Source organism: Atlantibacter sp. MEI4A-1023 (assembly GCF_056155425.1).
In genome coordinates this window covers 230687-286888 of record NZ_CM149568.1, presented here as the reverse complement: position 1 = coordinate 286888, position 56202 = coordinate 230687, and the positions used below count along the sequence as shown (strand labels likewise).

Sequence of the window (56202 nt, the reverse complement as noted above, 5' to 3'; positions counted from 1 at the left end):
GGCGCAAAATGCCTTCCGACAGCGCTTCATCCAGGTTACCGGTCGGTTCATCCGCCAGCAGGACCGCGGGTTTGTTCACCACCGCACGGGCGATACCCACGCGCTGTTGTTCACCACCGGAAAGCTGGATCGGAAAGCTTTTGGCTTTATCCAGCAGGCCGACTTTATCCAGCGCAGCGCTGACGCGGCGGCGGATATCCTCGCTGCTGGCCCCGGCGATGATCAGCGGGATCGCCACGTTATCGAATACCGTTCTGTCCATCAGCAGGTGGTGATCCTGGAAGATCATGCCTATCTGACGGCGCAAGAACGGGACTTCCCGATTTTTCAGGCGGCTGATCTCATGCCCGGCAAAATAAATTTGCCCCGCGCTGGGGCGTTCAATGCCGCAGATAAGCTTAAGCAGCGTACTCTTACCGGCGCCGGAGTGGCCGGTAAGGAATGCCATCTCGCCAGGTTGCAGGTGAAACGTCACCCCCTGCAGAGCCTGTCTCCCACCAAGATAGGCTTTGCTGACCTGTTCAAAGCGAATCATTGTTAATCCTCTCGGGCAAAAAGTGCCTCTATAAAGTCACCCGCATTAAACGGGCGCAAATCAGAAATTTGTTCGCCAACGCCAATGTAGCGAATTGGAATACCGAACTGGTCCGCAACAGAGAAAATCACCCCGCCTTTGGCCGTACCATCCAGCTTCGTCAGCGTAATGCCCGTCAGGCCCACCGCCTCATGGAACAGTTTGGCCTGGCTAATGGCATTCTGCCCGGTGCTGGCGTCGATGGTCAGCATAATCTCATGCGGAGCGTCTTCGTCGAGCTTTTTCATCACCCGGACGATTTTCTTCAATTCTTCCATCAGGTGCGATTTGTTCTGCAAACGCCCGGCGGTATCGGCAATCAATACATCGACATGACGCGCTTTCGCCGCCTGGATGGCGTCGAAAATCACCGATGCGGAGTCCGCGCCGGTATGCTGCGCCACCACCGGAATGTTGTTGCGCTGGCCCCAGACCTGGAGCTGCTCTACCGCCGCCGCGCGGAAAGTATCTCCCGCCGCCAGCATCACTGATTTCCCCTGCTGCTCGAACTGACGCGCCAGTTTGCCGATAGTGGTGGTTTTACCCACGCCGTTGACGCCAACCATCAGAATAACAAATGGCGTTTTGCCTTCAACGTTCAGCGGCTCATCCACTTTCGCCAGGATCTCACCCATCTCTTCCTTCAGCAAACCGTACAGCGCTTCTGCGTCACGCAGTTGCTTGCGGCTGGCCCCTTCGGTGAGATGAGTGATGATTTTGCGGGTGGTTTCCACCCCCACGTCGGCAATCAGCAGTTGTTCTTCCAGTTCCTCAAACAGATCATCATCGATTTTCTTGCCGCGGAATAGACTGATAAATCCGGAACCAAGATTTTCTTTGGTTTTAATCAGGCTGCGCTTAAGACGCGCAAAGAACCCTTCTTTGGTCGGTTTTTCCTGAACCGGAACCACCACGTCGGCCTGCTGGAACTCATCAACCCGTTCCTCTGCCTGCTGGCTCGCCGCTAACGCCTGGGTTTCCAGTTCTTCGTCGCTGATTTCCGGCTCGGCTAACGGCTCTTGTTCCGCCTGCCACTCTTCCGGCTCGATCGCCTGCGCCTGCACCTCTTCCGGCAGCGGCAGGGTTTCATGTTCGATAACGGTGATGTCCTGCGGCTCGGGCTCGACGGCTTCAGGCGCTTGTTGCTCAATCACCTCAATGATTTCATCAGCAACCGGCTGCGGCTCTTCCGCTTGCGCCGCATGCTGCTCGGTGATTTCAACGACGTCTTCCGCAAAGGCCTGCGATTCTTCCAGCGTATGCGGGGCGGGCGTTTCAACCTCTGCAACAGGCTGCTCAACCTCTTGTTCCGTTACCTGCTGTTGTTCAACTTCTGGTTCCTGCTCTTTTTGGCCGAAACCCAGCCAGGAAAAAAAGCCCCGTTTTTTATCTTTTGCCATTGGCGACTACACCCCTCGCGGTTGAATCCTGGCAGCATCTCCGCGCAATCACATCGCGGGCGCTAAATTTTTTACGAATGAATACGTTATTCTATCACTTTCCCGTCAGCGCATCACGCCGACGGATTCAGGTTTCGCCTGGCGGCCTGCGCCGCTAGAATAGCAGGCCAAATTATTAAGCCCAGTGAACAGCATGAAGAAACCCACCTCCTCTGGCAGCGGCCAGATTCGTATTATCGGCGGCCAATGGCGAGGCCGAAAACTGCCGGTCACCGACAGCCCCGGGCTGCGCCCAACGACTGACCGGGTGCGCGAAACGCTGTTCAACTGGCTGGCGCCTTACATAGTGGATGCACGCTGTCTTGACTGTTTCGCCGGTAGCGGCGCGTTAGGGCTGGAGTCGCTGTCCCGCTACGCCGCCAGCGCCACCTTGTTGGAGATGGAACGCGCCGTCGCGCAACAGTTGCAGAAAAACCTCGCGACGCTGAAAGCCGCCAACGGCAAGGTGGTTAACACCAACACCCTGAACTACCTTAATCAAACCGGTACGCCGCACGACATCGTGTTTATCGATCCGCCGTTTCGCAAAGGCCTGCTTGATGAGACGTTGAACCTGCTGGAGAAAAACGGCTGGCTGGCAAACGGCGCGTTAATCTACGTCGAAAGCGAAGTGGAGAACGGTATGCCGCCAGTGCCGGCAAACTGGCAATTACACCGGGAAAAAGTGGCGGGCCAGGTGGCCTATCGCCTTTATTTACGCGAAACGCAAGGAGCGGAAGATGCTGATTAATCTGGGACGGCTATTGATGCTGTGCGTGTGGGGTTTTTTGATCCTCAACCTGATCCAACCCTTTCCGCGCCCGCTGAACATCTTCGTCAACGTGGCGCTGATATTTATGGTGCTGATGCACGGTTTGCAGCTGGCGATGCTGAAAGCCACCCAGCCAAAAAACGCGCCGCCGATGGGCAAACCGGAACAGATCCGCATCTTTTTGTTCGGCGTGTTCGAACTGCTGGCGTGGCAGAAAAAGCAAAAATTAAAGTGACGCAGGCGTGGGCGTGGTTACGGCTGCGCCTCGAAACGCACAAATCGCGTCCCCTGATACACCAGTACGCCCTTCTCCCCCACCGTTAGCCGATGGTAATCCACCGCTTCCAGCCGGAAGGTCATTTCCAGCCCGCCCTGTAATGGCTTAAAGCTGGCCTCATAACGCATCGTCTCGCCCGCAGGGATGACTTCACGCTGGCGCGAGCGGCGGTCGTTGGCCGGTTTCTCCCGCTTGTTGGTAATCTCTACCTGTTTTTGCAGCTGCGGCGTGGCATCGTTACTGGCATTCTCCCGGCGCTGCTGCACAAAGCGAAAGGAGGCGGCAATGACGATTATCGCGATGATAACTATCAGGAAAAACGGCATTTTACTCATAAAAGCATTCACATTGTTGCGGTGCTTTTTAGAATACTCCGGGCGGATAAGCATTGTCATCTGCCACGCCAGGACACTAGACTGAAAGACAGAGCCGCGCACAATGGGTGCGCGTTACAATAACTGAATCAGGGACTTATCATGCTTTGGTCGTTTATTGCTGTCTGTTTTTCCGCCTGGCTGTACGTGGACGCCTCTTATCGCGGCCCGGCCTGGCAACGCTGGGTATTTAAACCTGTCACGCTGCTGCTGTTGCTGCTGCTGGCCTGGCAGGCCCCAATGTTTGAAGCGCTGGGCTATCTGGTGGTCGCCGGTCTGCTGGCGACGCTGGTCGGCGATGCGCTGACGCTACTGTCCCGCGAACGCCTGCTCTACGCTATTGGCGCGTTTTTCCTGTCTCATTTGCTGTACACGATCTATTTCGCCAGCCAGATGACGCTGTCGTTCTTCTGGCCGCTGCCGCTGGTACTGGCGATTATTGGCGTGGCGCTGATTACCGTGATCTGGACGCGCCTTGAAGAGCTGCGCTGGCCCATCTGCACCTTTATCGGCATGACGCTGGTGATGGTCTGGCTTGCCGGCGAACTGTGGTTCTTCCGCCCAACCGATACCAGTCTGTCGGCATTTGTCGGCGCGGCGCTGCTGTTGTTTAGCAACATAGTCTGGTTGGGCAGCCACTACCGCAAACGCTTTACGGCGGATAACGCCATTGCCTCAGCCTGCTATTTTGCCGGGCACTTCCTGATTGTGCGTTCGCTGTATCTGTAAATTTTGCAGGAAAGTTGATCAATGGCTTGACTCTGGAGTGCACTCCAGAGTGTACCCTTCCGGTAATGAGAAAATTATCGTTACCGGAGGCAGCCATGACGACCCCTACGCCAGATGGCAAACCCACCCCTCAATTTGGTTCGGTTAAATTCAAACCGCTTGATGCGCAGACGCCGTGCTGCGCCGACGGGCAGTGCAGCCAGCCCGCGCCACAACCCTTAACGCCACCTGATGACGCGACTCAGCGCTATAGTTGGCACGTACAGGGCATGGACTGCGCCGCCTGCGCCCGCAAAGTAGAAAACGCGGCGCGCCAGATCCCCGGCGTCAGCCAGGCCCAGGTGGTCTTCGCCACCGAAAAATTGCTGGTGAATGCCGCCAATGATGTACGCGAGCAGGTTGAACAGGCGATCCGTCAGGCGGGCTACACCCTCACCGATAGTGCCGCCCCTGCGCCCGCAGCGGGCAGCCCCTTCGCCTGGCGCGACAACCTGCCGCTTATTGCCCTGATCGTACTGATGGCGCTGAGCTGGGGCGTAGCGCAGTTTTATCCGCCGCTGGGTAACATTGCGTTTATCGCCACTACGCTGGTGGGCCTGTGGCCCATCGCCCGCCAGGCACTACGGCTGATGCGCAGCGGTAACCCGTTCGCCATCGAAACCTTAATGAGCGTGGCCGCCATCGGCGCGCTGTTTATCGGCGCGACCGCCGAAGCCGCGATGGTGTTACTGTTGTTTTTAATCGGTGAGCGGTTAGAAGGCTGGGCGGCAAACCGCGCACGACAAGGTGTCAGCGCGCTGATGGCGCTGAAGCCGGAAACCGCCACGCGCCTCAACGGCGACCAGCGCGAAGCGGTGGCGCTGGGGGATTTGCGCCCTGGCGATGTGATTGAAGTATCGGCAGGCGGCAGGTTGCCTGCGGATGGCAAGCTGCTTTCGCCGTTCGCCAGTTTTGATGAAAGCGCGCTTACCGGCGAATCATTGCCCGTGGAGCGCAGCCAGGGCGACAGCGTGGCCGCCGGAGCTACCAGCGTCGACCGGTTGGTAACGCTGGAAGTGATCTCCGAACCCGGCGACAGCGCCATTGACCGGATTTTACGGCTTATCGAAGAAGCCGAAGAGCGCCGCGCCCCCATTGAACGCTTTATCGACCGCTTCAGCCGGATCTACACGCCCGCCATCATGCTGTTTGCGCTGCTGGTGGCCGTGCTTCCCCCGCTGTTAACCGGCGCGCAGTGGCTGCCGTGGATCTACAAGGGGCTGACCCTATTGCTGATTGGCTGCCCGTGCGCGCTGGTGATCTCCACGCCTGCGGCCATTACCTCCGGCCTGGCTGCTGCCGCGCGGCGCGGGGCGCTGATTAAAGGTGGCGCAGCGCTGGAACAGCTCGGCCAGATCCGTCAGGTGGCGTTTGATAAAACTGGCACCCTGACGCTGGGTAAACCCCAGGTCACCGCGATTTCTCCGGCATCGGGCCTGGATGAAAACACGCTGTTACGCCTGGCGGCGGCGATTGAGCAAGGCTCGACGCATCCGCTGGCGTTAGCGATTATCGAACGGGCTAAAAATCAGGGCATTGCCCTGCCCGTAACAACAAATCAACGCACGTTGGCGGGTATCGGCATTGAGGCAACGGTTGAAGGTGAAGCTTACCTGCTCAGCGCGCCGGATAAACTCCCCGCCACCGTTCTGAACGAGGCGGCGCAGGTCGCCATTGAGCAACAGGAAGCGCAGGGCCAGACGGTGGTGGCGCTGGTACGCAACAATCAGTTGCTGGGTACGCTGGCGCTGCGCGACACGCTGCGGCCTGATGCCCGGGAAGCCGTGCAACGATTGCATGATTTGGGCGTACAGGGCGTGATCCTCACCGGCGATAACCCATGCGCCGCTGCTGCCATTGCCGGCGAGCTGGGGCTGGAATTCCGCGCGGGCCTGCTGCCTGCCGATAAAGTGGCGGAAGTGAACCGGATGAATCACCACGCACCGCTGGCGATGGTCGGCGACGGGATTAATGATGCTCCGGCGATGAAAGCGGCGACTATTGGCATCGCCATGGGCAGCGGCACCGACGTGGCGCTGGAAACCGCCGACGCGGCTCTCACCCATAACCGCCTCAAGGAACTGGCGGGCATGATTGATCTCGCCCGCGCCACCCACGCCAACATCCGGCAAAATATCGCTATCGCGCTGGGGTTAAAGGGGCTGTTCCTGGTCACAACGCTGCTTGGCATCACCGGCCTGTGGCTGGCGGTGCTGGCCGATACTGGCGCAACGGTGCTGGTAACCGCCAATGCGTTAAGGCTGCTGGGCAGGAAATAAGCAGATAATAACCCATGGTTTCTACAGGCGTCTTTCCGTAGGATATTTTCAGCCAGTTTTACTGGTGAGGTGCAGCGTTGCGGGGGCTTCTTCCCCGGCGGCGTGAGTTGCAGGAAAGAAAAAACCCTCGCACGTTGTTTGGTAATTAAACCTGGCAACATAACGAGGGCTATCTCTTGATCAGCAAACCAAGAATAGCCGCGAACGGTTGTCATTGCAACGTAGGCGGTTATATGACGTTTAAACAAGCCTTTTGGCTTGCGGTCTTAACATCGATCATCGGGCCGATTGTGGTCGCGCTGATTCGTTATTTCCTCAGCTTCTAAGCTAATTTGGGCGTCACCGCTGCTGTGATGGCAACATGCGCCCGAACGGGCCGCAGGTGTAACAACCTGCGGCTTTTTTGCCTGGAGACAAAAAAGCCCGGCAACAGCGACCGGGCTCCGATTAACGAATTACATCATCCCTAATATTCCGGGCAACCACAGCGATATCGCCGGAACGTAAGTCACCAGCGCAAGCACCACCAACAGCGTGGCGTAGAACGGCAGCATTGCGCGCACCACGTCCTCAATTTTGCGCTTACTGACGGCGCTGGCCACGAACAGCACCGAGCCTACCGGCGGAGTGATCAAGCCAATTCCCAGGTTCACCATCATGATCATCCCGAAATGCACCGGGTCGATCCCCAGCATATTGGTCACCGGCAGCAGCACCGGCGTCAGGATCAGGATCAGCGGCGCCATGTCCATCAGGGTGCCCACCAGCAGCAGCATGATGTTCAGGTACATCAGGATGACGTACTTGTTATCTGACAGCGAGGTGAAGAACTCGGTGATGCGCATCGGCAGTTGCATATAGGTCATCACCGCGCCAAATGCCGCGGCGAAACCGATAAGGATCATCACGATAGTCACCGTTTTCACGGTGCGGAACATCAGCTTCGGCAGCTCGTTCCACTTGTAATCGCGGTAGATAAACATGGTCACGAAGAACGACCATAAGCAGGCTACCGCCGCGGATTCCGTTGCCGTGAATACCCCAGTGAGAATACCGCCCATGATGATCACCACGGTCATCAGGCCCCAGAGCGCGTCGAAGAAAATCTTCAGCGCCTGTTTGAACGGAATGCGCTCGCCTTTCGGGTAGCCGCGTCGGTGGGCGAAGCCCATGCACAGCACCATCAGGCTGACACCCAACAACAGGCCTGGCAGAACCCCCGCGATAAACAACGACGCGATCGACACCGTACCGCCCGCCGCCAGCGAGTAAATCACCGAGTTATGGCTGGGCGGGATCAGAATCGCCTGTACCGAGCCGCTGGCGGTCACCGCTGCCGCGTATTCGCGCGGATAACCCTTTTTCTCCATTTCCGGGATCATCACGCTACCGATGGAAGCGGTATCCGCCACCGACGAGCCGGAAATCGCGCCGAAAAAGGTCGAGGCGACGATATTCACCAGCGACAACCCGCCGCGAATAAAACCCACGAAGATATAGGCAAAGTTCACCAGGCGGCGTGCGATACCGCCTTCCGCCATGATTGCCCCAGCCAGAATAAAAAACGGGATCGCCAGCAGGCTGAATTTATTCACGCCGCTGGTGATTTGAATCATGATTGCTTCCAGCGGCAGATCGATATACAGCGCCCCAACCACGGCGCTCAGACCTACCGCAAAGGCCACCGGCATGCCGACCGCCAACAATACGCCCAACGTAAAAAGTAAAACGAACGCGTCCATGAAGCCCCCGTTAACCGTGATTGCCGATAAGCACTACCGGACGATTCTCCTGGGAACCGAACAACAGCCGCTCAATAACAAAAAGAATAATGATCGCCGAGCCTATCGGCAGTGGCAGGTAGCTTTCCCCGGAGGTCAAAATGGGGAATTCCGCCACCGGCTGTTCCCAGAGTTCAATGCACAGCAACGCGCTGTACCAGAACATAATCCCGGAGATAGTTAGCATTAACAGGTCCACCAGTTTGGCGCACAGGCGCTGCATCGCCGGTGGAATACGGTCAGTCAACATGTTGACCGCAATATGCGAGTTAGCGCGATAGCTCACCGCAGCCCCCACAAAGCTGAACGTCACCATGCAAATAATTGCGATGGGCTCCGGCCAGGATTCACCACGGTTCAACACGTAGCGGGAAAAGATGCCAATCGGGATGACAACCGTCATCAGCAGCAGCGAAAACCCGGCCACAAACATGGCGAGCAGATACAGGCGATCCATCCACTTTATATATAAAGAGGTCATAAATACTCCGGGAATATGCGCCGGGCTAGCCGGCGCCTGAGATCACTGTACGTCTGCTATCGCTTTCATCAGATCCTGATGCTTGTCGCCAAACTGGGCGCGCACCGGCTCTGTGGCTTTAACGAAAACAGCTTTGTCGATGTCGTGGAATTGCACGCCGCCCGCTTTCATTTTCTCCAGCGCCTGGGCGTTATAGGCGTCCCAGAGTTTGCGCTGTTCCATCTGGGCTTCGCGGGCCAGGGTCAGGATTTTTTGCTGCTGATCGGCGTTGAGCTTGTCCCATTTCACTTTGGAATAGAGCAGCATTTCCGGGGTGATGAAGTGGCCGCTCAGGGTATAGTTCTTGGCGACCGGCATGTAGTTGTGGGCGATAAAGGTCGGCGGATTGTTTTCCGCGCCGTCAATAACGCCGGTTTGCATGCCGCTATACACTTCACTCACGCCCATCGCGACGGAGTTAGCACCCATATCTTTCAACGTGGCCAGCGCCACCGGGCTACCCTGAACGCGGATTTTCATCCCTTTCAGGTCTTCCGGCTTCACCACCGGTTTCACGGTGATCAGGTTACGCGTGCCGGAATCCATCCAGCCCAGGAAGACCAGTTTCGATTTCGGGTTATTGGTCAGTTTCTCACCGATTTGTTTGCCGATATCGCCGTCGATCACTTTGTGCATATGGTCTTCATCGCGGAAGACATACGGCAGGGTAAACACTTCGATATCCGGCAGGATGGCGGCAACCGGGGCCATTGAGACGCGAATAATATCGATAGCGCCCATTTGCGCCTGCTCAATCATTTGCTTTTCATCGCCCAGTACGCCGCCAGGGAACACTTTGATCTCAAGATCGCCGTTGGTTTGTTGTTTGAGCTTTTCACCCATGTTTTGCACGGCCACCACGTTGGGATAACCCTGCGGATGGACGTCGGCGGCTTTTATGGTCTGCGCCAGTACGGTTGGTGCGAATAACGCGGTGGAGAGGCACAGGCCGGCCAAAACCGGTATCAGAGTCTTTTTCATCGGGTCAGCTCCAGAAGGTACGTATGTAAGAGGTAAAACGTTGTTTTGATTTTCCGCTTATAAACTAGCCGAAGATGTTAAAAGACGTGGTGAAGCACTTCACAAAAGTAGCAAAATATGAAACAGGGGTTTAAAGAGAATGCACCAGGGGTTCAGCGCAGAGTTTTATGCCTCTGCGCTCAAAAAATTAGTGTTTTTTACGAAGTAAATAGCGGTACGGCAGAGCTTCCGTTTGCGAAGCGATCAGATCGTGCTCCATAAAACGGCAAAATCCTGGGATATCGCGCGTGGTGGCCGGGTCATCAGCGATGACCAGTAGCGTTTCGCCTGTTTGCATGCCGCGCACGGTTTTGCGCACCATCATCACCGGTTCAGGGCAACGCAGCCCCTGGGCATCCAGGGTATGATCGGGATGGTTAAAAAGGTCGGTCATGGTTATCTCGGGGAAAGGTAAAAACGGCACTAGTTTACCCCGGGATTTAGCCGGTGCAAGCCAGGTTAACGATTGCGTTAAAATTAACCATTGCAAAGATAAGCTGAAGCAGTATGATGCGGCGGTTTTGATTCTGGGTTCCCTCACCCCATCCGACAAAAAGGTCACAATATGACGACGTTTACATCACGCCAGCGCCGCAATGCGCTTATCTGGCTATCGCTGTTTCATTTGCTGGTCATTACGTCCAGTAACTACCTGGTGCAGCTACCGATCACCATTTTCGGTTTTCACACCACCTGGGGCGCGTTCAGTTTTCCCTTTATCTTCCTGGCTACCGACCTGACCGTGCGGATTTTTGGCGCGCCGTTAGCGCGTCGCATCATCTTTGCGGTGATGATCCCGGCGCTGGCGATTTCCTACGGCATCTCCTCGCTGTTTTATATGGGAAGCTGGCAGGGATTCGAGGCATTAGCCCACTTCAATCTGTTCGTGGCGCGTATCGCAACGGCGAGTTTTATGGCCTACGCGCTGGGGCAAATTCTTGATGTGCATGTGTTTAACCGCCTGCGCCAAAACCGCCGCTGGTGGCTGGCCCCGACCGCATCGACCCTTTTCGGCAACGTCAGCGACACCCTCGCGTTCTTCTTTATCGCCTTCTGGCGTAGCCCGGACGCCTTTATGGCGGAGCACTGGGTTGAAATCGCGCTGGTGGATTACTGCTTCAAAGTGCTTATCAGCATCGTGTTCTTCCTGCCGATGTACGGCGTACTGCTGAATATGCTGTTGAAAAAACTGGCAGATAAATCTGATTTCGCGCGGTTCCAGCCGGGTTGACGGTCGCCAGGAATTCTTGTGATAAGATGCGGAGCAAGGTCACTTGACCGTTATCGTAAAGGAAGAATTCAATGCGCAATCTGGTTAAATATGTCGGGATTGGCCTGCTGGTGATGGGGCTGGCGGCCTGCGACAACAATGACAGCAGCAAGCCGACGGAAGGCGCCGCAGCCGAAAGCAATGCGGCAGCTCAGCAGGTCACTCTGCTGGACGGCAAACTGAGTTTTTCGCTGCCGGCGGATATGACGGATCAGAGCGGGAAGCTGGGCACGCAGGCCAACAATATGCACGTTTATTCTGACGCTACCGGGCAGAAAGCGGTGATTGTGATTGTCGGCGACGACACTACCGAAGGGTTGGATGTGCTGGCAAAACGCCTTGAAGATCAGCAACGCAGCCGCGACCCACAGTTGCAGGTTGTGACCAATAAATCCATTGAAGTTAAAGGCCATACCTTACAGCAGCTGGACAGCATTATTTCCGCCAAAGGCCAGACCGCGTACTCGTCTGTGGTGCTGGGTAAAGTGGATAACAAACTGCTGACCCTGCAAATCACCCTGCCAGCGGATAACCAGCAGCAGGCACAGGCAACCGCTGAAAACATTATTAATACCCTGGAAGTGAAGTAAGGCGATTCGCTTTCGTGGAAAAAGCCTGCCGGTGAAAACCGGCAGGCTTTTTTATTTGATGAAGTGATGGGCGCAGCAAGATTTAAATCAACAGTTTAATCCAGACCAGGCCACAATTACTGTCTCTTTTGTGCTCCTCGATTAATTTTCCCTTCCCCTTAGACACTTCAGTTATTACATCCTGCAATACTGGTTGGACAAAATTTCCCAAACCTAAATTTTCAACGTATATTCGTATAACATCATTCCTCATATAGATACGTTATGCAGGCATCTGATTATTTAAAGATGAAGTTCCAGAGCGACCGGCAACTGGCTACTTATGGACAGCAAGGCGTTGCTGGAACGTGGAAGGCGTTAAAAGGGATCGGTTCTGATATTTACTCAGGAATGGAGCGCGTAAGCTGGTATTCATCGTGCTTATTCCCCGGCTATCACGATGTGTGCGATGAACTTCTTTCAGAAGAAAAGAGAATGTATCTCTCAATAGTGTCTATTTACCGGTATCGTGATGTAATAGCACAAATGCTCTATCTTTATTTTGTCAGTATTTTAAACGATTCTGAAAATAGAAATGAACAAAATCGCGTTCTCAAAACGGATTCCAAAGTAACTGGGCTAGTTAAAAACATCCCGGCAAGCAAGACTGCACGTTTAGCGATAGCATTGGCGCTGGCTAAATCTCTTTCAGCATCGGGTCTACTCTCAGACGTTGTCGTCGAACGGCTTGCACGACGCGTACCTACCGTTGTCATGGCGCTTCAATTGATTGGCTCGGACCAGAAGTGCGCCCTTGCTGCCCGTCATCTGAAAACATTAGATCCGAAGTATTACTCTATCCTGTATGGCGCACAGCTGGAGATGCTTTACTACTTTGTTGAGCCGTTCCTGTCGGATCTGATAAATAAAGTACAAATGGGATTCTATCAGGATTTCGATGCAATTTATGACGACTTAAAGGGCAAGTGACATGTTTAAGAGCCTGCTATCAATCCTATTTACGGATATTTTATTCCCCGTTTATATTTTTGCGTGCGCCTCTTTATTCCTGTGGCTGGTGCCTGACCATTGGGTGTTATTAACATTCATTGCAATCGTCGTATTTATTATTGTTCATCCGATAATTTTCAACCGCTTTGATAAATATGATTAAATTCTATAAAAAGGAAATTTTATGTCAAACCCAGCTTATTTACTTCTAACCGATGAAAACGGTTCCCCCATGATTGGCCCCTCCCTTGTGATCGGGCGTGAAGGTACCATTGAATTAAAGTCGTTCACTCACAATGTCAACATTCCCGTCGATGGAAATACCGGAAAATTGACGGGTACTCGCATACATATGCCTGTTATGTTTCAGAAGGAGTTTGACCGTGTAACCCCGCTTTTATTTCGCGCGCTGAGTACAGGCAGAACACTAAAATCCGCCATCATAAAGATGTACCAAATAAATGAGGCTGGTTTAGAGCAGGAGTATTTTAATATCCTCCTGGAGGGCGTGAAAATAACCTCTATCACACCAGACCTGTATCCAGGTGCAGGCACTGGCACACACCTTGAGACGGTTCTTATGCGCTACGAGAAAATCACCTGGAAGCATTGCGATGGAAACGTCATTTACAGCGACGCCTGGAATGAGTGGGCATCGTATTAAAGCGCCATAACAAGCACTCAGGGCCACGTTCTGCCCTGAGCTACGTTATGCCACCCCTTTATATCTGGAACGCAGGCAACTATTCGCAGTGCCAGCAGGCATAGGTTGTAGAACTGCTGGCAAGAGAATGAATGCCAGTGACCCTAAAGGTTCGCGCCAGCGCTTGAATGGCGGGATGACGCCCGCAGCGTAAACGTCAACCCTGCCGCCAGCGCTACCAGCCCCGCCGTCGCCAGATAAATACTCGACACCCCCGCCCAGGCCATCAGCAAGCCTGCCAGCGGGCCGGTGATGCCCAGCGACATATCCATAAACACCGTATAGGTCGCCAGCGCGCTGCCCTGGTTTTGTGCCGGCACGGCTTTTACCGCCACCACGCCCAGCGCCGGGAACACCAGCGAAAAACCCGCGCCGGTTAAGAAGGTGCCCAGTTTCGCCATCCACGGGCTAAACGCCATGCCCACCAGCAGCAGGCCGACAATCTCAACGGCAAAGCAGACCAGCGCCACGTTTAATCCGCCAAAGCGGTTGATACCGTTGGGGAACAGCAGACGCGTGCCGACAAAGGCGGCGCTGAACAGCGTTAAGGCAAACGCGGCATCATCCCAGCCCTTCGCGTCGTAAAACAGCGTGATAAAAGTCGCGATAACGCCGAAACCCGCCGAACCCAGCGCCAGCGCCATGCCGTACAGCCAGACCTTGCCCAGCACGGCCCGGAACGGCAGCGGCTTGCCTTTGCTGGCGATAACGGGTTTGCGCGGCAAGGCGCACAGAATAGCCACCAGCGCGATGGCCATAATCACCCCGGCCAGCAGCTTCATGCCGCCAGAATGGAAAATCCACACCCCAAGCGGTGCGCCAATCGCCATCGCGCCATAAGTGACAATCCCGTTCCAGGAAATCACCCGGCCAATATGCAGCGAACCCACGACGCCCACGCCCCACAGCGTCGATCCGGTCCCGGCGAAACTTTGCCCAATACCCAAAATAAGCCGCCCGGCGCACAGCAGGATCAGGCTTAACAGCGCGGCCTCGGTATTCAGCCCGGCAAGAAAATAACCCAGCCCGCTAAGAAAACAGCCGCAAAGCCCAAAAATAACAATTTTCTTCGGCCCGAACAGGTCGGCATAGCGCCCGGCGTAAGGACGGCTTAACAACGTGGCTAAATACTGGAGGCTGATCACCAGCCCGGCCCAGAAGGCGCTGAAGCCCATCACATCATGGACATAGCCTGGCAGGACGGCCAACGGCAGGCCGATGGTGAGATAGCTGGCAAAATTGAAAATAGCGACAGAAACGATGCGCAGATTTAAACGCAATCCACTTATTGCCGGTTCAGCGGCTTCGGGCATGACAATCACCGGAATTATAAAACGAGGGTTCAGTATAACCCTGATAGCGTAACGCTTCACACCCACCACTTTCGGAGCGATCTACTCCATCACCTTATACGTCACGCACTACACTTTATCCGTCGCCCTGTTAATTGCAGATCCCCTGCGTTGGGCGAATCAAGGACTTCCCACGCAGATGGTAAAAATGAATCCAAAAATAACGACTCCCCCAACCGATAAAGTCGGTTTACACATGCTGCAAAAACTGGCGGCGCTGGTGATCATTCTCGCGGGTATTCACGCCGCCGCCGATATCTTAGTGCCTATGCTACTGGCGCTTTTTTTCGCTATCGTTCTTAACCCGTTAGTCACCTGGTTTTTGCGCCGGGGTTTTAATCGCACCATGTCGATCACCATTGTGGTGGTGGTGATGCTGATTGGCCTGACGCTGCTGTTCGGCGTGCTGGCGGCCTCGCTCAACGAATTTATCGCGCTGTTGCCTAAATACAATAAAGAACTCACGCGTAAACTGCTTAGTTTGCAGGAGTTTTTTCCGTTTCTGAATCTGCATATCTCACCGGAGCGGATGTTAAAACGCATGGATTCGGAAAAGGTGATGACCTTCGCTACCGCGCTGATGACCCAGCTTTCCGGGGCGATGGCCAGCATTGTGCTGCTGGTGATGACGGTCGTGTTTATGCTGTTTGAGGTACGCCATGTGCCGTACAAACTGCGTTTCGCCCTGTCTAATCCGCAAATCCATATTGCTGGTCTGCACCGCGCGTTAAAAGGGGTGAGCCATTATCTGGCATTGAAGACGTTAATCAGCCTGTGGACCGGGGTCATTATCTGGTTGGGGCTGGAATTAATGGGTATCCAGTTTGCCCTGATGTGGGGGGTGCTGGGCTTTTTGCTCAACTACATACCGAATATCGGTTCGGTGATTTCCGCTATTCCGCCGATGATCCAGGCGCTGCTGTTTAATGGCTTCTACGAATTTATGCTGGTGGGTTCGCTGTTCCTGGTGGTGCATATGGTGCTGGGCAATATGGTGGAACCACGCATGATGGGCCACCGGCTGGGCATGTCGACGCTGGTGGTGTTCCTGTCGTTACTGTTCTGGGGATGGCTGCTGGGGCCTGTGGGAATGCTGCTGTCGGTGCCGCTCACCAGCGTGTGCAAAATCTGGATGGAAACCACGGTCGGCGGCAGTAAAGTCGCGGTACTGCTGGGGCCAGGCAGACCCAAAAGTCGGCTACCCGGATAAGTTACCTACCTGTGTTGGTAGCTGAACAATAACGCGCCAGGAAATAAACCTGGCGCGTTATATTTTTATGGGATAAAAAATTACTCTAACTTAAATCAACCGCAATTTTGTTCTGTAAAACGATACTTCTTTATGGGTAGCGTTCGGGTTTTACGGCGTTAAACTCTGAATTTTTATGAGTATTATCGCTTGCCCTTAACCAAACGGTGGTTATTTCACTTAAGAATGTCCTTATGCCAGACAAAATATTGCGTCATGTTTTTTGTTAATTTACCATCACACCTCTTCAGGTTAATCGAAATGAATTAGCAGAAGGAACAGCGAAAACCAACACGGATGAAGAAATCATTATTTTTAATGACCTATAAAAGCTAACCCATCTGTTTTCGTTGTCCATTACACAGTTTCACCGACTGGTCTTTGTGAGCCAGCAAATCATTTTTGCCCGATGCGCTTCAACGCGTTGGGTAATTGGGTTGTATTGATGAAACGTCTATGGAGATCGTATGAAGAAAATCGTTAAGCTTTTAACCGCTATTGCTTTCGCTGGCGCGCTGGCTGGGTGTGCAAACACCGCGCCGGTTCAACAGGTCAACGCCACCGTGGCGGGCAAACACACCGCTGAACAGGTACGCACCGCGATCCTGAAAGCGGGCGTTCAGCGCAAGTGGGTGATGACCGACGCGGGCGCGGGTTTGATCAAAGGCCGCCTGCAGGCGCGCGACCATGTCGCTGAAGTACGTATTCCTTACTCTGCTAATAGTTACTCCATTATTTATGACAACAGCCTGAACCTGAAAGCCGCCGACGGTAAAATTCACAAGAATTACAACCGTTGGGTCAACAACCTGAACCAGGATATTCAGATCAATCTGTCCGCTGGTGCCAACCTGTAATTTCAATGAATTAACAACCGGCCCTTTCCGGCCGGTTTTTTTGTTTACCTCTGGTTAAGGAACGCACCGTGCGTCATCACTACGATCGGGATACACTCTCCGCGCTGGACGCTATTACCGAAGCGCAACGCATCGCCTTTGCGCCGATGTTATTTCAAACGGCGGTGATATTACGCGACAGCGGCATCCTCGGTTTTCTGGATAAACAGGGAAAAGCGGGAGCCACATTAGAAAATATCGAAGAAAATTGTACTCTCGATAAATATGCGGTTAGCGTACTGCTGGATATGGGGTTAAGCGGCCGTATTATCACCCAACAAAATGAGCATTATCTCATCGCTAAGGTCGGACATTTCTTACTTCACGACCCGATGACCCGCGTGAATATGGATTTCACCCGTGATGTTTGTTATCAAGGGCTGTTTTTTCTCCAGGATGCGCTGCGCAGCGGTAAACCGGAAGGGCTAAAAGTTTTTGGCGACTGGCCGACAATCTATCCAGCCCTGTCGCAATTACCTGAACCGGCGCGCAGCAGTTGGTTCGCCTTCGATCACTATTATTCTGACGCGGCTTTTAACGCGGCTTTGCCGCATGTCTTTGAGCTGGCACCGAAAAAGTTGTACGACGTGGGCGGAAATACCGGCAAATGGGCGATTCGCTGCTGCCGTTATAACCCGGCGGTGAATGTCACTATTCTGGATTTGCCGCAGCAAATCGCGCTGGCGCAGGAAAATATCGCGGCCAATGGCCTGAGCGATCGCATTGATTTTCATCCAGTGGATATGCTCAGCGATGCGCCATTACCTGACGAGGCCGACGTCTGGTGGATGAGCCAGTTCCTCGACTGCTTCTCCGCCGAACAGATCGTTGCCCTGCTGGGGAACATCGCCAAAGTCATGAAACCCGGTGCCCGCGTGTGCATCATGGAGCTTTTCTGGGATGCGCAAAAATTTGAAGCCGCTGCATTCAGCCTGAACGCGTCATCGCTCTATTTCACCACGATGGCGAATGGCAACAGTCGTTTTTATAGCGTCGCCACCTTTATCAAACTGGTGGAGCAGGCAGGGTTTGAGATTGAACAACGGCTCGACGATCTGGGCGTTGGGCATACGCTGTTGGTGTGCCGCAAAAAAGCGTAACGGGCGGCGTAGCTGCTTAATCAGAAACAAAAAGCGCGGAAAGCGTGTAGATGAAATTTTCACTTAACATCATTGACTGGCAAGCCAGAGCACCGGGGCTCAGCGATGCCGCAGACTGGCGCGCATGGTCGCAACAGGATCGGGAAATCGATCCGGCGTCCCCGTATGCCAAACCCAGCGAATTGCCGATGATGACCAGCCGCCGTCTTAACTCAGGCAGCCGCCTGGCGGTGGACAGCGGCCTGGCGATGTTGCGCCGCCACGCGCCGGATGCGGTGCTGTTTACCAGCCGTCACGGCGAGCTGGAGCGCAATCTTCGCATTCTGGACGCCATCGCCGCCGCGCAGCCCCTCTCGCCCACCGATTTCGCTATGTCAGTGCATAACTCGTCGGTGGGCAACCTGACCATCACCGCGAAGCAGCCGCTGCCGTCGTCATCACTTTCCGCTGGCCAGGATACGTTCCAGCAAGGGCTGATTGAAGCGCTGACGCTGTTCCAGGCGGGCTATCAACGGGTGCTGATGGTGGACTTCGACGGCCTGCTGCCCGCGTTTTATCACCCTCACCTGCCCGCCAACATGCCCACCTGGGCATGGTCGCTGGCGCTGGTGCTGGAAGCGGGCACGGATTTACATTGCGAAACCCACGCCCACACCCTGCACCGTGAAGCGCCGCTGCCGCAGGGATTACAGTTCCTGCGCGGCTGGCTGAAAGACGACGCGGCGTTCAGCGTGGATGGCGAGCGTGCCGACTGGCGGTGGAGCAAATCATGAATCGCATCCTGGCGCAGGTGAACTGGCTGTGGCGTCTGGTGATGACCGGCGTTTGCTTCGCGCTGTTCGGTCTTGGCGGGCTGCTGCTCTCCGTGGTGTGGTTCAACCTGTTGTTGCTGGTGCAGCGTAACCCGGAAAAGCGCCGCCGTCTGGCGCGCCGCAGCATCGCAGCCAGCTTCCGGTTTTTCCTGCGCGCGGCGCGGGCGGTCGGCGTGCTGGACTACCGCATCGAAGGCAAATCCGTGCTGGATAATGAGCGCGGTTGCCTGGTGGTGGCTAATCACCCGACGCTGATCGATTACGTGCTGATCGCCTCGGTGATGCCGGAAACCGACTGTCTGGTGAAGAACGCCCTGCTGAAAAACCCGTTTCTCGGCGGCGTGGTGCGGGCGGCGGATTATCTGATTAACGACCAGGCGGATGCGCTGCTGCCCGCCTGCCGCGAACGGCTTGGCCGCGGCGAAACCGTGCTGATTTTCCCGGAAGGCACCCGTACCGTGCCCGGCCAGCCGCTGACGCTCCAGCGCGGCGCGGCCAATATCGCGGTGCGTTGCCACAGCGACTTACGGGTGGTGCACATCCTTTGCAGCGAAAACCTGCTGGACAAGCACAGCCGCTGGTATGACGTTCCGCCCCGCAAACCGCTGTTCGAGGTGGTGGTGCGCGAGCGTATTCATACCCAACAATTTTACGATCCGATGTTGGATCAGGAGCCCGCGTTGGCGGCTCGCAAACTTAATCGACACCTTTTGCACCAATTAACACCAGGCCTGACGCCTGGCCCAGGAAACAACGATGCAAGCGCTCTACTCTGAAATCAAAAATCTGATTATCACCACCCTGAACCTCGACGAACTGTCCGCCGACGATATCGACGCCGACGCGCCGCTGTTTGGCGACGGTCTGGGTCTCGATTCCATCGACGCGCTGGAATTAGGGCTGGCCGTGAAAACCCAGTATGGCGTGGTGCTTTCCGCCGAAAGCGAAGAGATGCGCCAGCATTTCTATTCCGTCGCCACGCTGGCTGCTTTCATTGATTCTCAACGCGCCTGAAGACGAGCACGATATGGTTGATAAACACGCGATTTACCAGGAAGTGTCTACACTTCTGACCCAGCTTTTCGAAATCCCTGCCGAGGATATCTCCCCTGAGGCGCGCCTGTACGAGGATCTGGAACTCGACAGCATCGACGCCGTGGACATGGTGGTGCATCTGCAAAAGAAAACCGGCAAGAAAATCAAACCGGAAACGTTCAAATCGGTGCGTACCGTTCAGGACGTGGTGGACGCGGTTGAGCGTCTGCTGAACGACGAGTAACCGATGCTGCACGCTGCCCTCACGGTCGCGCGGCGTCTGACGCAGCCGGCCATCGCCCTGGTGATGGTCGCCTGGCCGTTCATTATCTGGTTCGGCATCACGCATCACGCCCTCGCCTGGCTGCTGCCGGTGATGGTGCTGCTGCTGTTGATCCGCCTGCGCCAGGCGCGGTTGCGCGGCGGCCCGCTGCGGCTGATCGCCAAAGGCGTCGCCCTGACCGGCGTCGTGCTGTGCGTGGCGAGCCTGGTATTGCGCAGCCATCACCTGCTGCTGTGGTATCCAGTGGTGGTGAATACGCTGCTGCTGGGCATGTTCGGCACGTCGCTGTGGAGCAACATGCCGCTGGTGGAGCGTATCGCCCGCCTCAAAGAACCGGACCTGCCGCCTGCGGGCGTGCGCTACACCCGGCGCGTCACCCAGGTCTGGTGCGGCTTTTTTATTATTAATGGCGGTGTTGCGGCCTTTACCTGCTGGTACGGCGACACCGATCTCTGGACGTTGTGGAACGGCATGATCGCCTATCTGCTGATGGGCGCTTTAATGGCGGGGGAATGGCTGGTGCGCCAACGCGTGATCCAGCGGGACGTATCATGATAAGCACCTTACCTCTGGGGCAGTGGCTGAGCACGCAGCGCCCCGACGACATGCCCGTCGCTTGGCTGGGCGACCACACCTGGACGCTGGGCCAGATGCGCCACGACGTGGCAACGCTCACCCACCATCTGCGGGCGCAGCCCGGCGCACGCTGGGCGCTGTGCTTTGAAGACAGCTATCTGTTTATCGTGGCGCTGCTCGGCGCGCTGCACGCGGGCAAAACGCCGGTGATCCCCGGCCACAGCCGCCTGTCGCTGCTGGACGAACAGCGGGAATTATTCCACGGGGTATTGAGCGACCGCACCCTCGGCTGGAACGGCCCGATGGTGGTCGTGGCCTCAGCGAAACGCGCGTCCGGGGCGATCGACCTGCCGGCGATCGATCCCGACAGTTTCGTGGAGATCTTCACGTCAGGATCGACCGGCACGCCGCGCCGGGTAATCAAACCTATCGCGTCACTTGACCGCGAAGCCGCGCTGCTGGCGGAACGCTTCGCTGAACGGCTGGCGGGCTGCCGGATTGTCGCCTCGGTGGTGCCGCAGCATCTTTACGGCCTGACGTTCCGCATCTTCCTGCCGATGTCCCTCGGTTTACCGCTACACGCCGCCATGACTTATTACGCGGAGCAACTGTCGGCGCTGCCCGCCACGCACCGCTATGGCTTTATCAGCAGCCCGGCATTTTTAAAGCGCCTCGACCACACCCTGACGCCACCGCCGATTGCCCTGATTGTCTCCGCAGGCGGTATGCTGCCCTGGGGCGATGTGGTGCAAACGCGGGCCTGGGCCAACGTGACCCCGGATGAAATTTACGGCAGCACCGAAACCGGCATTCTGGCCTGGCGCTACCGCGCCGAAGATGATACGCCCTGGCTGCCTTTTGCCGGGATGCGCTTTGAGCTGGAAAACGACGCCTGGCGGGCGTTCTCCCCGCTGATCCCCGATCCCGCCGGACTGCTGCTGGATGATAATCTGGCCTTTGAAGACAACGGCCTGTTTCGCCTGCATGGTCGGCGGGGCCGGGTGGTGAAAATCGAAGAAAAACGCATTTCGCTGTGCGAAGTGGAACAACGGCTGCTGGCGCTGGACGGCATCGTTGAGGCCGCCGCTCTGCCCATCACCCGCAACGGTCGCCAGGGCATCGGCGTGCTGGTGGTGGTAGATGACGCCACCCGCGCCCATCTTAACGCCGCCGCAGGCAAACAGCTTGAGCTGGTCTGGCGTAAAGCGCTGATCCCCTGGCTGGAGCCGGTGGCGATCCCGCGCTACTGGCGGGTGATCGACACAATCCCGGTGAACAGCATGAATAAACGCGTCTATGCGCAACTGCAGGAGTTTTTCCATGACCCCGCATGAAATTGCCCGCACGCGGCTTTCTCCCCATCGCTGGGAGCTTCACTTGCGCCTCGACCCGGCGCTGTTCTGGTTTAAAGGCCACTTCGCCGTACAGCCGCTGCTGCCGGGCGTGGCGCAGCTCGACTGGGTGATGCATTACGCCCGGGAACTGCTGGCCCCCGAGGCCCGGTTCCACAAGATCGTCAATGTGAAATTTCAGGCCCCACTGCTGCCGGAAAATGAGCTGTGCTTAACCCTCGACTGGCAGCCGGAGCGCCACACGCTCTCTTTTAGCTATCAGCGTTTGTGCGGTGAGCAACGTCTGCCTGCCAGCAGCGGGAAAATCCGCTTATGCCCGTAAGCAACGCGTTCTCGCCCTGTGTGGTGATCCCCTGCTACAACCACGGCGCAATGATGCCGCAGGTGCTGGCACGCCTCGCGCCGTTCGGTTTGCCGTGCATCGTGGTGGACGATGGCAGCGATGCCGCCACCCAGCAGGCGCTGACGCAATTACAGGCCGATTTCCCGGCGCTGATGCTGGTGCGGCTGGCACAAAACGCCGGTAAAGGCGCGGCGGTGATCCGGGGGCTGGAAGTGGCCCGCGATGCCGGATACAGCCATGCGGTTCAGGTGGACGCCGACGGGCAGCACGCCATCGAAGATATCCCGCAGTTTCTGGCTGAGGCCGAACGCCACCCCGAGGCGCTGATTTCCGGCCAGCCGATTTATGACGACTCGATCCCCCGCTCGCGCCTGTATGGCCGCTGGGTCACGCATGTGTGGGTGTGGATTGAAACCCTGTCCCTGAGCCTGAAAGACAGCATGTGCGGGTTTCGCGTCTACCCGATCGCGCCGACGCTGGCGCTGGCGCAGCATATCGCCCTCGGCAGGCGCATGGATTTTGATACCGAAATAATGGTGCGCCTCTACTGGCGCGGCCACCCGAGCTATTTCATCCCGACCCGCGTCACCTACCCGCAGGACGGGCTGTCGCATTTTGACGCCCTGCGCGACAACCTGCGCATCTCCTGGATGCACACCCGGCTGTTCTTCGGCATGCTGCCGCGCGCGCCGGGCCTGCTGATGCGCAAGCGCCGCCAGCACTGGGCGCGCACCGAAGAGGTGAAGGGCCTGCTGGGAATGCGCATCATGCTGACCGTCTGGCGCTTGCTGGGACGCGGCGCATTTGAGCTGCTGCTGCGCCCGGTGGTCGGCGTTTACTGGTTGCTGGCCCATGACGCGCGACGCGCCTCGCAGCAGTGGATCGACACGGTGACACAACAGCGGGCCGCGCAGCAGATCCAGGACCACCAGCGCCTGAGCAGCTACCGCCACTTTCTGCGCTTCGGCAGCGCGATGCTCGATAAAGTCGCCAGCTGGCGCGGCGAACTACAACTCGGCAAGCAGGTCGTTTTTGCCCCAGGCGCGGAAGCGGCGCTGGATATTACCGGGCCGGACGGCAAGCTGATCCTCGCCTCGCATCTTGGCGATGTGGAAGCCTGCCGGGCGCTGGCCCAGCGTAGCGGCGCGCGCACCGTCAATGCGCTGGTGTTTACCGATAACGCCCGGCGCTTTAAGCAGATTATGGAAGAGATGGCCCCCCAGGCGGGCGTCAACCTGATCCCGGTCAGCCATATCGGTCCGGACACCGCGATGCTGCTAAAAGAGAAACTTGATGCCGGTGAATGGGTGGCGATTGTCGGCGACCGCATCGCGGTCAATCCGCAGCGCGGCGGCGACTGGCGGGTGATCTGGAGCCGCTTTATGGGCCGCCCCGCACCGTTCCCACAAGGGCCGTTTATCCTGGCCTCGGCGCTGCGCTGCCCGGTGGTGTTGCTTTTCGCGCTGCGTGAACAGGGCCGTCTGGTACTGCACTGCGAGCCGTTTGCCGACCCGCTGACGCTACCGCGCGCGACCCGCCAGCAGGCGTTGCAGGAGACGGTGGATCGCTATGCGGCGCGCCTTGAGCATTACGCCCTGCGCTCGCCGCTCGACTGGTTTAATTTTTTCGATTTCTGGCAGTTGCCCGACGCGGCGCGCCATGAAGATAAGGAGTAACAGGTGCTGAACGATCCGCGTTTTACCGCCGAGGTTGAGCTGACCATCCCGTTTCACGATGTCGATATGATGGGCGTGGCGTGGCACGGCAACTATTTCCGCTATTTCGAAGTGGCCCGCGAGGCGCTGCTTAATCAGTTTGATTACGGCTACCGCCAGATGAAGGAATCCGGCTATTTGTGGCCGGTGGTCGACACCCGGGTGAAATACCGCGATGTGCTGACATTTGAGCAGCGCGTCCGGGTGCGGGCGCGCATCGAGGAGTTTGAGAACCGCCTGCGCATCGGCTATGAAATTTTCGACGCCGCAACCGGCAAACGCACCACCACGGGCTACACCATCCAGGTGGCGGTGGAAGAAGCCACCCGCGAACTCTGCTTTGTGAGCCCCGCTATTCTTTTCGAACGTATGGGAGTGACGCCATGAGAGCCCTGGCCCTTGTCCTGTTATTACTCAGCCCGCTGGTGCACGCCGTCACGCTGGATACTCTGCAACAGCGTTTTACCTCCCAACCGGTGGTGCGCGCGCACTTTGTTCAGGAGCGGCAGATTAAAGATATGCCCCAGCCGCTGCGCTCCTCTGGCGAGATGATCATCGCCCGGGACAACGGCCTGCTGTGGCAGCAAACCGCGCCGTTCCCGATGACGCTGATGCTTAACGATAGCCAGATGGTACAGGTGATCAACGGCCAGGCGCCGCAGGTGATCACCGCGCAAACCAACCCGCAGATGTTCCAGTTTAACCACCTGTTGCGCGCCCTGTTCCAGGCCGACCGCAAGGTACTGGAGCAGAATTTCCGCCTCGATTTCCAGGACCAGGGCAACAACGCGTGGCAACTGGTATTAACGCCGATCACCACGCCGCTGGATAAAATCTTCGCCACCATCACGTTGAACGGTAGCGACTACCTGGACGCCATCCAGTTAGACGACAAACAGGGTGATAAAACCCACATTACCTTCAGCCAACACCGCCTGACGCCAGCGACCCTGACCGATGACGAACGCCAACGTTTTGCATTCTGAGCCCCGGCGCAGCGGCGCGCTGGTCTGGCTGGCGGTTTGCCTGGTATTAGCGGCAACGCTGGCGGCGCTGTTGCCCGGCGCGCGGATCAACAGTTCGGTGCTGGCGCTGCTGCCGAGCCAGAGCCTGGGGGCAGTGCCGCCAGCGCTTAACGACGGCTTTATGCAGCGCCTCGACCAGCAACTGGTGTGGATGGTCAGCCCCGGCAAACAGGCCGATCCGGCTGCCGCCCAACGCTATCTGGAATTGTTGCGACAGCAACCCGCGCTGGCGAAGGTCGGCGGCCCGGTGGATGCCGCCGCGCAGCAGGCGTGGGGCGAGTTTTTCTTTACGCACCGCAACGGCAGCCTCGACAGCGCGACCCGCGCCCGTTTACAGGACGGCGGCAACGCCCAGGCGCAGTGGATTTTATCCCAGGTCTATTCGGCATTTTCCGGGGTCAGCGGCAAGGAGCTACAGCACGATCCGCTGATGCTGGTGCGCGGCGCGCAAATGAATCTGGCGCAAAACGCCAGCCACCTGCGGCTGCTCAACGGCTGGCTGGTGGCCCAGGATGCGCAAGGGAACAATTGGTATCTGCTGCACGGCGAGCTGGCTGGTTCATCGTTCGATATGCAGCAAACCCACCAGAGGGTGGAAACGCTGAACGCCCTGCAAGCCAAACTGAAAAGCGAATTCCCGCAGGCGCAGGTGCTGTCGCGCGGCACGCTGTTCTACAGCGATTATGCCAGCCAGCAGGCGAAGCACGATGTCTCGACCCTCGGCGTCGCCACGGTGCTGGGCGTGATTTTGCTGATCGTCGCGGTGTTCCGCTCGGTGACGCCGCTGCTGCTGTGCCTGCTGTCGGTGGGCGTCGGCGCGCTGGCGGGCAGCGTGTCGGTGCTGATGGTGTTCGGCGAACTGCATTTAATGACCCTGGTGATGAGCATGAGCATCATCGGCATCTCGGCGGATTACACGCTCTACTATCTGACCGAACGCATGGTGCATGGTGCGGAGATGTCGCCGTGGCAAAGCCTCGCCAAAGTGCGCAACGCGCTGCTGCTGGCGCTGCTCACCACCGTGGCGGCCTATTTGATCATGATGCTCGCGCCGTTCCCCGGCATCCGCCAGATGGCGCTGTTCGCGGCGGCGGGTCTGATCGCCTCGTGCCTGACGGTGATTTTCTGGCATCCGTGGCTGTGCCGTCGTTTACCGGTGCGTCCGGTGCCGGGCATGGTATGGCTGATGCGCTGGCTGGCGGCCTGGCGGCGCAACAATGCACTGCGCATTGGGCTGCCGGTGGTGCTGGTGGCGGTTTCCATCGCCGGGTTTAGCCTGTTGAAAGTTAATGACGATATCGCCCAGCTCCAGGCGCTGCCCGCCGATATTCTGGCCCAGGAAAAAACCATCACCGCGCTGACCGGCCAGGGCGTCGACCAGAAATGGTTCGTGGTGTACGGCGATACCCCTGAGCAGACGCTCCAGCGCCTCGAAGCCTTTACGCCAGCGCTGGCGCAGGCCAAAGAGCAGGGGCTGATTGAGAGCTGGCGGCAGATCCCGCTCAACTCCCTCGCTCGCCAGCAGCAGGATGTGGCGCTGATTGGACAGAGTGTGCCGACCGTACGCCAGGTGCTGAGCCAGGCGGGCATTACGCTGAATGAACCGGATACCCGCCCGATGCCAGTTACGCCGGAGCAGTGGCTGAACAGCCCGGTGAGCGAAGGCTGGCGGCTGATGTGGATCACCCTGAAAAATGGCCAGAGCGGCGTACTGGTGCCGGTCAACGGCGTGAAGGCCAGCGATGCGCTGAATCAACTGGCGGAGCAGGCCACGGGCGTGGTGTGGGTCGATCGCAAAGCCAGTTTCGACAATCTGTTCGCGCTGTACCGCACCCTGCTGGGCGGCTTGCTGGGCGTGGCGCTGGTGGTGATTGCCATCGGCGCGGTGGCGCGGCTTGGCCTGCGCAAAGGCGCGATAAGCCTGGTACCGTCGCTGCTGTCGCTCACCACCGGCCTTGCAGTGCTGGCGTTTACCGGCCACAGTCTGAACCTGTTTTCCCTGCTGGCGCTGGTGCTGGTATTAGGGATCGGGATTAATTACACGCTGTTTTTCAGCAATCCGCGCGGCACGCCGCTGACCTCGCTGCTCGCCGTCACCGTGGCGATGATCACCGCGCTGTTGACCCTCGGGATGCTGGTGTTCAGCAGTACCCAGGCGATCGCCAGCTTTGGGATTGTCTTGTGCAGCGGGATTTTCACCGCCTTTGTGCTATCGCCGCTGGCGATGCCCGACCGAAAAGAGAGAAAGAAACGATGAAGCAGACACTCTGGCGCGCGGGCCTGTTGCTGGCGGCGCTGTGGCTCGCGGGTTGCAGCCACTCCACGCCAACAGAAACACGCCCTAAAGCCTGGCTGAAGCCGGGGGTACAGGTGACGCTACCACCGCCGGGCATCACCCCGGCGGTCAGTTCTCAACAATTGCTCACCGGCAGCTTTAACGGGCAAACCCAGTCGCTGCTGGTGTTGCTCAACGCCGATGAGCAAAAGCTCTCGCTGGCCGGGCTGTCATCGGTAGGCATCCGCCTGTTTTTGTTGACCTATGATAAAGCGGGCATCCATACCGAGCAGTCAATTGTGGTGCCGCAACTGCCACCTGCCAGCCAGGTGCTGGCGGACGTGATGCTGAGCCACTGGCCGCTCGCCGCCTGGCAAACCCAGTTGCCGAAAGGCTGGACGCTGCGTGATATCAATGATCGCCGTGAACTGCGCGACGGCAGCGGCAAGCTGGTGACGGAAATCACCTACCTGCAGCGCAAAGGCAAACGCGAGCCGATCAGCATTGAGCAGCACGTGTTCCATTACCACATCACCATTCAATATCTTGGTGACTGATATGATTTATATTTCTGCGATTGGTATGGTCAACGCGTTGGGCAACACGCTCGACGATATCGCCCGTCATCTCTCACTCGGCGTCGCGCCGGGCATGAAACCGCGCCAGGGCTGGCTGGTTAACGGCGAGGACGCGGTGCTGGGCGGCGTAGAGGGCGACCTGCCCGCTATTCCTGCGCATCTTGCCGCCCACCGCTCGCGCAATAACCAGTTGCTGCTGGCAGCGCTGGCGCAGATCCAGCCGCAGGTGGATGACGCCATTGCCCGCTACGGCAACGCGCGCGTGGCGGTGATCCTCGGCACCAGCACTTCCGGGCTGGACGAGGGCGACCGGTTTGTGAGCCATCACCATCACCGCGAGCGCGACGATAACTGGCACTACTACCAGCAGGAGTTAGGCGATCCGTCGCGTTTCCTGAGCCAGTATCTTGAACTCGCAGGCCCGGCGTATACCCTTTCCACCGCCTGCTCCTCCAGCGCCCGCGCCATTATCAGTGGCCGCCGCCTGATTGAAGCCGGTCTGGTGGATGTGGCGATTGTCGGCGGCGCGGATTCGCTCAGCCGGATGCCGGTGAACGGTTTTGACAGCCTGGAGTCGTTTTCCACTACCCTTTGCCAGCCGTTCGCCCGCGAGCGTTGCGGTATCACCATTGGCGAGGCGGCGGGCCTACTGCTGCTCACCCGCGAGCCGCAGCCGCTGACGCTGTTGGGCGTGGGCGAATCCAGCGACGCGTTTCATATTTCCGCGCCGCATCCCGAAGGCGAAGGGGCGATCCGGGCGATTCACCAGGCGTTGCAGGACGCCGGGCTGACGCCGCAGGATATCGGCTATATCAATCTGCACGGCACCGCCACGCCGCTTAACGATCAGATTGAGTCGAAAGTGGTAAACGCGATTTTCGGCACCTCCACGCCAGGCAGTTCTACCAAGCACTTAACCGGGCATACCCTGGGCGCGGCGGGCGTCACCGAAGCGGCGCTCAGCGCGCTGATCCTGCTACGCGGGCTGGATTTACCGGCTCAGGACTTCCGCAACTCGACGCCGGACGACAGTCTGCCGGAATGCGGTTTGCTGCACGCTCCCGCGCCGCTGGCCCGTCCGGTTATCCTGTCGAATTCCTTCGCGTTCGGCGGCAATAATGCCAGCCTGATTATTGGGAGAGGTTGATGAGCGGTTACCTCACACCAGGCGATTATTTACCCCACGAGGCGCCGATGCTCTTGCTGGACGAGGTCCTGAGCGTCAGCGCCGACAGCGCCCGTTGCCGGGTTGCGCTCAGCGCGGATGGCGTGCTTGCGCCGTTTCTGGATAGCGAAGGCCGCCTGCCCGGCTGGTACGCGCTGGAACTGATGGCGCAGACCGTCGGCGTCTGGTCCGGCTGGCATCGCCACCAGCAGGGCGAAAAGCGAATTTCGCTCGGCATGGTGCTGGGCGCGCGGGATCTGGAATCTACAGTCAGCCACTTCCCCGCCGACGCCACGCTGGATATCGCGGTACAGTTGCTGATGCAGGACAGCCGCTTCGGCAGCTTTGAGGCAACGATTTACCAGGGCGAACAGCCCGTGGCGACGGGACGTATTAATACTTTTCAGCCGGACGAGGCTGAATTAGCACAGTTATTTAACCAGGGATCACCACAATGAGTCGTTCAGTTCTGGTCACCGGGGCCAGCAAAGGCATTGGCCGGGCCATCGCCGTTAAACTGGCTGCGGACGGGTTTACCGTCGGCGTGCATTACCATCGCGACCAGGCAGGCGCACAGCAGACGCTGGAGCAGATCGCGGCGGCGGGCGGCCAGGGCCGTTTGCTGAGTTTTGACGTGGGCAACCGCGAGCAGTGCCGCACGGCGATTGAACAGGACATCGAGGCCCACGGCGCGTGGTACGGCGTGGTAAGCAACGCTGGCATCGCCCGCGACGGCGCGTTCCCGGCGCTGAGCGATGAAGACTGGGACGGCGTGATCCACACCAATCTCGACAGTTTTTACAACGTTATCCAGCCCTGTGTGATGCCGATGATCGGCCTGCGCAGCGGCGGGCGTATTATTACCTTGTCATCGGTTTCCGGGATCATGGGCAACCGCGGCCAGGTGAACTACAGCGCCGCCAAAGCCGGGATTATCGGGGCGACCAAAGCGCTGGCTATCGAACTGGCGAAGCGCAAAATCACCGTTAACTGTATCGCCCCCGGCCTGATCGACACCGGGATGATTGACATGGAAGAGGCCGCGCTGAAAGAAGCGATGAGCATGATTCCCATGAAACGTATGGGCCAGGCGGATGAAGTCGCCGGGCTCGCCAGCTACCTGATGTCGGATATCGCCGGTTACGTCACCCGCCAGGTTATCTCTGTAAACGGAGGCATGTTATGACACGTCGCGTTGTTATTACCGGTATGGCCGGGGTCACCGCGTTTGGCGAAACCTGGCAACAGGTGGCGGCACGGCTGAAACAGGGCGAAAACGCCGTGCGTCATATGCCGGAATGGCAGGTTTACGACGGGCTGCACACGTTGCTGGGCGCGCCGATAGACGATTTCGCGCTGCCGGAGCATTACACCCGCAAACGCATCCGCTCAATGGGCCGGGTATCGCTGATGTCGACCCGCGCCACCGAACTGGCGCTTGAACAGGCGGGATTGATTGGTGAGGAAGTGCTCACTAATGGCGAAACCGGGATTGCCTATGGTTCTTCCACCGGCAGCACCGGGCCGGTGAGCGAATTCGCCACCATGCTCACCGAGAAGCACACCAATAACATCACCGGCACCACCTATGTGCAGATGATGCCGCACACCACGGCGGTGAATACTGGGCTGTTCTTCGGGCTGAAAGGCCGGGTGATCCCCACGTCCAGCGCCTGCACCTCCGGCAGCCAGGCGATTGGCTACGCCTGGGAAGCGATTCGCCACGGTTATCAGACGGTAATGGTCGCGGGCGGTGCGGAAGAATTGTGTCCGTCAGAAGCGGCGGTATTCGATACGCTGTTCGCCACCAGCCAGCGCAACGACGCGCCGAAAACCACCCCGTCGCCGTTTGATAAAAACCGCGATGGCCTGGTGATTGGCGAAGGCGCGGGGACGCTGATCCTCGAAGAGCTGGAGCACGCCAAAGCGCGCGGCGCAACGATTTACGGCGAGATTGTCAGCTTCGCCACCAACTGCGATGCGGCGCATATTACCCAGCCACAGCGGGAAACCATGCAGATATGCATCGAAAAAGCGCTGAAGATGGCGGGCCTCGGGCCGCGTGATATCGGCTATATCAGCGCCCACGGCACCGCCACCGATCGCGGCGACATCGCCGAAAGCCAGGCCACCGAAGCGCTATTCGGCGCGCATACGCCCATCTCATCACTGAAAAGCTACTTCGGGCACACTCTCGGCGCGTGCGGCGCGCTGGAGGCCTGGATGAGCCTGGAGATGATGCGTGAAGGCTGGTTCGCCCCAACCCTGAACCTCCAGCAGCCCGACGAGCAGTGCGGCGCGCTGGATTACATCATGGGCGAACCGCGCTATATCGACTGCGAGTTCCTGCAAAGCAACAACTTCGCCTTTGGCGGCATTAACACGTCGCTGGTGATCCGCCGCTGGTCGTAACTATGCTGCGGCTGATTAAAGGTGAAATTGCACAGCTCAGCGCGCCGGAAGTGGTGGCGCGCTGGTTGCCAGCGGATATCGCCGCCGCTGCGCCCGAAGGCCCGCGCCGCCAGAGCTGGCTGGCGGGCCGGGTGATACTGGCGGCGCATTGCCCCTCAGAAAGTTTGCAAGCACTCACTTTCAATCAGCACGGCAAACCCACCTTTGCCCGCCCCGGCGCGCCGCATTTCAATATGAGCCACAGCGGCGACCGGATCGTGCTGGCCATTGACGACCGCGCGCCGGTCGGCGTGGATATTGAGATCCTGCGCCCGCGCCGCGCCTGGCAGCGCATCGCCGCAGACTACTTCGGTGAGGCTGAACGCCAGCGCTTAGCCGCCCTGCCGCACGCTGAACAGTTACTGGCCTTCTGGCGCGGCTGGACGCTGCGGGAAGCGGTACTGAAACAACGCGGCGGCAGCGTCTGGCAAATGGCGGCGCTGGACGTGTCGCCCGACTCGCTTAACCAGCAGAATTTGTTTACCGGATGGCACCACGGCACCACGGCGATGATTGCCGTCTGCGCCGCCCATCCGTTTGACCTCACTCTCAGCGTCATGACTGGCGTTTAAGCCGCTACACGGCGCGCCGCCTGATAGTGCGAGCGCCAGTAGTCATTGCTCAGGGAGGAAATCGTTACGCCCTGGTGGGTCGAGGCGTGGATAAATTCATCGCCGCCAATAAACACCCCCACGTGGCGCTGGCTACGGCCCGTTTTGAAAAACACCAAATCGCCGGGCTTTAATTCACCGCGCGAAACCGCCCTGCCGTGGCGCATCTGTTCAGCGGCGGTACGCGGCAGCGATAACGCGGCGGATTCAGAAAACAGGTGTTGCATCAGCGCCGAGCAGTCTACGCCACGGTGGCTACTGCCGCCCATATGATAATGGGTGCCTTTCCAGGCGGCATATTGCTGTAATAATCGCGCTTTCAAAACGTCATTGGTGACATCGCGGGCAATAAACATTCTGCCGCTATGCATTCGATTTACCTGAAAGCGTGATGAATGCAATTCTGGGGATAATTCAGCCGCAAAGGTTACCCGTGAAATAATAACCAATAAAATAATAAATAATGACTTAAGCATAACCATTAATCGCTGAGTGATTTGCTCCTTACCAGAGGGCGGGAACCCGGTTCGAATAGCCTTTTCGAGAGGCCAACCTTAACAGCAGGTGATAACTCACTCAATTTACATTCACTACAACAACCATTAAGCCCATAGGAATCGCCGTATATTTCAGGCTGTTAGACCAGATGATAGGATAAAAGCGTTAATAATCCTCCCATCCGGGTTCAGGATTAATCTGAAGTTAATGTCTTCTAACACAATTTAATTTTCGCCTTAGTGAGTTTACGGCAAAATAGGATAAATAATCGCGTAATAGCGACAAAATAAAAGCATGACTTATTTCGCATTTGGCAAGGCATAACATTTTATGATGCTGGATATCGTTCGAAACGCATTGGATGTGCGACGTGTTAAAAAGTGCGCGCGTAAACAAATGGCGCTGATTAATTTAACCTGGCTGGCACGTAATTTTGATAAAGCCAATGCCCGGCTTGCGGTATACGGCAAAACTTACGCCATTGATGATTCACACTTACCGGTAGAAATGCCGCTTCCCATACAGTACATCGCGCCGGGGCTGCCGCTGGAGAGCATCATTCAGGATCTGATGGCGCAGTTTTTTTGCTACTTACCGGCGCACATGTCGGAGATCCGTATCCTAGAGGATTTGCCCGGCATTTTGACCCTGGGGTTGTTTATTCGCGGCAGCGACACGCGGCTCATGGAATACACCCTGGTGGATGAAGTCGCCTGGTATTTGTTTCACTGCGGATGGGAAGTCTCGGTATCGGAGGAGATGCTGGAGCAAGCCGACGCGCGTTATCGTCAGCTTACCCGGCATGAGGTTGCGCACCACGCGCCATCATGACAGCGTAATGCGTGTATCTGGCCCGCACAGGCGAATCGGCTGCCCGGCATCAAGCTTTGCAAGAAACTGGCTGTGTTTGCTGCTGCTGATCCCGGTACTGCACCACAACAAATGGTGTTCATAGCGTTGGGTTGAAACCGCCGGGGTATCGCTTACCCGCGAGGAGAGTTCAACATCGAAACCCTGGCGCGTCAGCCGGATCGCCTCCATCCAGACATCGGTCTCATCTTCGACGCTGATGGCTTCGAGGAACAGCGGCACCCGTTTAGTACGCCAGGCATGACGCATAACGCACCGGGCACGGTGCAATACCGCGCCATGGAAGCGGAAAAGGCGTCGCGCCGCGCCGCTCATGATATCTTCTTCACGCAGCCATTTATTTAATGGCCGCAGCACGTGCTTAATATAATCATCGCCGCAATAATCATGGTCAATTTGCCGCATCAGTCGCGTCAGCGTCCGGTCAGAACCATATTCAAGCTGCCATAATAATTCGCCGCGATGGGCAGACCAGCCGGGCGTCCAGGACTGTTTTCCTTCTAATTGCCACAGGCGTATTTCATTCAGCGTTGCGCCGCTAGCCGCCATATTAACGACATGGTGAATCTCGCCAATCTGCTCAACTTTCCAGCCGGTTTCTGAATCGTGGAGGCTGATTAATCCTGATTTTGACCACCGTTCGATGCAGGCCGGGTGGTTGCCGGTAATCGCGCAAATAGCTTCGGTTGAAAAAGTTATCATTCGAACCCCTTAGTGAGGGGAGAATTGCCGCCGGATGTAATCCGGGGATGGAGGACTATTGTGGACCCTTCTGCCGTAAAAATATACGTTTATTTATTAACCGGCTAAATGCGTTCGCTCAATAATTATTCCCCATTATAATCATGGACTAATAAACACGTAAAGATATATGATGTATAATATGATTAAAAATTCGGCGCTTCGCTTGCTTATTAGTGAGTAGACTTTTTCGCTGTAAAATAGCATCAGAAAGCGGTGAAGAATAAAATTAAGAGAATTCCCGCGCTGATAAATATATTTTCCAGGCGCTTTTTGATCATTATTGATGTTTAAACGTGATTAACCGCTTAAGCATTTATTTTCGCCTCATAGAACATTCTGAAAATTACTCAAGAAAAGCTATGTAAAGTCCATTAAATATCCGAACAAAAATTAAAACTATTCGCGGGTTCGCCGTCTGGAGTCTACCTTTATTAATCCCGCACATAAACGAGACGCGAACCATGACGATTAATGATAAACGCCATCTTCACTACCCCCGCCCACCTTTTGTTGAGCAACCGCAAAAAGCGCCCGGCCTGGCCTCAGAAATGAAGCCGCTGCCCGATCATGGCGAAACCAGTTATATTGGCTCGGGTAAACTGGAAGGGAAAAAAGCATTAATCACCGGCGGTGATTCCGGTATTGGCCGCGCCGTGGCGATTGCATTTGCCCGTGAAGGCGCAGACGTGGCGATTAATTATCTGCCGGAAGAAGAAACCGATGCGGCTGCGGTAATTGCTTTAATTGCCTCAGAAGGAAAAAAAGCCGTTGCTATTCCTGGCGATATTCGTTCAGAAACCTTTTGCCAACAGTTAGTTGAAAAAGCCGTTCAACAACTGGGCGGTCTGGATATTCTGGTGAACAATGCCGGTCGCCAACAATATTGCGAATCGATTGAAGAACTGACCACTGAAGCCTTCGACGATACCTTTAAAACCAACGTATATGCCCCGTTCTGGATCACCAAAGCCGCCGTGCCGCATCTCCAGGAAGGCGCAGTGATCATCAACACCTCCTCGGTACAGGCCTATAACCCCAGCGATATTCTGCTCGACTACGCCCAGACCAAAGCCTGTAACGTGGCCTTCACCAAGTCGCTGGCGAAACAGCTGGGCAAGAAAGGCATCCGCGTTAACGCCGTCGCGCCAGGCCCTTACTGGACACCGTTACAGTCCAGCGGCGGCCAGCCGCAAGAGAAAGTCATGCAGTTCGGCGCGACCGCACCGCTGGGCCGCCCTGGCCAGCCGGCGGAAATCGCGCCGCTGTATGTCACCTTCGCTTCTGACGTTTGCTCATTTGCTTCCGGCCAGGTGTGGTGCTCAGACGGCGGTACAGGAACGCTATAATTAGACGGTCGTCGCTACCGACGACCGCTGCTGGCGCAAGGGGATTGCCTGATGAAAAACCAGTCTTACCACCATCACCAACGTATCGATGGCTATGCGGGCCTCGGCGATTATGCCGCCATCGGCGACGGACGTTCCGTCGCCCTGATCGCGCCGGACGGTGCCATCGACTGGTGGTGCGCCCCCAATATGGATTCGCCGCCGCTGTTTGACCGGATCCTTGACGCTAACCAAGGCGGCTATTTCCAGATAGCGCCGTCAGGCGATTATCAGGTCGAACGGCGATACCGGGAAAACAGTAATGTGCTGGAAACCTGCTTTAAAACGCCCACCGGCGAGGTCCGCTTCACGGAATCCCTGAACAGTACGTTCGCTGGCCGCCTACCGTGGTGTGAACTGGCACGGCGTATTGAAGGCGTAAAGGGCGAGGTGCAGCTTAAGCTCACTTTCGCGCCCGGCACGGCGGCCTACACCCGCGCCCCGTGGATCGCGCCGTCCCGGCTGGGCGATGTGGTGCACATCGGCGATTTAATGGCGATGCTGCGAACGCCAGACGAGATGGATTGCACGCTAAAAGATGACCAGAGGATCGAAGGGTCTTTTACGGTGCGTGAAGGCGAGCGTACCCTGGTCGCCCTGCTGGTCAGCCAGAAGGAGCCGCTGGCGGTGCCGACCATGGAATCGATTGACGAGCGTATCGAGAACAGCGACCACGCCTGGCGGCACTGGACCGAGCATTTAACCTATCAGGGCGAGTTCAAAACCCACGTTAACCGCTCGGCGCTGGCGCTGAAATTCCTGCTTTACTCCCCTACCGGCGCGCTGGCAGCGGCCCCAACCACCTCGCTGCCGGAAGGTATCGGCGGAATAAAAAACTATGACTATCGCTACGCCTGGATCCGGGACGCCTGCCTGATTATTCGCGCCTTTGCGTTTATCGGCGCGCTGGCGGAGTGCAAAGCGGCGTTTTCCTGGCTGACCAACACCATTATTCGCCACGAAGGGTCGCTGCGGGCCTGCTACACCCTGGATGGCGATATCGTACCGGACGAAAAATTCCTGCCGTTGGAAGGCTATATGGGCTCCCAGCCGGTGCGGCTCGGCAATAACGCCCAGAGCCAGCAGCAGCTCAGCATGTATGGCGATATGCTGGAGACGGCGTTTTTGTTCGTTAACGCCGGGCACGTGCTGGATCTCACCACCGCGCGCCTGCTGGCGAAGCTTGCCAATGAATGCGCCGACCTGTGGCGGCAGGACGATTCCGGCATCTGGGAACTGCACGAGCGCCGTCATTACACCCATTCGAAAATCGCCTGTTGGATCACGCTGGATATCGCCATACGCCTGGCGGAGGAAGGCCATATCGAGACAACCTGGCTGCATCGTTGGGAACGTGAAAAAACGCGCATCAGCGAATGGGTGGAAACCCACTGCTGGTCTGAAGAAAAGCAGGCGTATACCTTTTACGCCGGGACCGACAAACTCGACGCCGCGCTGGGCCTGGTGTGGTATTACGGGCTAAAGGTGAACCCGGATCGCATGAAATCCACCTATGACGCGATAGTCGAGGAGCTGGGGCACGGCACCCCGATGCTTTACCGCTACAGCGAAGTGGAGCGCGAAGAGAGTACGTTTGTCGCCTGCTCGTTCTGGCTGGTGGAAGCCTGGGCGCGGCTGGGGGATCGGCAAAAAGCCCGGGGTTATATGAACCACATCCTGGAAACGCTGTGCGATAAGGGCAACGTCGAAACCTTCAATGAGATGTTCGACGTACGTACCGGCGAATGGCGCGGCAACGTGCCGCAGGGCTTAAGCCATTTAGCGCTGATCTGCGCGGCGGATGCCTTAGCCGGAAACCGCTTCTGGGTTAAAGAGGACGAATAGCCGTTACGCCGCCGTTGAGCATACGCTTAACGGCGGCAGTGCCTTACAGCACCCGTTCCGGCCAGAGCACGTCTGGAACGCCGTTCAGCACCGGTCTTGCGAACAAGAAACCCTGAAAGCGCTGAACGCCCGCAGCCTCCAGCCAGCACCACTCCTCTACTTTCTCCACGCCTTCGGCGACGACGCTGATTTCCAGCGCCGAACAACAGCTCAGGATCGCCTGCACAATCGCTTGTTTTGGCCCATGCACGTGAATGTCGCTGACAATACTGCGGTCGATTTTCAGTTTATCCGGCTGGAAGCGGGTTAATAACGACAGCCCGGCAAACCCGGAGCCAAAATCGTCAATCGCCAGGCCAATGCCCGCTGAACGCAGCTCGCGCACCGCAACCTGAAATGCGTCGAAGCGGGATATCACTTCATCTTCCGTCACCTCGACGATCACCTGCTCCGGCACCAGACCGTTCCGGGCGATTTGCTCCAGCAAAATATTCACCGCGTTCGGCACCGTTACCAGCGACATCGGCAGTAAATTAATGGAGATCTTATGGTCGCCAATGCCGATTTTATTGGCCAGCGCAAAGGCCCAGGCTTTGGAATAGAGGTCGGCTTCATGCAATTTATCGTGCGGAATGGCGCTGAAATATTCCTGGGGAGAACCACCGTCCGGGCTGCGGATCAACGCTTCAAGAGAACTGATTTTTCCTTCCAGTGGTTCAACGATGGGTTGCAGGGCAAACTGGCAGGGCTGCGCTGACGCCAGAGGCACGGTGATAGAGTCAAAGGCCCGGCTATCCTGGATAAACGACCAGTCGCGGGGCTCGGTGCTGTGCGTTAACAGGCTTTTCCAGTCGCCCTTGATAAACGCTTTAATAAATTTGTAGACACGATCATCGCCTGCCAGGTCGAAAAACCGCGAACGCTTGATGAGTGGCATACGAAACATTGCGCTCTGCTGCGCGCTGCGCAGGTCAATCAGCTCCATACCCAGATTATTGAAGCGCCGCCGCGGCGCATAATCGCGCATCAGCTCTACCACGCTATCGTGCCGGGGGTCTTTGCAGAGGGTTCGGTACAGGAAGTTGACTGATTCCAGCGGTCCTTCAAGGACCTGCAGAAAATGCGTACCGTCAAACAGCAGGATGCCCGTGACTTGTAAGCTTTCATTTTTCGCCTGCGCCCTGGCTACCAGCGGCGGTAATTGTTCAGGGCTAAACCCTGAATTTAAGCGACTCCGGTAGATTAACGTCGAAAGCATCAAATCAAGTCCTTTTGCGTAGGAGACGTGCTAAGGAGATAAGCATCGCGTAGCGAGCTTAAGCAGTCTCAGAATACCTTTAAATTTTTGGAAATAACAACCAGCCTGGCTAAGAAATAGAGTCGTCAGAGGAGTATGCGCATAATGGCCATAATCAATTAAGGGATAAAGAATAATTTTTTAGGTCTGCACCGGGGATAGCGCAAGAAAAGAGAGTTCAGGTCATTAAAATGAAAGAGTTTCATCACATAAGTGAAATACTTACAACCACCGGGCCATCGCCCGGTGGCATAAACTCACAACCGCTATTTCTGTTCGGGTTTTTTATCGCCCGATTCTGGTGCGTTGGTCGGATCGTCTTTTTCTTTTTCGTCAACGTTCAGATTTACGAATAATTTCATTATGCCTCCTCAGTGTCTGGGATATTTTCAGCAGTAAAAGTATGGTTCAGGCTGCCGATTTTGTCATACAGAAAAATCTTTATCAGGATTTTCCGGGCATAGCGCGTTATGCCGTCACGCTTATTTGCCGCTGCGTTTAAACCCACCGGGAATAATCAGGGATATATCATATTATTTATTTTGCGCCGTACTTATTGCGGATCTTAATTATTTTCAGGCTGTAACGTTTAAATAATGACCGTGGGTTCAGGATTGTTCTGATACAAAACCCCACGTTTCATTTTAAATATAAAGAGGATTGCAATTCATGTTTTGTTGTTTCCGTTAACACTTTGATACTTAACCATCAACCTGGTAATGGAGATTATTATGTTTTCGCATTGGCTGGTTCATAAAAAAGGCGCGATAAACGATCTTTTTTTCCCGGTACGTATTGGCAATAAGCTCTGCCTGATCCTCCGTAAAGGCGGCGTGATATATAAGCCAGCCAGTTGGCTAAAAAAGGAAAAAAATCATCTTTTCAGGCTGAATAAATTTTAAGTGTTCGGGCTTCACCTGCGCCGCGAAAAAACGCATCGTGCAGCGCGACCTGATTTCGGCCACGGTGTTTTGCGGAATAAAGCGCGGTATCCGCCGCGCTGTATAACGACTCAAAATCGCTACCGCGCATTCCGAGGCTAACGCCGATGCTGGCAGTGACCAGTTGATCCGGCATCACGTCCAGCGGCGAGGCGTTCAGCGAAGCGTGAATATAACCCGCCGTGATCATGGCGTCCTCAATTCGCGCGTTGGGCAGCAGAATGGTAAATTCTTCACCCCCAACCCGGCCAATAGCCGCAAACTCCGGCACCGCGCGGCGGACCCGTGCCACCAGTGAACAAATCACTTTATCGCCCATCGGATGGCCGTGTTCATCGTTGATCCGTTTGAAATGATCGATATCCAACAGGATCAGCGCCACATTGCCCTGAGCCAGCGCCTGGTTGATCTGATTGATGATGGCGCTGCGGTTAAATACCGCCGTCAGAGGATCGTGCGTCGCCTCGTATTCCAGTTGTTTTGCCAGCTGTTGTAGCTGTTCGTTGATACGGTTTAACTCGCGTTCCGCGCGGTCGCTGCGGGAAATGAGCCGGTAGGATTCGCGGATCAGGCGCTGATAGCGCAGGGCCAACACCAGCAACTCTTCGCGGCAAGCGTCCGCTGGCAGCGAGGCGTTGGCGGCAGCTTTCCGCGCCTCCTCCAGTACCGAAAATTCGTCCCTGAATAATTCATTAATATCTAACATGCGCTCAAATCCGCAATCAGCGTGACGTTCAGCGCCGGGAAATCAAGGCTCAGTTCCTGGCCGAACTCTTCGGAAATATCATCCTCGGCATCGTAATACCAGTGCAAATAACACGGCTTTCCGGCCTGCGCAAAGCGGTTCAGCGCGTCAAAAAACTCAAACAGCAGTTTGGTGCTTGAACTGTTGAAATAGCTCAGCGCCACGTGAACCGCCACGGGGTGCGGAACGGCGCTTTCCTGAAGCCATGTCTCAACCGCCTCCAGCAGCGGACGAAAAAACGCAGCGGCGTTTTCAGGGTAGGCTTCACCTTTGATCATCAGGCAGCAGCCCGGAAAATCAAAATGGACTTCCGGGGTAGAGTGCGTGGCGGCAAGCGCGATGGACGGCGTTAACGTAGTATCAGTCATGGCAAAAGGTTGCCTTCAGGTGGAAGGCGGACAACGGGCTGGCCGCCAGTGGATGTAAGCGATATTCCAGCGGTTCGCTGGTGTCTCGCGCCATAGTCAGCAAGCCGATATTCGCGCCTTTGCTGGTCGGTGGCGCTTCGCTGCGCAGGCCCTGTTTCCAGGCCTGTTTAATTTCGTCCTGCGTCATGCTGCGCAAGACTTCAAGGTTGGTCTGGAGTAACGATGACGTCTCTTCGCCCACCAGATTGGCGGTTTCAAGGTAGTAATGGCGATGATCGGTGTGGAAGCACAGCGAGCCGAAGCGCAACTCTTCCTGCCCGGTACACAAATAGCGTTCGTCCGACGAGTAGCGGACAATGTTCTGCCCCATCTCGACGAACACAGAAAACAGGCGACGGCGAATGGCCGATGAGGATTCGTGCTTATCCAGCCAGACCCGAATGACCTCCCCCATCGCAATAATGTTCTGTTGAGAAAAATAGCCGGTATAAAACAGTGCGACGTCACTGTGACGCGACAACCCAAACAGGGGCATCAGCACCGCTTCTTTTACCTGAATGTCGTTCATTTTCATCTGCATCTCACCAGCGGAAGCCAAACCATGTCATGTCGTCCCGGCACATCTGCTCGCCCTGCCAGCTTTTTAACGCGGCCAGCAGCGCGTCGGAACGCTGCGCCATCGGCTGCGCGCGCGCCTGCAACAGCAGCGCCTGGATGCGTTTTTTGCCAAACATGATCCCGCGCTCGCCGCCAATCTGGTCGGTGACGCCGTCGCTAACAATCAGCAACTGATCGCCGCGCCTGAGCGGGCACTGATGGCGCTGCCACTTGTAATCCGAGGGCGTATCGGTATAGCCCAGGCCTTTGCGGTCGCCGCTCAGTGTCGTGACCGCATCCGCCTCGGCTGCCAGTTGAAAAGCGTGCATCTGGGCATTGGCCCATACCAGCCTGCTGTTTTCGGTATCAACAAACAGCGCGATAGCGTCGCAGCCGTCGTTAGACTGGCTTTTCTCTGCGCTGGGATGGAGCTGGCTCAGGGTGTGTTTAATGTGCTGGTTGATGATGCTCAACAGCCGCTCAGGCTCATGGGGCGGTACCTGATTCAGCGCTTTTTCCAGCGCCGAGGCGAAAATAAACGTCATAAACGCGCCCGGCACGCCGTGCCCGGTGCAATCGGCCACCACCTGTAGCCAGCCGTGCTCGAACGGGTAAAAGGCGTAGATGTCGCCGCCCACGCAGTCGCGTGGATGCCAGTACAGGCACCAGTCGTCGAGATGGGTTTCCATCGACTGGCGCGAGCGGTTAAGCATTGATTCCTGGATCACCCGCGCATATTCGATGCTCTGCATAATCTGCTGGTGCTGCTTCGCCTGGAGATCAGAAACGGTTTTAATCAGATCGATACCCAGCCCGATGCCCACATAATGCCCATCATCGGTGAGAATAAAGCCTTCCGTCACCGCTTTATCACCGGTTTCGATTACCCGATCCGCCAGATAATCCAGCCCGGCGTTGACCTCAACGATCAGCGGCGTTTTATCCATAAACGCGATGCAGCTTTTCTGATCGTACAGTTCATGAAAGAACGGGCGGCTCATCTGAGAAAGAAAAATATGGCGGTTGATCATGCCAATGGGCCGGTTCAGTTCCAGTACCGGCAGGCCAATCAGCGATTTATGGTGATTAAACAGCGCCATAACCTGCTGGTTATTGGACGAAGGTGTCACGTGCGGCACCACGATACGCAGCATCCCTGCGTTCAGCTCGCGTGACGAAGAAACCATTGCCAGGGGTAAATCCATGATGGGTGATGACTCATTACCGTAAGAATTATCTTAGGGTAAGAGCCAATTGTGACAGTTTTATCTCAGCGACGCGGTCTGGCTAAAATCAAGATAAAATAATCCCTTAAAGCAAATCTCGCCTGTTGAACACTACGGGTAAAAGCGCGCCATCATCAGCATCAGCAATGGCGTCGTCACCGTGGAAAGCACCGTGGTCAGCAGCATGCTGGTCGCCGTTGCGCCCTGTAGCGCATTGAATTTTTGCGCCATCAGATACACGTTTACGCCCACGGCCATCGACCCCAGCAGTACCACTACCTGGCTTTCCTGCTGCGGCAGATGCAATAAAATTGCCGCCCCCCAAACCATTAGCGGCATTACGATGAGCTTTAAAATGCTGATTGCCGCGCTCTCGCGCAGGCCGTGGCGGATTTTGTAGCGCGCCAGGCTCATACCCAGAGTGACCAGCGTCAGCGGTGCGGAAACCTGGCCCAGCAGGGTGACGGGCGAATCGATGATATACGGCAGCGGGCGACGCAGAAGGCTCCAGGCGAAGCCGGTAAAGATGCCGATAATGATCGGATTACGCACCACGTTAATCAGCGTTTTCACGATGCCGCGCAGGGAAAAGCTACCGCTTTGCGCCCACTCCACGGAGACCGTCACCAGCGTCCAGAGGATCAGGCTGTTAAACACCAGCACCAGCGCCACTGACGGCAGGCTGGCCTGGCCCAGCAGAATAATCGCCACCGGAATGCCGAGCATGACGTTGTTCGAGAAAATCCCGCCGAGGCTGAACACCGACGAGGAAACCGGATCGAGATGGAACAGATGTTTTGCCACCAGACGGCCAATAAAATAGACCACGAAGCAGCTACCAAAAAAGGCAATCAATAAGCGCATGTCCACCGGCGGGCTTTCGTAGAACTTGCTCATGACCTTAAACAGCATGCACGGCAGCGCCACGGTAAAGCAGAAGCGGTTGAGCCCTTCTGCTACCGAATCCGGCCAACCGGCGAAGCGCCCGATGCCATATCCCGTCGCCATTAATAAAAACAGCGGTGCCGACAGCACAACCTGATGTGAGAGTTGCCCGAAGAAGCCGATCGATTCCATTCTTATCCCTGCCAGAAACATTAAGCTGATAATTTTTTAATCGTTTTTTGTCAGTATAAGGGATTCGGATCGGTGCGTCAGGTGACGTTACGCCTGGCGGATAATTTTGTGCATTTGCCTGGCGGCGACCAGCGAACCTCGCCGCGTTAGCCTGCACGCGCGTTTTATCGACCGGCAATACCACCCAAAAGGCAAAATAAAAACCACTGCGCTGAATCGAGTCATAATGATCGTTTACAGGGTGCTATTTTCAGAATAAACAGTGATTCGTTGCGGCATTATCACGGGTAAAAGACGCGCTTATTTTTTCAAATAACAGCGGTGCCGCAGAATATTTAACAATTCGCCGCCAATTAAAAAAGCAAAACGGATGAATAATTTACCCATCAAAAATACTCCCTTTTAAGTATATTTTTCTACACGCCAACGCTTGCCGATTTACCGTTAAAAAATAACCTTAAAGATTTAGCTTAAAGTGCATAATTTTCAGAATATTAGTGCCATTTAATTTTCACTTTCGCCTTTTAAACCCTTGTACCCCGCCATTTTTAACCCGTGCTCAAAATTTAAACCGTTTTAACAACACTATTTGAGATCACAAAACGCCCACCCCTCGATAACACTCACCCTACAAATTGACCTTGAACAAAAATAGACCTTTTTGTCTGTGATAATTTTCGCACGGCAATTTCTGCAATGTGGTGCTTTTCCTACACCCAACACCCGGGAAGTTTCTCCGGCCAATAACTAACCATTAATGAGTAATTAATTTTAGTTAGCGGCAGGATTATTTAACTGGCATCACCCTTTACCAATAAAGAAGAAGAGAAAAATAACTTCTGTTTCTGGTTAAGGAATGAGGTTCAAAACAAAATTATTCACCATCACATGGGGTAAACAATGGATGTGAATCGCAGGCAATTTTTCCGGATTTGCGCCGGTGGCCTGGCAGGTACCACCGTTGCCGCTCTGGGATTTGCGCCCAAAACGGCACTGGCGGGTATTCGCGACTATAAATTGTTGCGCTCTACCGAAACCCGCAATACCTGTACCTATTGTTCCGTTGGCTGCGGATTATTGATGTACAGCCTCGGCGACGGCTCATTAAACGCCAAATCCGCGCTGTTCCACGTCGAAGGGGACCCGGACCATCCGGTAAGCCGCGGCGCGCTGTGCCCGAAAGGCGCAGGCTTGCTGGATTATGTCCACAGCGAAGGCCGTCTGCGCTACCCGGAATACCGGGCGCCGGGCTCGGATAAATGGCAGCGTATCAGCTGGGACGACGCCTTCAACCGCATCACGCGGCTGATGAAAGAGGACCGCGACGCTAACTTTATCGAGCAAAATGCGGCGGGCACCACGGTGAACCGCTGGGTGTCTACCGGTATGCTGTGCGCGTCTGCCGCCAGCAACGAAACCGGGATGCTGACCCAAAAATTCGCACGTTCCTTAGGGATGGTGGCGGTAGATAACCAGGCGCGCGTCTGACACGGACCAACGGTAGCAAGTCTTGCTCCAACATTTGGTCGCGGTGCGATGACCAACCACTGGGTTGATATCAAAAACGCCAACGTCGTGATGGTGATGGGCGGTAACGCCGCTGAAGCACATCCGGTGGGTTTCCGCTGGGCGATGGAAGCGAAGAATAAAAATGACGCTACGCTGATTGTGGTCGATCCGCGCTTTACGCGCACGGCATCGGTTGCGGATCTCTACGTCCCTATTCGGTCCGGTACTGACATTACGTTCCTGTCAGGGGTTTTGTTGTACCTGATTGAAAACAACAAAATTAACGCCGAATACGTTAAGCATTACACCAACGCTAACCTGCTGGTGCGTGAAGACTATTCCTTTGAGGATGGTCTGTTCAGCGGCTATGACGCGGAAAAACGCCGCTACGATAAAACCACCTGGAATTATCAGTTCGACGAAAACGGCTATGCCATGCGTGATGAGACGCTCACCCACCCGCGCTGCGTCTGGAACCTGCTGAAAACGCACGTTTCCCGCTATACGCCGGACATGGTTGAGAACATCTGCGGCACACCGAAAGCAGACTTCCTGAAAGTGTGTGAAGTGCTGGCTTCCACCAGCGCCCCGGACCGTACCACCACGTTCCTGTATGCCCTGGGCTGGACGCAGCACACCGTCGGCGCGCAAAACATCCGCACCATGGCGATGATCCAGTTGCTGCTCGGCAACATGGGTATGGCAGGCGGCGGCGTGAACGCCCTGCGCGGTCACTCCAACATTCAGGGTCTGACCGACCTCGGCCTGCTGTCCACCAGCCTGCCGGGTTACCTGACGCTGCCGTCGGAGAAACAAGCCGATCTGGAAAGCTATCTGAAGGCCAATACGCCAGTGGCGACGCTGCCGAATCAGGTGAACTACTGGAGCAACTATCCCAAGTTCTTCGTCAGCCTGATGAAGTCGTTCTACGGCGATGAGGCGCAGAAAGAAAACCAATGGGGTTACGACTGGTTGCCGAAGTGGGACCAGGTTTACGACGCCATGAAGTACTTCGACATGATGGATCGCGGCGAAGTGAACGGTTACATCTGCCAGGGCTTTAACCCGGTGGCGTCCCTGCCGGATAAAAACAAGATCGTCAGCCGTCTCAGCAAGCTGAAATACCTGATCATCATTGACCCGCTGGTCACGGAAACCAGTAATTTCTGGCAGAACCACGGCGATATGAACGACGTCGATCCGGCGAGCATTCAGACCGAGGTGTTCCGTTTGCCGTCGACCTGTTTCGCAGAAGAGGACGGTTCCATCGCTAACTCCGGCCGCTGGTTGCAGTGGCACTGGAAAGCGGCGGACGCCCCTGGCGAAGCGATGAACGACGGCGAGATCCTCGCGGGCCTGTACCATCGCCTGCGCGAGATGTACCGCAGCGAAGGTGGCAAAGGCGTGGAGCCGCTGCTGAAGATGAGCTGGACGTACAAACGCCCGGATCACCCGGAATCGGCGGAAGTCGCCAAAGAAAACAACGGCGTGGCGCTGGCGGACCTTTACGATCCGAACGGCAACCTGCTGGCGAAGAAAGGCGAGCTGCTGAGTTCGTTTGCGCTGATGCGCGACGACGGCACCACCGCGTCTTCCTGCTGGATTTACGCCGGGAGCTGGACCGAGAAAGGCAACCAGATGGCGAACCGCGACAACAGCGATCCGTCCGGTCTGGGCAACACGCTGGGTTGGGCATGGGCGTGGCCGTTGAACCGCCGCATCATTTACAACCGCGCGTCCGCCGACCCGATGGGTAATCCGTGGGACAGCAAACGCATGCTGATCAAATGGAACGGCAGCAAGTGGGTCGGGAACGATATCCCGGACTACAACACCGCCGCGCCAGGCAGCGGCACCGGTCCGTTTATCATGCAGCCGGAAGGGCTGGGCCGTCTGTTCGCCATCGACAAAATGGCGGAAGGCCCGTTCCCGGAACACTACGAGCCGATTGAAACGCCGATTGGCACCAACCCGCTGCATCCGAACGTGGTGTCTAACCCGGCGGCGCGTTTGTTGCCGGAAGATGCCAAACGTATCGGCGATCGCAGCGAGTTCCCGTATGTGGGCACCACGTACCGTTTAACCGAACATTTCCACACCTGGACCAAGCATGCGTTGCTCAACGCTATCGCCCAGCCGGAGCAGTTCGTGGAAATCAGCGAAACCCTCGCGAAAGCGAAAGGCATCGCTAACGGCGACACGGTGAAAGTCAGCAGCAAGCGCGGGTTTATCCGTGCCGTTGCGGTGGTGACGCCGCGTCTGCAGGTTCTGAACGTGGACGGCAAGCAGGTTGAAACCGTGGGTATCCCGCTGCACTGGGGCTTTGAAGGCACCGCGCGTAAGGGCTACCTGGCGAACACCCTGACGCCGCCGGTCGGTGATGCTAACTCACAGACGCCGGAGTACAAGGCGTTCCTGGTTAACATTGAGAAGGCGTAAGGGGCGAACTCATGTCAATGCAATCTCAGGACATTATTAAACGTTCCGCCACCAACGGAATGACCCCGCCGCCTCAGGCGCGTGACTTTAAGGAAGAGGTCGCGAAGCTTATCGATGTGTCCACCTGTATCGGCTGTAAAGCCTGCCAGGTGGCGTGCTCGGAGTGGAACGACATCCGCGCAGAGGTCGGTCACTGCGTGGGGGTCTACGACAACCCGACGGATTTGACCGCCAAAGCCTGGACGGTGATGCGCTTTAGCGAAACCCGCGCCAACGGCAAGCTGGAGTGGCTGATCCGTAAAGACGGCTGTATGCACTGCGAAGATCCGGGCTGCCTGAAGGCGTGCCCGTCTGCGGGTGCCATTATCCAGTACGCCAACGGTATCGTCGATTTTCAGTCGGAACACTGCATCGGTTGCGGTTACTGCATCGCGGGCTGCCCGTTCAACGTGCCGCGCCTCAATCCGCAAGACAACCGGGTGTACAAATGCACCCTGTGCGTCGACCGGGTGAGCGTGGGCCAGGAGCCAGCGTGCGTGAAAACCTGCCCGACGGGCGCGATCCACTTCGGTACCAAGAAAGAGATGCTGGAAGTGGCAAGCGAGCGCGTGGAGAAACTGAAAAAACGCGGCTACCAGCATGCGGGGATCTACGACCCGGCGGGCGTTGGCGGCACGCACGTCATTTACGTGCTGCACCACAACGACCAGCCGGAGCTGTATCACGGCCTGCCGAAAGATCCGCAAATCGATACGCCGATCAGCCTGTGGAAAGGGATCCTCAAACCGCTCTCCGCCGCGGGCTTTATCGCGACCTTCGCCGGTCTGATTTTCCACTATGTGGGCGTCGGTCCGAACAAGGAAGTCGATGACGACGAAGAGGAGGAGCACCATGACTAAGAAAAGTAAGATGATCGTTCGGACCAGCTTTATTGACCGGGCGTGTCACTGGACAGTGGTGATCTGCTTTTTCCTGGTGTCGTTATCGGGTATCGCGCTGTTTTTCCCGACCCTGCAATGGCTGACCCAGACCTTCGGGACACCGCAGATGGGGCGTATTCTGCACCCCTTCTTCGGCGTGCTGATCTTCTTCGCGCTGATGTTTATGTTCGTTCGCTTCGTCAAACATAACATCCCGGATAAGCAGGATTTACCCTGGCTGAAGAACATTGTGGAAGTGCTGAAAGGCAACGAACACCATGTGGCCGATGTAGGTAAATATAACGCCGGGCAAAAAATGATGTTCTGGAGCATCATGAGCATGATTTTCGTGCTGCTGGTGACCGGCATTATTATCTGGCGTCCGTACTTCACGCACTTCTTCCCGATGTGGATCGTGCGCTGGAGCCTGCTGGTTCACGCGCTGGCAGCCATCGTGCTGATCCACGCGATCCTGATCCATATGTATATGGCGTTCTGGGTTAAAGGATCGATTAAAGGCATGATCGAAGGGAAAGTCAGCCGTCGCTGGGCGGCTAAACACCACCCGCGCTGGTATCGCAAAGTTCAGAAAGCGGAAGACGCTCAGGAGTAACGAGCGGGCTTCAAAACAAAACGGCGCCTTGATTAAGGCGCCGTTTTTTTATGGCATTTTTCCAGAATTAATGGAAATGGGAGTGACCGCCAAAACCTTCTGAACGGCTGTTGTCGCTGCCATAACCGTGGCCGCCGAACGCATGGGAATGGGCGTTCTCCGCACCACGGCCTTCGTGGCCGGCACGCATGCCGTTATTGCCTGTGCCGTTATTATTCCCTCTACGCGTTGAGGTAACAAACGCGCTGACGAACGGCACGCTGATTTGCGCCTGCGGATTGACTTTAGCGATTTCACCTGCGGTGGTTTGATAGGTTTGATCCCCTATCGTGACGCTTACCGGGGTATTAGCCGGAATATTATCCGCCGCCTGTTTAATGTCGCTGTTAGTTTGAGGTGCAGACGGCCCCATTAGCGCAGCCTGCTGCTGGGCGATAGCATTACGGTAAGCAGCAGGATCGATGGTAGGTACATTCGGATTTTGCGGTTTTGCAGTCGGCCCAATCAGCGCAGCCTGCTGCTGGGAGATCAGGTTGCGGTACGCCGTTGCATCAATAGTGGGGACTTTCTGGGTTTGCGGCGTTGGGCCCATATTTGCTGCCTGCAATGCCCGGATCTGGGTACGGTAATTGGTGCCATTGACCTGTTGCTGGGTTTTGGCAACCATATCCGCTGCGAATCGCACATCACTACGCGCGATGTTTGCCTTTTTCTGCGCAGCCATTACGTCTTGTTCTGCCTGAGTCAGGGCTAATCCGCTGATTTGGCGATCATTGTTAGGGATATTAAAATTATTGAGTGCGTCCTTTTCAGCCGCTTGCGCCTGATGAACAGCACTGAGTTGAGCTTTATAATTACGTTGCGCCGCATCCTGGAATGATTGCGCACCTGCTAAATTCGCTACCGCATCATTAAATGCCGTGCTTTTATCGGCAGCGTTCACACTTCCGCATGAAAGCGCAATAAATATTGAAAGAGGAATGGTAAAATTCTTCTCAAACATAATAATAACCTTTGTAGTAACGAGCTTAACAACCTCTCCCAAATCGGGAGAGGACTTTTTTAAAAAGTAAAAATAAGAAAATATATTTTACTCAACTTGACGAAAATTGAAACAGTGATTCATTTCTTATGGAGCATTATTCTGAATTAAGTTGTAACACCCGGCATAACGATCCGATACGCCTCTACAAAGCACATCATTTCGCTTAACCACTTGGAATTATCAGCATTTTATAAATTCGGCGTTTATGGCGCTTTTGTTTACCCCGCGTTAATCTTCTCGCGTTTAATTAATTTTATGTTGTTTTAGCTAACAACTACTATTTATTGAAATAACGCAAAGACCTTCTCTTATTAACATTCGTTTTATTTGCACACTAATAATCCATACAGAAATAAACGCTCCTTGTTATCTCTTCACTATTCAGCGGGATAATATTCTCTTTACCCTTAATGATTATTTCCGCTGAAAATAAACAAAATGTGATCACTCGCCCGTGGCTTACTGTGTATGCTTTTCGGGAGAAAAGGCGTACAGGAGCGAATGATGGATAAAGCAAAGCGCATTCTGCTGATAGAAGATGATGAAGATATCGCGCAGTTGCTCCAGTTGAATTTACGCGACGAGGGCTACCTGATTACCCATGAAAGCCACGGCGGGCGCGCCCTTGAGCGGCTCGAGCAGCACGCATGGGATGTGGTGATCCTCGATCTGATGTTACCGGAGGTGGACGGGCTGGAGATTTGCCGCCGCATCCGCATGATGACGCGTTACCTGCCCGTCATTATTATCAGCGCGCGGACCAGCGAAATGCACCGGGTATCGGGCCTGGAAATGGGAGCGGATGATTACCTGGCAAAACCTTTTTCCGTACTGGAACTGGTGGCGCGGGTCAAAGCGCTGTTGCGCCGCCAGGAAGCGATGGCGATGAATTTGCGGCTTGATGCCGGTACGCTCTCTTTACATGGATTAACTATCGACCCGCTGGCACGCGCCGTAAACCTGCACGGTAAGGGTATTGAATTAACGCCGCGCGAATTCGATCTGCTGTATTTCCTGGCCCGACATCCCGGCACCGTATTTTCGAGACTGGATTTACTTGAGCAGGTGTGGGGATATCAGCACGACGGCTACGAGCATACGGTTAATACCCACATTAACCGGCTACGCATCAAAATCGAACGCGATCCTTCCGAACCCGAATACATTCTTACCGTGTGGGGCAAAGGGTATAAATTTACCACTGTCGGCCCGCAGGGAAGTGACGATGCGTAACCTCAGCCTCAGCCAGCGCCTGACGCTAATTTTCACCACGCTATTGTTGCTGTGCGCCATGATGATTTGCTGGATGCAGTTACGCAGTAATACCCAATATGGCAACACCATGGTGCAGCAGCTCTCTGCTAATTTAGCCAGCCAAATCGTTGCCCGCGAAAAACTGATGGATGATCGGGGCGAGATTAACCGTGAGGGTCTGAAAGGGCTATTCGACCGGTTAATGACGCTGAATCCCAGCGTGGAACTCTATTTACTTTCCACCGACGGGCAGCTAATCGCCGATGCCGCTCCTGCTGGCCACATAAAACGCCAGTCGGTTGATATAAAACCGTTACACGCGTTTATCGACGGGCAGGATTTGCCGCTTTACGGTGACGATCCGCGCAGCAGCGATCGACAAAAAGTTTTTAGCGTCGCCCCCATTCAGCACAACGGGCGTACCGTCGGCTATTTGTACATCATCTTGCAGGGCGAAAAACTCAACAGCCTGGCGCAGCAAGCCTGGAACAACACGCTGTGGCAGGTCATCGTATGGACAATCATTCTGGTCACGGCGCTGGGGCTACTGGCAGGTACGCTGGTGTACCTGTGGGTAACGCGCCCGGTGCGCCAACTGACTCAACTGGTGCGCACGCTGGAACAGGACTCCATCAGCGCCATAAAAGCTATCGCGAAACTCGACCCGCAGCGGGAACAGGGCAACGAGCTGATCCTGCTGCGCAATACATTCATTGAACTGTCGCGCCAGATTTCCAGCCAGTGGGACCAGCTGGCGAACAGCGATAGCCAGCGGCGCGAGTTTATCGCCAATATCTCCCATGACTTACGCACCCCACTCACCTCTTTATTAGGTTATCTGGAAACACTGTCCCTGAAAGCCGGATCGCTGACTGAAGACGAAGCCCGTACCTGGTTACAAATTGCGCTGCGCCAGGGCAACAAAGTGCGCCGCCTTTCCCAACAGCTTTTCGAACTGGCGCGGCTGGAGCATGGCGGCATTAAACCGCAACTGGAGCCGTTCTCGGCAGCAGAGCTGGCACAGGATGTGATGCAAAAATTCGAGCTGATGGCCCAGACGCGCCAGATAACGCTGCGCCTCGATGTGCCGCCTAAGCTGCCCGCCGTTAACGCCGATGTTTCGATGATTGAGCGCGTCTTCACGAACCTGCTGGATAACGCGCTGCGGCATACGCCAGCGGGCGGCGAAGTCACGCTTCGTTTATGGAATGCCCGCGACCAGATAGTCGTGGAAGTAGAGGACAACGGTGAAGGCGTTCCCGAACCCTTACAGGCGCAGCTGTTTGTCCGGCCTTCAGCACTGAGCAGCGAACAGTCCCGCCAGGATCGCGGCGGCTTGGGTCTGATGATTGTTCATCGGATGCTTCAGCTCCATCGCTGCGATATCCGGCTAACCGATAAAACGCCCGGTGCCTGCTTTCGGTTTTCGCTGCCTCTGGTGGGGTAGCGCTACTCGCTTAACGCCTGGGCGCAGGCCCAGGCCGACGCCCAGGCCCACTGGAAGTTATAGCCGCCGAGCCAGCCGGTGACATCCACCACTTCGCCGATGAAATAGAGCCCCCGCACATCGCGGGCTTCCATGGTGCGTGACGACAGCGCGTGGGTATCCACCCCGCCCAGGGTCACTTCGGCAGTGCGATAGCCTTCGGTGCCGTTCGGCTGCACCTGCCAGGCGGTAAGCAGTTCGACTAACGCGTCCTGCTGGCGTGCATTGAGTTGCTTCAGCGTACAGTCGGGGATTTGCTCCATCTGCTGGAGGATTTCAATCAGCCGCTTCGGTAGCTGCATCGCCAGGGCGTTTTTCAGGCTTTGGTTCGGATGAGCATTACGCTGCTCATCAAGAAACCCATTCAAATCGCCATCGGGCAGCAGATTAATCGTGACCTTTTCACCCGGCTGCCAGTAGCTGGAAATTTGCAGAATAGCCGGACCGGAAAGCCCGCGATGGGTGAACAGCACGTTTTCACGAAACACGGTGCCATCCTGCGCACTGACGACAGACGGCACGGAGACGCCGGACAGTACCTGTAGCGCCTCCAGCAGCGGTTTATGCAGAGTAAAAGGCACCAGCCCGGCGCGGGTCGGCAATACCTTCAGGCCGAATTGTTCCGCCACTTTATAGCCAAACGGCGACGCGCCCAGTCCCGGCATGGAGAGCCCGCCGCTGGCAATCACCAGTTTCGGCGTCCGCACGCTGTCGCCGTTAAGCGCCAGCGTGTAGCCCTGCTCGTCGCGCTCGATGCTCAGCACTTCGCTGCGCAGGCGCATCGTAACGTTGCCCTTCTCGCACTCCGCCACCAGCATATCGACAATCTGCTGCGCGGAGTCGTCGCAAAACAGTTGACCGAGGGTTTTCTCATGCCAGGCGATACCGTGTTTACCCACCAGATCGATAAAATCCCACTGGGTATAACGCGCCAGGGCGGATTTGCAGAAATGGGGGTTGGCGCTCAGGTAAGCCGCAGGTTCGACATACAGATTGGTGAAGTTGCAGCGCCCGCCACCGGACATCAGGATCTTACGGCCCGGCTTTTTACCGTTGTCGATAAGCAACACCCGCAACCCCACCTGCCCGGCCTGAGCCGCGCAAAATAAACCCGCCGCGCCTGCGCCGACAATCACTGCATCAAACTGTTCCACACCCTGCTCCCCTGATATTAAGGCTGCGAATTGTAAAGTTTCTTAGCTGGTCGCACCAGCGATAAGCCCCTGCAAGAATGCAGCCAATTGTTTTATAAAGGGTAAATCTTTTCAATTGATGACGTTAAGCGACGTAGCATCAAAAAAAGTCTATATTTCACTTTGCCCCTGCCGCGAAAGTCCCTGATAATGCGGCGCGTTCATGTCCTCAAGATGGCGTAACGTCTATGCTACATTTATTTGCCGGCCTGGATCTTCATACCGGTCTTTTGCTTTTGCTTGCTCTGGGCTTTGTCCTGTTTTATGAAGCCATTAACGGCTTTCATGACACAGCGAACGCAGTTGCAACCGTAATCTATACGCGAGCGATGCGTTCGCAACTGGCTGTTGTCATGGCAGCGGTGTTTAACTTCCTCGGCGTACTGCTGGGCGGGTTAAGCGTAGCCTATGCCATTGTTCATATGCTTCCCACCGATCTGTTGCTTAATGTAGGTTCCGCACATGGCCTGGCCATGGTGTTCTCTATGTTGCTGGCGGCGATCATCTGGAACCTCGGCACCTGGTATTTGGGTCTGCCGGCATCCAGCTCCCACACCCTGATTGGCGCGATTATCGGTATTGGTTTAACCAACGCCCTGATGACCGGCACATCCGTTGTGGACGCGTTAAACATCCCGAAAGTGATCAACATCTTCGGTTCCCTGATTATTTCTCCTATCGTCGGTCTGGTGTTCGCAGGCGGCCTGGTGTTTTTGCTGCGTCGCTACTGGAGCGGCACTAAAAAACGCGCCCGTATCCACCTGACGCCTGCCGAGCGTGAGAAAAAAGACGGCAAGAAAAAACCCCCGTTCTGGACCCGTATCGCGCTGATCCTGTCAGCCATTGGCGTGAGCTTCTCTCACGGCGCTAACGACGGCCAGAAAGGCATCGGCTTGATCATGCTGGTACTGATTGGCGTGGCCCCGGCGGGATTCGTGGTAAACATGAATGCCTCTGGCTACGACATCACCCGTACCCGTGACGCCATCAACCACGTTGAAAGCTATTTCCAGCAGCACGGCGATGCCATCAAGCACGTGATTGATATGAATCCGGTCATCCCGACGCCGGAAGAGGTGAAAAGCCAACCGCAGGAATTCCACTGTGACGCCAACCGCGCCATGCTGGCCCTCCAGCGCGCTAAAACCATGCTGACCGGCCTTGAGAGCTACGACAAGCTGAGCATTGACGAGCGCAGCCATATGCGCCGTATGCTGCTGTGTATCTCTGATACCGCTGATAAAGTGGCTGGCCTGCCGGAAACCTCTAAAGATGACAAACGTTACCTGAAAGAGCTGAAAGCTGACCTGCTCTACACCATCGAATACGCACCGGTGTGGATCATTATGGCGGTGGCGCTGGCATTGGGTATCGGCACCATGATTGGCTGGCGTCGCGTTGCCACCACCATCGGTGAAAAAATCGGTAAGAAAGGTATGACTTACGCTCAGGGGATGTCGGCGCAGATGACTGCGGCGATTTCTATCGGGGTGGCGAGTTATACCGGTATGCCGGTGTCCACGACGCACGTGCTGTCGTCGTCCGTAGCCGGGACCATGCTGGTTGACGGTGGCGGATTACAGAGCCGAACGGTGAAAAGCATTCTGATGGCCTGGGTGTTCACCCTGCCGGCCTCAATTGCGCTCTCCGGCGTGCTGTACTGGATTTCGTTGCACTTTATCTGACAGCGAGCGTTAGCCATTAAAAAAGAGCGGGCATTGCCCGCTTTTTTTATTAGTGCCATATCATCATGGCGATGAGGCAGACCGTTACAAGGCCGCACAACGCACTGGTTAAAATAAAATGACACCGGACTCGCTCACAGCGGCGGATGAATTCGTCGTCATGATGATCGCGGTAACGTTGAGCATAAATGTACCAGACCAGTCGCATTTGCTTATTTGGCTGACCATGGGATGTGAAAAAACCACTGCCGTCTACATACTGGTAGAGCAAGGGATCACAACCACGAAGC

The 56202-nt window shown here is 56.1% G+C and carries 56 protein-coding genes (2 of these 56 only partly in view); 37 read left to right on the top strand and 19 right to left on the bottom strand.

From position 1 onward, the window contains the following. Both ftsE and ftsY read right to left on the bottom strand, forming a co-directional pair. Positions 1-535, bottom strand: the 5' portion of a protein-coding gene (gene ftsE / locus ACVV26_RS01365) for a cell division ATP-binding protein FtsE (protein WP_125292617.1). 134 nt of this gene lie to the left of the window's left edge; only the first 535 of its 669 coding nucleotides appear in the window; it begins with the start codon at positions 533-535; its stop codon lies beyond the left edge, outside the window. Between the two features lie 2 nt (positions 536-537). Then, positions 538-1974: a signal recognition particle-docking protein FtsY gene (gene ftsY, locus ACVV26_RS01360; RefSeq protein WP_474799678.1), complete on the bottom strand. Its 1437-nt coding sequence runs from the start codon at positions 1972-1974 to the stop codon at positions 538-540. A gap of 193 nt (positions 1975-2167) precedes the next feature. Here ftsY and rsmD point away from each other — a divergent pair, with 193 nt between their 5' ends. Continuing rightward, complete coding sequence (rsmD, locus tag ACVV26_RS01355) at positions 2168-2764, top strand: 16S rRNA (guanine(966)-N(2))-methyltransferase (protein WP_474799677.1); 597 nt, start codon at positions 2168-2170, stop codon at positions 2762-2764. Beyond that, the gene (locus ACVV26_RS01350) at positions 2754-3020 is read left to right on the top strand and encodes a DUF1145 family protein (protein ID WP_474799675.1); all 267 of its coding nucleotides are present in this window, start codon (positions 2754-2756) and stop codon (positions 3018-3020) included. The genes rsmD and ACVV26_RS01350 overlap by 11 nt, the downstream gene beginning before the upstream one ends. 17 nt (positions 3021-3037) lie before the next feature. Here ACVV26_RS01350 and ACVV26_RS01345 read toward each other — a convergent pair whose 3' ends face one another. Continuing rightward, positions 3038-3397: a DUF2500 domain-containing protein gene (locus tag ACVV26_RS01345; protein WP_474801685.1), complete on the bottom strand. Its 360-nt coding sequence runs from the start codon at positions 3395-3397 to the stop codon at positions 3038-3040. A 141-nt stretch (positions 3398-3538) separates the two neighbouring features. Between ACVV26_RS01345 and ACVV26_RS01340 the strand changes: the two genes are divergently transcribed. Both ACVV26_RS01340 and zntA read left to right on the top strand, forming a co-directional pair. Further along, on the top strand, positions 3539-4165 hold the full coding sequence (locus tag ACVV26_RS01340) for a lysoplasmalogenase (RefSeq protein WP_474799674.1): 627 nt from the start codon (positions 3539-3541) through the stop codon (positions 4163-4165). Positions 4166-4260: 95 nt separating this feature from the next. Continuing rightward, a complete protein-coding gene (gene zntA, locus ACVV26_RS01335; protein ID WP_474799673.1) occupies positions 4261-6483 on the top strand; it encodes a Zn(II)/Cd(II)/Pb(II) translocating P-type ATPase ZntA in 2223 nt (740 codons plus the stop codon). A gap of 455 nt (positions 6484-6938) precedes the next feature. On the opposite strand, the gene ACVV26_RS01330 is transcribed toward zntA, so the two are convergent. The 4 genes from ACVV26_RS01330 to tusA form a co-directional block, all read right to left on the bottom strand. Further along, positions 6939-8225: a TRAP transporter large permease gene (locus tag ACVV26_RS01330; RefSeq protein ID WP_474799672.1), complete on the bottom strand. Its 1287-nt coding sequence runs from the start codon at positions 8223-8225 to the stop codon at positions 6939-6941. A 10-nt stretch (positions 8226-8235) separates the two neighbouring features. Beyond that, positions 8236-8745, bottom strand: coding sequence for a TRAP transporter small permease (locus tag ACVV26_RS01325; protein ID WP_474799670.1), 510 nt, complete (start codon positions 8743-8745; stop codon positions 8236-8238). A gap of 42 nt (positions 8746-8787) precedes the next feature. After that, positions 8788-9765: a TRAP transporter substrate-binding protein gene (locus tag ACVV26_RS01320; RefSeq protein ID WP_312982004.1), complete on the bottom strand. Its 978-nt coding sequence runs from the start codon at positions 9763-9765 to the stop codon at positions 8788-8790. A 187-nt stretch (positions 9766-9952) separates the two neighbouring features. Next, the gene (gene tusA / locus ACVV26_RS01315) at positions 9953-10198 is read right to left on the bottom strand and encodes a sulfurtransferase TusA (RefSeq protein WP_125292627.1); all 246 of its coding nucleotides are present in this window, start codon (positions 10196-10198) and stop codon (positions 9953-9955) included. Between the two features lie 171 nt (positions 10199-10369). Between tusA and ACVV26_RS01310 the strand changes: the two genes are divergently transcribed. The 4 genes from ACVV26_RS01310 (at position 10370) to ACVV26_RS01295 (ending at position 13318) form a co-directional block, all read left to right on the top strand. Further along, a complete protein-coding gene (locus ACVV26_RS01310; protein WP_474799669.1) occupies positions 10370-11035 on the top strand; it encodes a 7-cyano-7-deazaguanine/7-aminomethyl-7-deazaguanine transporter in 666 nt (221 codons plus the stop codon). A gap of 71 nt (positions 11036-11106) precedes the next feature. Next, positions 11107-11664: a DcrB family lipoprotein gene (locus tag ACVV26_RS01305; RefSeq protein ID WP_368777017.1), complete on the top strand. Its 558-nt coding sequence runs from the start codon at positions 11107-11109 to the stop codon at positions 11662-11664. A gap of 264 nt (positions 11665-11928) precedes the next feature. Beyond that, the gene (locus ACVV26_RS01300) at positions 11929-12633 is read left to right on the top strand and encodes a hypothetical protein (RefSeq protein WP_474799667.1); all 705 of its coding nucleotides are present in this window, start codon (positions 11929-11931) and stop codon (positions 12631-12633) included. A 205-nt stretch (positions 12634-12838) separates the two neighbouring features. Continuing rightward, positions 12839-13318 (top strand): Hcp family type VI secretion system effector, encoded by a 480-nt coding sequence (locus ACVV26_RS01295; RefSeq protein ID WP_474799666.1) that lies wholly within the window; start codon positions 12839-12841, stop codon positions 13316-13318. A gap of 143 nt (positions 13319-13461) precedes the next feature. Here ACVV26_RS01295 and ACVV26_RS01290 read toward each other — a convergent pair whose 3' ends face one another. Further along, positions 13462-14670 carry an MFS transporter gene (locus tag ACVV26_RS01290; RefSeq protein ID WP_474799665.1) on the bottom strand — a complete coding sequence of 403 codons (1209 nt, stop codon included), beginning with the start codon at positions 14668-14670 and terminating at the stop codon, positions 13462-13464. 199 nt (positions 14671-14869) lie between these two features. On the opposite strand from ACVV26_RS01290, the gene ACVV26_RS01285 reads away from it, so the two are divergent. From ACVV26_RS01285 to acpT, 20 genes are all read left to right on the top strand, one after another. Beyond that, positions 14870-15919, top strand: a complete 1050-nt coding sequence (locus ACVV26_RS01285) for an AI-2E family transporter (RefSeq protein WP_474801683.1) — start codon at positions 14870-14872, stop codon at positions 15917-15919. Positions 15920-16425: 506 nt separating this feature from the next. Continuing rightward, on the top strand, positions 16426-16815 hold the full coding sequence (locus ACVV26_RS01280; protein WP_474799663.1) for a lipoprotein: 390 nt from the start codon (positions 16426-16428) through the stop codon (positions 16813-16815). A 68-nt stretch (positions 16816-16883) separates the two neighbouring features. Next, the gene (locus ACVV26_RS01275) at positions 16884-17954 is read left to right on the top strand and encodes a methyltransferase (protein WP_474799662.1); all 1071 of its coding nucleotides are present in this window, start codon (positions 16884-16886) and stop codon (positions 17952-17954) included. A gap of 50 nt (positions 17955-18004) precedes the next feature. Continuing rightward, the gene (locus tag ACVV26_RS01270) at positions 18005-18727 is read left to right on the top strand and encodes a beta-ketoacyl synthase chain length factor (RefSeq protein WP_474799660.1); all 723 of its coding nucleotides are present in this window, start codon (positions 18005-18007) and stop codon (positions 18725-18727) included. Then, positions 18724-19542, top strand: a complete 819-nt coding sequence (locus ACVV26_RS01265; protein WP_474799659.1) for a lysophospholipid acyltransferase family protein — start codon at positions 18724-18726, stop codon at positions 19540-19542. Before ACVV26_RS01270 ends, ACVV26_RS01265 begins: the two co-directional genes overlap by 4 nt. Further along, on the top strand, positions 19523-19780 hold the full coding sequence (locus ACVV26_RS01260) for a phosphopantetheine-binding protein (RefSeq protein WP_125292640.1): 258 nt from the start codon (positions 19523-19525) through the stop codon (positions 19778-19780). Before ACVV26_RS01265 ends, ACVV26_RS01260 begins: the two co-directional genes overlap by 20 nt. Positions 19781-19793: 13 nt before the next feature. Continuing rightward, positions 19794-20045, top strand: a complete 252-nt coding sequence (locus tag ACVV26_RS01255; RefSeq protein WP_474799657.1) for an acyl carrier protein — start codon at positions 19794-19796, stop codon at positions 20043-20045. A gap of 3 nt (positions 20046-20048) precedes the next feature. After that, positions 20049-20639: a COG4648 family protein gene (locus ACVV26_RS01250; protein ID WP_474799656.1), complete on the top strand. Its 591-nt coding sequence runs from the start codon at positions 20049-20051 to the stop codon at positions 20637-20639. After that, positions 20636-21994: a class I adenylate-forming enzyme family protein gene (locus ACVV26_RS01245; RefSeq protein WP_474799655.1), complete on the top strand. Its 1359-nt coding sequence runs from the start codon at positions 20636-20638 to the stop codon at positions 21992-21994. The genes ACVV26_RS01250 and ACVV26_RS01245 overlap by 4 nt, the downstream gene beginning before the upstream one ends. Next, positions 21981-22334 carry an ApeI family dehydratase gene (locus tag ACVV26_RS01240; protein WP_312982024.1) on the top strand — a complete coding sequence of 118 codons (354 nt, stop codon included), beginning with the start codon at positions 21981-21983 and terminating at the stop codon, positions 22332-22334. Before ACVV26_RS01245 ends, ACVV26_RS01240 begins: the two co-directional genes overlap by 14 nt. Next, positions 22325-24031 carry a glycosyltransferase family 2 protein gene (locus tag ACVV26_RS01235; protein ID WP_474799654.1) on the top strand — a complete coding sequence of 569 codons (1707 nt, stop codon included), beginning with the start codon at positions 22325-22327 and terminating at the stop codon, positions 24029-24031. Before ACVV26_RS01240 ends, ACVV26_RS01235 begins: the two co-directional genes overlap by 10 nt. A 3-nt stretch (positions 24032-24034) precedes the next feature. Further along, a complete protein-coding gene (locus ACVV26_RS01230; protein WP_474799652.1) occupies positions 24035-24457 on the top strand; it encodes an acyl-CoA thioesterase in 423 nt (140 codons plus the stop codon). Continuing rightward, on the top strand, positions 24454-25056 hold the full coding sequence (locus tag ACVV26_RS01225) for an outer membrane lipoprotein carrier protein LolA (protein ID WP_474799650.1): 603 nt from the start codon (positions 24454-24456) through the stop codon (positions 25054-25056). Before ACVV26_RS01230 ends, ACVV26_RS01225 begins: the two co-directional genes overlap by 4 nt. After that, complete coding sequence (locus ACVV26_RS01220; protein ID WP_474799649.1) at positions 25028-27352, top strand: MMPL family transporter; 2325 nt, start codon at positions 25028-25030, stop codon at positions 27350-27352. The genes ACVV26_RS01225 and ACVV26_RS01220 overlap by 29 nt, the downstream gene beginning before the upstream one ends. Further along, positions 27349-27927, top strand: coding sequence for a DUF3261 domain-containing protein (locus ACVV26_RS01215; RefSeq protein ID WP_474799648.1), 579 nt, complete (start codon positions 27349-27351; stop codon positions 27925-27927). The genes ACVV26_RS01220 and ACVV26_RS01215 overlap by 4 nt, the downstream gene beginning before the upstream one ends. Position 27928: 1 nt before the next feature. Continuing rightward, positions 27929-29095 carry a beta-ketoacyl-[acyl-carrier-protein] synthase family protein gene (locus ACVV26_RS01210; protein ID WP_474799647.1) on the top strand — a complete coding sequence of 389 codons (1167 nt, stop codon included), beginning with the start codon at positions 27929-27931 and terminating at the stop codon, positions 29093-29095. Then, complete coding sequence (locus ACVV26_RS01205; protein WP_474799646.1) at positions 29095-29571, top strand: hotdog family protein; 477 nt, start codon at positions 29095-29097, stop codon at positions 29569-29571. The genes ACVV26_RS01210 and ACVV26_RS01205 overlap by 1 nt, the downstream gene beginning before the upstream one ends. After that, positions 29568-30299, top strand: coding sequence for a 3-ketoacyl-ACP reductase FabG2 (locus ACVV26_RS01200; protein WP_474799645.1), 732 nt, complete (start codon positions 29568-29570; stop codon positions 30297-30299). The genes ACVV26_RS01205 and ACVV26_RS01200 overlap by 4 nt, the downstream gene beginning before the upstream one ends. Beyond that, positions 30296-31525 carry a beta-ketoacyl-ACP synthase gene (locus tag ACVV26_RS01195; protein WP_474799643.1) on the top strand — a complete coding sequence of 410 codons (1230 nt, stop codon included), beginning with the start codon at positions 30296-30298 and terminating at the stop codon, positions 31523-31525. Before ACVV26_RS01200 ends, ACVV26_RS01195 begins: the two co-directional genes overlap by 4 nt. 2 nt (positions 31526-31527) lie before the next feature. Further along, complete coding sequence (acpT, locus tag ACVV26_RS01190; RefSeq protein WP_474799641.1) at positions 31528-32136, top strand: 4'-phosphopantetheinyl transferase AcpT; 609 nt, start codon at positions 31528-31530, stop codon at positions 32134-32136. Here acpT and ACVV26_RS01185 read toward each other — a convergent pair. Next, entirely contained in the window at positions 32133-32546 is a 414-nt protein-coding gene (locus ACVV26_RS01185) for an NlpC/P60 family protein (RefSeq protein ID WP_474799640.1), read from the bottom strand. The genes acpT and ACVV26_RS01185 overlap by 4 nt on opposite strands. Positions 32547-33036: 490 nt before the next feature. On the opposite strand from ACVV26_RS01185, the gene ACVV26_RS01180 reads away from it, so the two are divergent. Beyond that, positions 33037-33504, top strand: coding sequence for a hypothetical protein (locus ACVV26_RS01180; protein WP_474799639.1), 468 nt, complete (start codon positions 33037-33039; stop codon positions 33502-33504). Here the strand turns inward: ACVV26_RS01180 and ACVV26_RS01175 are convergent. Beyond that, positions 33499-34245, bottom strand: a complete 747-nt coding sequence (locus ACVV26_RS01175) for a transcriptional regulator (protein ID WP_474799637.1) — start codon at positions 34243-34245, stop codon at positions 33499-33501. The genes ACVV26_RS01180 and ACVV26_RS01175 overlap by 6 nt on opposite strands. A 503-nt stretch (positions 34246-34748) precedes the next feature. Here ACVV26_RS01175 and ACVV26_RS01170 point away from each other — a divergent pair. Together ACVV26_RS01170 and ACVV26_RS01165 are read left to right on the top strand one after the other, a co-directional pair. Beyond that, positions 34749-35633, top strand: coding sequence for an SDR family oxidoreductase (locus ACVV26_RS01170; RefSeq protein ID WP_312982048.1), 885 nt, complete (start codon positions 34749-34751; stop codon positions 35631-35633). Positions 35634-35684: 51 nt separating this feature from the next. Beyond that, positions 35685-37517: a glycoside hydrolase family 15 protein gene (locus ACVV26_RS01165; protein WP_474799636.1), complete on the top strand. Its 1833-nt coding sequence runs from the start codon at positions 35685-35687 to the stop codon at positions 37515-37517. A 43-nt stretch (positions 37518-37560) separates the two neighbouring features. On the opposite strand, the gene ACVV26_RS01160 is transcribed toward ACVV26_RS01165, so the two are convergent. The 6 genes from ACVV26_RS01160 to ACVV26_RS01135 form a co-directional block, all read right to left on the bottom strand. Beyond that, the gene (locus ACVV26_RS01160) at positions 37561-38775 is read right to left on the bottom strand and encodes a diguanylate phosphodiesterase (protein WP_474799634.1); all 1215 of its coding nucleotides are present in this window, start codon (positions 38773-38775) and stop codon (positions 37561-37563) included. Positions 38776-39696: 921 nt separating this feature from the next. After that, entirely contained in the window at positions 39697-40461 is a 765-nt protein-coding gene (locus ACVV26_RS01155) for a GGDEF domain-containing protein (protein ID WP_474799633.1), read from the bottom strand. Continuing rightward, on the bottom strand, positions 40455-40868 hold the full coding sequence (locus tag ACVV26_RS01150) for a DUF1987 domain-containing protein (RefSeq protein WP_474799632.1): 414 nt from the start codon (positions 40866-40868) through the stop codon (positions 40455-40457). Before ACVV26_RS01150 ends, ACVV26_RS01155 begins: the two co-directional genes overlap by 7 nt. Further along, positions 40861-41442, bottom strand: coding sequence for a SiaB family protein kinase (locus ACVV26_RS01145; protein ID WP_474799631.1), 582 nt, complete (start codon positions 41440-41442; stop codon positions 40861-40863). The genes ACVV26_RS01150 and ACVV26_RS01145 overlap by 8 nt, the downstream gene beginning before the upstream one ends. Positions 41443-41449: 7 nt before the next feature. Then, the gene (locus ACVV26_RS01140; protein WP_474799630.1) at positions 41450-42670 is read right to left on the bottom strand and encodes a SpoIIE family protein phosphatase; all 1221 of its coding nucleotides are present in this window, start codon (positions 42668-42670) and stop codon (positions 41450-41452) included. A gap of 132 nt (positions 42671-42802) precedes the next feature. Next, positions 42803-43768, bottom strand: a complete 966-nt coding sequence (locus tag ACVV26_RS01135) for an AEC family transporter (protein WP_474799629.1) — start codon at positions 43766-43768, stop codon at positions 42803-42805. A 900-nt stretch (positions 43769-44668) separates the two neighbouring features. On the opposite strand from ACVV26_RS01135, the gene fdnG reads away from it, so the two are divergent. From fdnG to fdnI, 3 genes are read left to right on the top strand one after another with little or no spacing between them, the layout of a single operon-like run. Further along, positions 44669-47716 carry a formate dehydrogenase-N subunit alpha gene (fdnG, locus tag ACVV26_RS01130; RefSeq protein ID WP_474799628.1) on the top strand — a complete coding sequence of 1016 codons (3048 nt, stop codon included), beginning with the start codon at positions 44669-44671 and terminating at the stop codon, positions 47714-47716. 11 nt (positions 47717-47727) lie between these two features. Continuing rightward, positions 47728-48615 (top strand): formate dehydrogenase subunit beta, encoded by an 888-nt coding sequence (gene fdxH / locus ACVV26_RS01125; protein ID WP_312982063.1) that lies wholly within the window; start codon positions 47728-47730, stop codon positions 48613-48615. Next, a complete protein-coding gene (gene fdnI / locus ACVV26_RS01120; protein ID WP_312982064.1) occupies positions 48608-49249 on the top strand; it encodes a formate dehydrogenase-N subunit gamma in 642 nt (213 codons plus the stop codon). Before fdxH ends, fdnI begins: the two co-directional genes overlap by 8 nt. Positions 49250-49316: 67 nt before the next feature. Here the strand turns inward: fdnI and ACVV26_RS01115 are convergent, their stop codons facing one another. After that, positions 49317-50192: a hypothetical protein gene (locus ACVV26_RS01115; protein ID WP_474799627.1), complete on the bottom strand. Its 876-nt coding sequence runs from the start codon at positions 50190-50192 to the stop codon at positions 49317-49319. Between the two features lie 606 nt (positions 50193-50798). On the opposite strand from ACVV26_RS01115, the gene ACVV26_RS01110 reads away from it, so the two are divergent. Together ACVV26_RS01110 and ACVV26_RS01105 are read left to right on the top strand one after the other, a co-directional pair. Next, positions 50799-51527, top strand: coding sequence for a winged helix-turn-helix domain-containing protein (locus ACVV26_RS01110; RefSeq protein WP_474801681.1), 729 nt, complete (start codon positions 50799-50801; stop codon positions 51525-51527). After that, the gene (locus tag ACVV26_RS01105) at positions 51520-52995 is read left to right on the top strand and encodes a sensor histidine kinase (RefSeq protein WP_474799625.1); all 1476 of its coding nucleotides are present in this window, start codon (positions 51520-51522) and stop codon (positions 52993-52995) included. The genes ACVV26_RS01110 and ACVV26_RS01105 overlap by 8 nt, the downstream gene beginning before the upstream one ends. A gap of 2 nt (positions 52996-52997) precedes the next feature. Here ACVV26_RS01105 and ACVV26_RS01100 read toward each other — a convergent pair whose 3' ends face one another. Next, positions 52998-54188, bottom strand: coding sequence for a BaiN/RdsA family NAD(P)/FAD-dependent oxidoreductase (locus tag ACVV26_RS01100; RefSeq protein ID WP_474799624.1), 1191 nt, complete (start codon positions 54186-54188; stop codon positions 52998-53000). Between the two features lie 227 nt (positions 54189-54415). Here ACVV26_RS01100 and pitA point away from each other — a divergent pair, with 227 nt between their 5' ends. Then, positions 54416-55912, top strand: coding sequence for an inorganic phosphate transporter PitA (gene pitA, locus ACVV26_RS01095; RefSeq protein WP_312982071.1), 1497 nt, complete (start codon positions 54416-54418; stop codon positions 55910-55912). Positions 55913-55961: 49 nt separating this feature from the next. On the opposite strand, the gene uspB is transcribed toward pitA, so the two are convergent. Continuing rightward, positions 55962-56202 carry the 3' portion of a universal stress protein UspB gene (gene uspB / locus ACVV26_RS01090; protein WP_161658676.1) on the bottom strand. Its footprint extends 95 nt past the window's final position, so 241 of the gene's 336 nt are visible here — the last part of the coding sequence; its start codon lies beyond the right edge, outside the window; its stop codon occupies positions 55962-55964.

What these genes read in the sequence shown, in the direction of transcription:
- ftsY (WP_474799678.1), bottom strand. Translation starts at nt 1,974, where the DNA reads ATGGCAAAAGATAAAAAACGGGGCTTTTTTTCCTGGCTGGGTTTCGGC.
- rsmD (WP_474799677.1), top strand. Translation starts at nt 2,168, where the DNA reads ATGAAGAAACCCACCTCCTCTGGCAGCGGCCAGATTCGTATTATCGGC.
- ACVV26_RS01350 (WP_474799675.1), top strand. Translation starts at nt 2,754, where the DNA reads ATGCTGATTAATCTGGGACGGCTATTGATGCTGTGCGTGTGGGGTTTT.
- ACVV26_RS01345 (WP_474801685.1), bottom strand. Translation starts at nt 3,397, where the DNA reads ATGAGTAAAATGCCGTTTTTCCTGATAGTTATCATCGCGATAATCGTC.
- ACVV26_RS01340 (WP_474799674.1), top strand. Translation starts at nt 3,539, where the DNA reads ATGCTTTGGTCGTTTATTGCTGTCTGTTTTTCCGCCTGGCTGTACGTG.
- zntA (WP_474799673.1), top strand. Translation starts at nt 4,261, where the DNA reads ATGACGACCCCTACGCCAGATGGCAAACCCACCCCTCAATTTGGTTCG.
- ACVV26_RS01330 (WP_474799672.1), bottom strand. Translation starts at nt 8,225, where the DNA reads ATGGACGCGTTCGTTTTACTTTTTACGTTGGGCGTATTGTTGGCGGTC.
- ACVV26_RS01325 (WP_474799670.1), bottom strand. Translation starts at nt 8,745, where the DNA reads ATGACCTCTTTATATATAAAGTGGATGGATCGCCTGTATCTGCTCGCC.
- ACVV26_RS01320 (WP_312982004.1), bottom strand. Translation starts at nt 9,765, where the DNA reads ATGAAAAAGACTCTGATACCGGTTTTGGCCGGCCTGTGCCTCTCCACC.
- tusA (WP_125292627.1), bottom strand. Translation starts at nt 10,198, where the DNA reads ATGACCGACCTTTTTAACCATCCCGATCATACCCTGGATGCCCAGGGG.
- ACVV26_RS01310 (WP_474799669.1), top strand. Translation starts at nt 10,370, where the DNA reads ATGACGACGTTTACATCACGCCAGCGCCGCAATGCGCTTATCTGGCTA.
- ACVV26_RS01305 (WP_368777017.1), top strand. Translation starts at nt 11,107, where the DNA reads ATGCGCAATCTGGTTAAATATGTCGGGATTGGCCTGCTGGTGATGGGG.
- ACVV26_RS01300 (WP_474799667.1), top strand. Translation starts at nt 11,929, where the DNA reads ATGCAGGCATCTGATTATTTAAAGATGAAGTTCCAGAGCGACCGGCAA.
- ACVV26_RS01295 (WP_474799666.1), top strand. Translation starts at nt 12,839, where the DNA reads ATGTCAAACCCAGCTTATTTACTTCTAACCGATGAAAACGGTTCCCCC.
- ACVV26_RS01290 (WP_474799665.1), bottom strand. Translation starts at nt 14,670, where the DNA reads ATGCCCGAAGCCGCTGAACCGGCAATAAGTGGATTGCGTTTAAATCTG.
- ACVV26_RS01280 (WP_474799663.1), top strand. Translation starts at nt 16,426, where the DNA reads ATGAAGAAAATCGTTAAGCTTTTAACCGCTATTGCTTTCGCTGGCGCG.
- ACVV26_RS01270 (WP_474799660.1), top strand. Translation starts at nt 18,005, where the DNA reads ATGAAATTTTCACTTAACATCATTGACTGGCAAGCCAGAGCACCGGGG.
- ACVV26_RS01265 (WP_474799659.1), top strand. Translation starts at nt 18,724, where the DNA reads ATGAATCGCATCCTGGCGCAGGTGAACTGGCTGTGGCGTCTGGTGATG.
- ACVV26_RS01260 (WP_125292640.1), top strand. Translation starts at nt 19,523, where the DNA reads ATGCAAGCGCTCTACTCTGAAATCAAAAATCTGATTATCACCACCCTG.
- ACVV26_RS01255 (WP_474799657.1), top strand. Translation starts at nt 19,794, where the DNA reads ATGGTTGATAAACACGCGATTTACCAGGAAGTGTCTACACTTCTGACC.
- ACVV26_RS01250 (WP_474799656.1), top strand. Translation starts at nt 20,049, where the DNA reads ATGCTGCACGCTGCCCTCACGGTCGCGCGGCGTCTGACGCAGCCGGCC.
- ACVV26_RS01245 (WP_474799655.1), top strand. Translation starts at nt 20,636, where the DNA reads ATGATAAGCACCTTACCTCTGGGGCAGTGGCTGAGCACGCAGCGCCCC.
- ACVV26_RS01240 (WP_312982024.1), top strand. Translation starts at nt 21,981, where the DNA reads ATGACCCCGCATGAAATTGCCCGCACGCGGCTTTCTCCCCATCGCTGG.
- ACVV26_RS01235 (WP_474799654.1), top strand. Translation starts at nt 22,325, where the DNA reads ATGCCCGTAAGCAACGCGTTCTCGCCCTGTGTGGTGATCCCCTGCTAC.
- ACVV26_RS01225 (WP_474799650.1), top strand. Translation starts at nt 24,454, where the DNA reads ATGAGAGCCCTGGCCCTTGTCCTGTTATTACTCAGCCCGCTGGTGCAC.
- ACVV26_RS01220 (WP_474799649.1), top strand. Translation starts at nt 25,028, where the DNA reads ATGACGAACGCCAACGTTTTGCATTCTGAGCCCCGGCGCAGCGGCGCG.
- ACVV26_RS01215 (WP_474799648.1), top strand. Translation starts at nt 27,349, where the DNA reads ATGAAGCAGACACTCTGGCGCGCGGGCCTGTTGCTGGCGGCGCTGTGG.
- ACVV26_RS01210 (WP_474799647.1), top strand. Translation starts at nt 27,929, where the DNA reads ATGATTTATATTTCTGCGATTGGTATGGTCAACGCGTTGGGCAACACG.
- ACVV26_RS01205 (WP_474799646.1), top strand. Translation starts at nt 29,095, where the DNA reads ATGAGCGGTTACCTCACACCAGGCGATTATTTACCCCACGAGGCGCCG.
- ACVV26_RS01200 (WP_474799645.1), top strand. Translation starts at nt 29,568, where the DNA reads ATGAGTCGTTCAGTTCTGGTCACCGGGGCCAGCAAAGGCATTGGCCGG.
- ACVV26_RS01195 (WP_474799643.1), top strand. Translation starts at nt 30,296, where the DNA reads ATGACACGTCGCGTTGTTATTACCGGTATGGCCGGGGTCACCGCGTTT.
- acpT (WP_474799641.1), top strand. Translation starts at nt 31,528, where the DNA reads ATGCTGCGGCTGATTAAAGGTGAAATTGCACAGCTCAGCGCGCCGGAA.
- ACVV26_RS01185 (WP_474799640.1), bottom strand. Translation starts at nt 32,546, where the DNA reads ATGCATAGCGGCAGAATGTTTATTGCCCGCGATGTCACCAATGACGTT.
- ACVV26_RS01175 (WP_474799637.1), bottom strand. Translation starts at nt 34,245, where the DNA reads ATGATAACTTTTTCAACCGAAGCTATTTGCGCGATTACCGGCAACCAC.
- ACVV26_RS01170 (WP_312982048.1), top strand. Translation starts at nt 34,749, where the DNA reads ATGACGATTAATGATAAACGCCATCTTCACTACCCCCGCCCACCTTTT.
- ACVV26_RS01165 (WP_474799636.1), top strand. Translation starts at nt 35,685, where the DNA reads ATGAAAAACCAGTCTTACCACCATCACCAACGTATCGATGGCTATGCG.
- ACVV26_RS01160 (WP_474799634.1), bottom strand. Translation starts at nt 38,775, where the DNA reads ATGCTTTCGACGTTAATCTACCGGAGTCGCTTAAATTCAGGGTTTAGC.
- ACVV26_RS01155 (WP_474799633.1), bottom strand. Translation starts at nt 40,461, where the DNA reads ATGTTAGATATTAATGAATTATTCAGGGACGAATTTTCGGTACTGGAG.
- ACVV26_RS01150 (WP_474799632.1), bottom strand. Translation starts at nt 40,868, where the DNA reads ATGACTGATACTACGTTAACGCCGTCCATCGCGCTTGCCGCCACGCAC.
- ACVV26_RS01145 (WP_474799631.1), bottom strand. Translation starts at nt 41,442, where the DNA reads ATGAAAATGAACGACATTCAGGTAAAAGAAGCGGTGCTGATGCCCCTG.
- ACVV26_RS01140 (WP_474799630.1), bottom strand. Translation starts at nt 42,670, where the DNA reads ATGGATTTACCCCTGGCAATGGTTTCTTCGTCACGCGAGCTGAACGCA.
- ACVV26_RS01135 (WP_474799629.1), bottom strand. Translation starts at nt 43,768, where the DNA reads ATGGAATCGATCGGCTTCTTCGGGCAACTCTCACATCAGGTTGTGCTG.
- fdxH (WP_312982063.1), top strand. Translation starts at nt 47,728, where the DNA reads ATGTCAATGCAATCTCAGGACATTATTAAACGTTCCGCCACCAACGGA.
- fdnI (WP_312982064.1), top strand. Translation starts at nt 48,608, where the DNA reads ATGACTAAGAAAAGTAAGATGATCGTTCGGACCAGCTTTATTGACCGG.
- ACVV26_RS01110 (WP_474801681.1), top strand. Translation starts at nt 50,799, where the DNA reads ATGGATAAAGCAAAGCGCATTCTGCTGATAGAAGATGATGAAGATATC.
- ACVV26_RS01105 (WP_474799625.1), top strand. Translation starts at nt 51,520, where the DNA reads ATGCGTAACCTCAGCCTCAGCCAGCGCCTGACGCTAATTTTCACCACG.
- pitA (WP_312982071.1), top strand. Translation starts at nt 54,416, where the DNA reads ATGCTACATTTATTTGCCGGCCTGGATCTTCATACCGGTCTTTTGCTT.